We start from the raw sequence: 57671 nt of genomic DNA on the forward strand, positions 1-57671 counted from the left end.
GCCACTATCCTTGATAATAGAGGATAGGAATACCCTTTCTCAAAGCAATATCACCCCTCAAAACTGATTCTAAGCGCAAAAAAGCCATGTTTCATCTCTAAAACATGACTTTTTCGACAACCTCAAGGTTCTTGAAGGTTTTCAAGAACCTTTTTCTTGACAAAAGACCACTGGGAAAGAAGAAGCGGCATCGTTTACGAAAGAGGGCGTGAGTACCTGTTAATCAAACTATAAGAAGGCGGTCGGTTTCTAAAAAAAGAAGTAAAAGCCAGCCGTCGTGTTAAGCGGCACATAAGATAGCAAGGCTTTCGGCTCAGATGAGACCGAAAGCCCGATGGCAACTGCGAAAAAAGTATTGAAATATTATTCGGGCTTCTCAGAGGATTCCTCCGTGTTGGACTCCAGTAATTCCATGAGATTAACATTCTCGCCCGTATCACATTCACCATGAAGCGTCAGACGGTCTTCTTTCTTCAGGTAGGTGCCCACAGCGGGTATGTTGGCCCGGTAATAATCGGGGTTGGCGAAGGTGACTTCTTCAGGAGCCAACACAGCCACCAGCTCGCTGCCTTTCTTGGACTTGATTACCTGAATCCCCATGGCGCTGCGGGTGGTCTTGAGATTGATCTGAGCGGTATCAAAAATCAGCACTTTGTTAATATTACTCACCGCCACCAGCCGGCAGTCTTCCTGGAAAAACCGGATGTCCCGCAGGGCCGGGTCGCCGTAGGCATTAGCCAGTACTTTCCGGTTAGTCTTGGTTTCGTAGGCGGAAAGAGGAATTTTGGCGGCTTTTCCGCTGCTGAAGGCGAAGAACATCATACCGCTGTAATCAGTGGTGGCGACCATATAGAGGATTTTTTCCTCTGGTTCCATGGGCACCAGATTGGGCAGGTAGTTCCCCAAATCACTGGCCTTGGAATCCTCCAGCTCATAAAGCTTCAGCTTGTATGCTTTTTGACGGTTGGAGAAAAGGATCAGGTCTCCCCGGTTTTCTCCGTCCATTTCCTGAATTAGGCAGTCTTTGGGTTTCAGCTTCTGCTCAAAATTGCCACGCAGGGAGGTGAGGGGGATTTTTTTCAGGTAACCGTCCCGGGTGAGGAACACCTTCAGGTTGTAATCACTGATCATCAGCACAGGAGATGGCTCGGGCAGCTTGTCCTGGGAGACAATGGCGGTTTTTCGCGGCTGGCCGTAGGTATCGGCAATGCGCTTCAGCTCTTGGGCGATGCGTTTTTTCTGCTTGGCCGGGCTGTCGATGAGGGCGGTGAGTTCTTTGATGGCTTTTTCCAGATCCTGGATATTCTTAGTCTGCTTCAGCAGGTATTCCCGGTTCAGATGGCGCAGTTTGATTTCGGCCACGTATTCAGACTGTATTTCATCAATGCCAAAGGCATCCATCAGATTGGGAACCACCTGTTTTTCTTTATCGGTGTTTCGAATGATGGCAATGGCCTTGTCGATGTCCAACAGAATCACTTCAAGCCCCTTCAGTACATGGAGCTGTTTTTCCTTTTCGCTACGTTCAAAGATCAGCTGCCGTTGCAGGGTGTCCATTCTGAACTTCAGCCATTCTGTCAGAATACCCTTCACTCCCAGCACCTGAGGACGGCCATCGATGATCAGGTTGAAGTTGCAGCTGAAAGAGTCTTGTAGAGGGGTCTGGCGGAAAAGCCGTACCATCACCCGTTCCGGGTCAACACCCTTTTTCAGATCCAGGGTGAGTTTGAGACCTTTCAGGTCGGTTTCATCCCGCAGGTCGTTGATTTCTTTCAGGCTACCGGATTTGATGAGGGCAGTGATTTTTTCCATGATGGCTTCAATGGTGGTGGTATAGGGAATTTCAGTGATTTCGATGACATTATCTTTTGCATCGTAGTGATAGACAGAGCGGAGGGTGAAGCTGCCCAGGCCCGTCTCGTAAATGCGCCGCAGCTCGGCTTTGTTTCGCACAATTTCGCCGCCGGAGGGAAAATCCGGGGCCTGGAGGGCTTCATACATGCCTTCCACATCATCGTCAATGAGTTTGTTGGTGGCTTCGCACAGTTCCACCAGGTTAAAGGGACAAATATTGCTGGCCATGCCCACGGCGATTCCCTGGTTGGGGTTCGCCAGAATGCTGGGGAAGGTGACGGGGAGCAGGGTGGGTTCTTTGGTGGTGTTGTCGTAGTTGGGCACAAAGGGTACCGTGTCTTTGTTGATGGCGGCAAAAAACTCGGTCATCACCGGCATCAGCTTGGCTTCGGTGTAACGGGGAGCGGCGAAGGCCATGTCCCGGGAGTAGGCCCGGCCAAAGTTTCCCTTGCTTTCCACCAGAGGCATCAGCAGGCTCTGGTTTCCTTTGGTCATGCGCACCATGGTTTCATAAATGGCCATGTCGCCATGAGGGTGAATCTTCATGGTCTGGCCCACAATGTTGGCCGATTTGGTGAGGTTTCCCTTTAAAAGGCCCATGCCGTACATGGTGTAGAGGATTTTTCGGTGGGAAGGCTTCAGCCCGTCAATTTCCGGGAGGGCCCGGGAGATGATGACACTCATGGCATAGGGCATGTAATTGGTTTCCAGAGTGTCCACCACATTGAGTTGTTGTACTTTCGGGTTTTTCAAGGGACATCTTCCTTTATCTCAAAGTAATCCAGCTATCTAAAGCATTTCAGCTGTTTAGGCGGAATCCGGCATCACCAGCGTCACCAGCATCGTAAGCGCTGCAACATGGGGTGCTGCCGGCGGGACACCTGATGAAATTAGTCAATATCCACCTGGGCCAGGTAGTCAGGCCCTTTTTCTGTAATGAAAAGCTTGCGGCCCGGCAGGTTGTTCCCCAGCAGCACATCAAACATTTCCTTGGTGGCGGCAGCCTCAGAGGGGGTGACCTGAATGAGTCGGCGGGTTTCAGGATTCATGGTGGTTTCCCACATCATCTGGGGTTCGTTTTCGCCCAGTCCTTTGGAACGCTGCAGGCGGAAGTTGCCCTTGATCTTTTTCAGAATCTGTTCCTTTTCCCGTTCGTTGTAGGCGAAATGGGTTTCGCTCTTTTTCAGATCGGTGATTTCAAAAAGGGGAGATTCAGCAATGTACACATAGCCTTCTTCAATGAGCTGGGGAGTGAGCACATACAGCATGGTGAGAATCAGGGTGCGAATCTGAAAACCGTCCACGTCGGCATCGGTGCACAGAATGATCTTATTCCACCGCAGCTTGGTGATATCAAAGGTGGCCAGGTCAGAATGGCGGGATTTGATTTCAACGCCACAGCCGATGACTTTCAATAAATCAATGATGATATCGTTGGCGAAGATCTGCTGATAGCTGGCCTTCAGGCAGTTGAGAATTTTACCGCGTACGGGGATGATGGCCTGAAAATCGGCATCCCGGCCCATTTTGGTGGAGCCAAGGGCCGAATCGCCTTCCACGATGAACAGCTCCCGCTTATCGGGGTCTTTGCTGCGGCAGTCCACAAACTTTTTCACCCGGTTTCCCAGGTCCATTTTGCCGTTTAGCTTCTTTTTGATGTTCAGCCGTGTCTGTTCCGCGGTTTCCCGGCTTCGCTTATTGGTGAGCACCTGCTGCAGAATCTTCTCCCGGTCCTGTTTGTTCTCAATGAAGTAGATTTCCAGCTTTTCCTTGAGGAGGGCCGTCATGGCCTGCTGGATAAACAGGTTGCTGATGGATTTCTTGGTCTGGTTGGCATAGCTGGTCACCGTGGAGAAGGAATTGGAGAGGAGGAGCAGGCTGTCTTCGATATCGGTGAAAAGAATTTTTTTCTCGTTCTTACGGTAGAGATTCTCATCCTTTAAGAACTGATCAATGACCGCCACGAAGGCATTTTTCACCGCCCGGTCGGGGGCACCGCCATGTTCAAGAAAGCTGGAGTTGTGGTAGTACTCAATGAGGGGCTGCTGATTGTTAAAGCAGAAGGCGATTTCCATTTTCACCTTGTACTCCGGTTTGTCTTCACGGTCACGGCCGGTGGCGGTACGGGTGAGATGGCGTACTTCGGTGAGTTCCTGCTCTTTGCTGATCTCCCGGATATAATCCAGAATACCGTTGGGATAACAGAAGGTCACGGTTTCATCCGTCAGATGGTCGTGAAAGAGAAAGGTGATGCCGGCATTTACCACCGCCTGGCGCTTCAGGGTTTCCAGAAACCATTCCCGGGGAATGGCAATTTCGGTGAACACATCAAGATCCGGCAGCCAGTGGATCCGGGTGCCGGTTTCGATGGAGGAGCCGGTGAGTTTCTCGCTTTTCAGACCTTCTGGGTTAAGGCCCTTCTCAAAGTGGAGGGTATACCGGTGGCCGTCCCGCACCACCTCTACATCCATGAAAGTCGATGCAAACTGGGTGGCACAGGCACCCAGGCCATTGAGGCCCAGGCTGTATTCGTAGGTGAGGCCAGTCATGTTCTGGTATTTGCCGCCGGCATAGAGTTCGCAGAAAACCAGTTCCCAGTTGTAGCGTTCCTCCCGGGGGTTGTATTCCAGGGGAATGCCCCGGCCATGGTCGGTGACCTGAATGGAGTGGTCGGCAAACCGCTCCACTTCAATGGTGTTGCCGAAACCTTCCCGGGCTTCATCAATGCTGTTGGCCAGAATTTCAAAAACGGCATGCTGGCAGCCGCTGATATCGTCGGAACCAAAAATGACACCGGGGCGCAACCGCACCTTGTCGGGTCCTTTCAGGGAAGAAATGCTGTCGTTGTTATAGGCTTGCTGGGTTTTTACCATAGGTTCGTTCCTTTCCTGTGAAAATCAAAGTCCATGTATGATCATATCACAAGTGGCTGCGATATTTCAAAAGACGGTTTCTTTTCCGATGCCATTATAATACATCAGACCAAAAGATGATAGTTGTTTCATAGAAAGAAAAACCGCCTCAGTGAATGGGGCGGTGAGGATGAAGACGAATGCGAAGACGAAGGCGCGAAAGGGGGAAAGTTACTCGGTGGCGGCAGGGGATTCACAAAAGTATCGCATGCTGGTTTTTTTCAGTTCCCGGAGGCTGGTAAGCAGCTGGTAGTGCTGAATGCCGGTTTCAGCCGCCAGCTCCTGAACGAAATCAAGGCAGGCAGCTTCGCTGGTGCCGTGAATCATGGTAAACAGGTTGAAGGGCCAGTTGGGCCGGGTGGGGCGCTGGTAACAATGGGAAATCTCAGGGCGGGCAGCCATGTGATGACCTGTGGCGGTGGTCAGGTGCTCCGGCACCTGCCACACCACCATCACATTATGGGTGTAGCCCACCTGATGGTGCCGAACCACGGCTCCCAGGCGTCTGAGAAGGCCTTTTTCCTGAAAGAGGCGTACCTTTTCCAGCAGGGCTTCTTCAGAGAGATGCAGCTGTTGTGCAAGGGTTTCGTAGGGGTTAAGGGTTTGGGGCAAATCCTGCTGCAGGGCTTTGATGATTTCTTTATCCAGTGACGTCAGGGTCATGAAGGGTCTCCTTTCGGAAGTTGAGTGATTCTGAGGATGCTGGTGGAAAGGGGTGTCCTGGTTCATCCATTAATAGGGTGCCGGCTGATTATATTCCATCTCAATGACTTCAAAGCGAAACCAGTTGAAGTCTCCTTCAGGTAGTTTCCAGGTGACTTCTCCCTTAGTCGGAACCATCATGCCATCAAAGGAGCGATAATCACTGACGGGAACCGCCCATGTGTGCAGACGAAAGGCACCGTTAAATTCTCCATAACGTTCAGCCTCGAACTTCACGGCAGCGCCATCACTGTTGAAAGTGAAGATGCCAGAGGCCTGTACATCTTCGTAAGTCATGGTCGCTTTCGCATGAGTGTCATCAATTGTTTCCCAGACGATGTAATCTTCCAGGGCGGCTGACGGAAACCACATGGTCTCAGCTAGATATCGCAGCATTGTTCCCTGATCAATTTCCGCTCCTTTGGCATCGGAGAGGGTGATCAAAGAAAGGGGTTTAATCAGCATGTTTCCATGACCGTGATCATATTTGTCTCTTGCGGCAATATGGATGAACGGAGCAGCCTGAACACGTGCTCTCCAAATGAATCCAGGTGTTTCGGAGGTGAAGTATTGCTCGGCTTCCACAGGCATCCATGACTGATCTTTTCCCAATCTCATGGAGGCTGTCTGCTTCAGTCGAACAGTGGCAATTTTCTCTCTGCCTATGATCCCACTGTATTCCAGCCATGCCTGCACATTCTTCGGCAGGCCTTCAAGGTCTTCCTGGGTCACAAGCTCACCCTGATGCTGCACTTGATGAAAGAGCATCTCCACTTCCTGCTTCACATGCTGCTTAAAGAAAAGATGGGCGATGCTTGAAGCAGCTATCAAGGTTAACAGGAGCACCACAAGGACGATGCCAGCTTTGAGAACTATTCTTTTTATCATGGGATCCTCCAGTAAAGAAAAAAGATGAAAGTGCTTTTGTAAAGAAGTTTATTTCAGGGATGAGGTTGGCGGCGGCGCAAAACCAGTGATTCGCATTTCGGCAAGCGTCAGCGACTCAAAGCTGAAACTGCACTTTGATTTTAAAGGTCTGACAGGCAGGCAGGTTCAGGAGCGGTCCCCCGTCAGCCTGGGTCTGCAAGTTCTTTTCCAGTTGGCCAAGGGTCTCTGACAATTTCTCATCGGAGGGGGCAATCAGGGTAAACCACAGGTTGTAGGTGTGGTCCCGCTGGTAATGATGGGTAACCCCGGGAAGGGGGTTGATCAGGGCGGCTGCCTGGGGAACGAGATGATCAGGAACAGAGACGGCACACAGGGTGCTCACATATCCCAGTTTGCGGGAATCAAAAACCCCGCCCAGTCGCCGGATGATCCCCGCTTCTCGGAGCAGGTTCACCCGTTGGAGAGCATCAGACTCAGAAATGCCCAGGGTGTCGCCCAGGATTTTGTAGGGCCGGGGATCAACGGGGAAATCCTGCTGTATCAGGTTCAGCAGCTGCTGGTCAATGGGATCTTGAATGGCTGTCATCAAGCATCCACCGCCTCTCCGCCCCGGTAAAGACACCAGGGCTCCTCTGCCATGTAATCGCCTTCGTGATACACTGCCGCCCGGGCCCGGCAGCCACCACAGGCCACCTTGTAACGGCAGTGGCCGCAGTAGCCGGCGTAATCCATGGAGCGCAGCTGTTGAAACACAGGGCTGTTGGCCCAGATGTCACTGAAAGGGGTTTGGCGCACATCACCCACCACCATGTCCATATAGGCGCAGGGCTGTACCAGTCCCCGTGGGCTGATGATGCAGTAGCTGGTGCCGGCCAGACAGCCCCGGCCATAGCGCATTTTCAGGCCCATTTCACTGGCAATGCGCATGAACTGGGGGGCACAGGTGGGCTTCAGCTCAATGGCGACACTTTTTTGTTTTTCCATGATTCTGGTGATGACAGACTCATACTCTGCCGCCTGAAGGGAGGTTTCTTCAATATGGGCACCTCTGCCCGTGGGCACCAGAAAGAAAAGGTGGTGGGCCACTGCTCCCTGAACCACGGCAAAGTCGGTGATGGCTTCCAGCTCATGCTGATTCCAGTCCATCACGGTGGTGTGTACCTGAAAGGCCAGGCCCGCCTCTTTGCAAAGGTTCATGCCCCGCACCGCTTCCTGCCAGGCACCGTCATACTGGCGCAGCTGGTCGTGGTGCGCCACATCCATGCTGTCCAGGCTGATGCCGATACCCATGACGCCGGAAGCTTTCAGATCCCGAGCCAGAGAAGGGGTGAGCAACGTGCCGTTGCTGCCCATCACCGGCCGCAGGCCTATCTGGGAAGCGTAGGTGGTGAGTTCCACAATATCCGGGCGCATGAGGGGTTCGCCGCCGCTGAAAATCATAATTTTAAAGCCGGCTTTGGCAATTTCGTCCAGCAGGTCTTTGGCTTCGGCAGTGGTCAATTCATCCGAAGCCTGGGCACCGGCATCCCGGTAGCAGTGGTCACAGTACATGTTACACTGATTGGTGGAATTCCAGGAAATAATCATCGGGAAACACCTCCGATTTCTGCATCTGTCAGATAACAGGCCGGGTCAGCTTCCCAGAAGTCGCCGGTGACGGCCTCTGCTCTGGCCCTGAAGTTGCCGTTGCAGCAGTCCTGCCACTGACACTGGGCACAGCGGCCCTTCAGCAGGGTTTTCCGGTCTTTCAGACCGGCCTGCAGGGGGTGGTCGGTGCTCTGCCAGATACTGCCAAAGGGTTTCTCCCGCACATTGCCAAAGGTGACATGCTGGGTGAACTGGTCAGGGTGCACATTTCCCAGGTGGTCCACATTGGCAAAGGCCATGCCAGACCGGTTGCCCCCATTTTGGCGCAGCAGGGCCAGCAGGCTTTCCGCTGCTGCCGGGTCTTTTTCCCGGAGCTTCAGATAGAGATAGACTCCGTCTGCGTGATTGTCAACCGTCAAGAGCTCTTTCTCCAGGCCACGGGCCTGAAAGTCAAGGGTGCGGTCAATGAGCAGGTCCATCAGTTGCCGGGTTTCATCGTGGGTCACATCTTCTTTCACCATTTCACTTCCCCGGCCGGAATAAACCAGGTGATAAAAGCAGATGCGGTCGATGCTGGCTTCCTCCATCAGGTCCAGAATACGGGGGATATCTGCGTAATTGTGGCGGTTAATGGTGAAACGGAGGCCCACCCGCTGGCCCACGGCCACACAGTGTTCGATGCCTTCCATGGCGCGGCGGAAGGCCCCCTGCTGACAGCGAAAAGCATCGTGAACCGGCTCCAGGCCGTCCAGGCTGATGCCCACATAGCCAACGCCCATGTCTTTCAGGCGATGAGCCGTGGCCCGGTCGATGAGGGTGCCGTTGGTGGAGAGGGTGGGGCGAATCTCCAGCCGGGCGGCTTCTTCAGCCAGGGTGAAAAAATCCGGGCGAATCAGGGGCTCGCCGCCGGAAAAAAGCAGCACCGGCACCTGAAAGTCAGCCAGGGATCGGATAAAAGCCAGGGCTTCCCCGGTGTTCAGTTCGCCTTCGTAGGTTTTTGGATCAGAGTTCATGTAGCAGTGCCGGCAGGTGAGGTTGCAGGTGCGGGTCATGTTCCAGGCCACCACAGGCCCCAACCCTTCCCGCACACCATGGGGAGACCGGGCGGCACCGGCGGTGTAACGCAGCCGGTCGCCGTAGTGGCAGGAACCGGTGAGAAGCTTGCTGAGACTGATCAAAAAATGACCACCTTTCTGATTTGTGGGATGTCGTTTCAGGCTTTGGTTCACTTGTTTTGCAGCATGGCTGATGCCCAATGGCATCTGAATAAGGGTATACGGTTAGATGAACATTGTTGAAAGCCGCATTGCTGTCAAGAGATGGAATTTAAATTTTCATGTGGTTATGTTATCATAAGACAGACACGATTCTCCGGGTGTATTGTTTCACCCACTATTCATTATAAAGTAGTTATGGTTTTTCGTCCAGAGAAGGAAAAGCCAGATGTCACAATACACGGCCACCACCAAACCAAGTGGGCGGGCATGACTTTGAAAGGATTGTTCCCATGAAAACAACCCCTCAGCGTGATTACTTTCCTATATTGCTCCAACTCACCGGGCACCCCTGCCTGGTGATCGGCGGTGGCCGGGTGGCCTATCGTAAAATCGAGTCACTGCTGCAGGCAGGGGCCCGGGTGACGGTGATCAGCCCCCAGATGGTGCCGGAACTGGAAGCGTTGGCAGCGGCACACGCTGCTGAAGCGCAACCTGAAGGCAAGGCTTCTCTCCGACTGATTCGCCAACCCTATGCCCTGGGAGACTTGAAAGGCTATCGCCTGGCCTTTGCCGCCACCGGCAACCGGGAAGTGAATGAAGCCTGCCGTCAGGAAGCGGAGCACTGCGGCGTACTGCTGAATGTGGTGGATGTCCCTGATTTATGTGATTTCATCATGCCGGCGGTTCATCAACAGGGGGATCTCCTGTTTATGGTGTGCAGTCAGGGGAAAAGCCCCATGCTTACCAAGCGGCTTCGCAAAGAGCTGCAGCAGCGGTACGGCCCAGCCTACGGGCGGGTGGCTGAGGTAATGGGAGAATTGCGGCAGCAGGCTTTTCAGGATCTGCCGGATATCCACCACCGCCGGGAAGTCTTTCGACACCTGATTGAAGACGGGCCGCTGGACGAAGCCCTCACCCTGCCGCCAGAGGAAGCCCGGCAGCACCTGTGGGCAGCCTACGGGCAGATGATAGAGCAACTGTGAAGAACAAATCAATCCATCAACCATAGACAGGATGTGACGTGATGAAACCCATCATCATCGGCTCCCGGGGGAGCCGGCTGGCTCTGATTCAGGCAGAATCAGTGAAAACAGCACTGGAAGACGCCCATGCGGGGCTGCAGGTGACCATCAAAGTCATCAAAACAAAAGGCGACTTGATTCTGGACCGAACCCTGGACAAAATCGGAGGAAAGGGTCTTTTTGTGAAGGAAATTCAGCAGGCCCTCCTGGAAAAATCCATCGACCTGGCAGTTCACAGCATGAAAGATGTTCCCGGAGTGGCACCGGAAGGGCTGGTCATGGCTGCCGTTACCCGGCGGGAAGACCCCCGGGACGTGCTGGTGACAGCCGAAGGCTTCACACCGGAAACCCTGCCTGAAGGCGCGGTGATTGGCACCAGCAGCCTGCGGCGTCAGGCCCAGATAAGGTCATTACGGCCCGACTGCCAGGTGGTTCCCCTGCGGGGCAATGTACAGACCCGGCTTCAAAAAATGAAGGATCAGCAACTGACAGGAATTCTGCTGGCAGCTGCCGGACTGAAACGGTTACAATTGCTGGGAGAACTGCCCCATAGCTTCATGGACCCCCAGGTTTTTGTCCCCGCCGTGGGTCAGGGAGCCCTGGGATGTGAAATCAGAGAAGCGGATACCGTCATGAAAGCCCTGTTGCAACCCCTGGAAGACACTGATACCCGGGTGGCAGTTCAGGGAGAACGGGCTTTTCTCAACCGGCTGGAAGGCGACTGTCACGTACCCGTGGGAGCCTTTGGCCGCCTGGAGCAGAACCAGCTCATCCTCACCGGACTGGTGGCCGCCGCCGATGGCAGCCGACGTTTACAGGAGACAGTGACGGGAGACAAAGACCAGGCAGAAGTCTTGGGGCGTTTACTGGCAGAAAAGCTCATCGCCCAGGGGGCCTGGGAACTGATGAAAGCGGGTGGCAGTGATGACAGATAACACGCGGATGATTCCCATCGCCGGGCCCATGGTATTCCTGGTGGGGGCAGGTCCTGGCGCAGAAGACCTGATCACCGTGAAAGGATTACGCTGTTTGCAGCAGGCCCAGGTGGTGCTGTATGACCGCCTCTCTGGGGAAAGCCTGCTGAAAGAAGCTCCGCCGGAAGCGGAGCTCATTGATGTGGGCAAACAGCCCGATCATCACCCCGTTCCCCAGGAAACCATCAACCAGCTGCTGGTGGAGAAGGCCGGGGAAGGGAAGCTGGTGGTTCGCTTAAAGGGCGGTGATCCTTTTGTGTTTGGAAGGGGTGGCGAAGAAGCCCTGGCCCTGGAAGCAGCGGGCATTCCCTTTGAAGTTGTTCCCGGCATTTCTTCCGCTATTGCAGTACCCTCCTACGGGGGAATTCCGGTGACTCATCGCCATATGAGCACATCTTTTCACGTGATTACTGGTCACGAAGACCCGGAAAAGCCAGAGGAAGCAGTGAACTATCAGCTGTTGGCACAGCTTTCCGGCACATTGGTGTTTCTCATGGGTGTGGGCAGGCTGCCCCAGATCACCCGGCAGCTCATGACTCATGGCAAAGATCCCCGCACCCCCGTGGCTCTGATTCATCGGGGGACCACCCCCAGTCAGAAGACGGTCTGTGGTAATCTGGTAAACATTGTGGAACGGGTTGAAATTGCCAGGCTGAAACCGCCCTGTGTCATTGTGGTGGGAGAAGTGGTCTCCCTGCAACCCGCCCTTTCCTGGGTGGAGCGAAAGCCGCTTTTCGGACGCCGGGTGCTGGTAACCCGCTCTCGGCAGCAGGCCAGCGGCCTGGCAGCCAAACTCAGGTGGCTGGGAGCTCAGGTGGAAGAACTGCCCACCATCGCCATCCGTCCGCCGAAAGACCCGGTAAAACTGTCGAACGCCCTGGAAGACCTGACAGTCTATGACCATCTGATCTTCACCAGTGTCAACGGGGTGGAAGCCTTTTTCCAGCTGTTGCTGGAAACCGGGCGGGATGTACGGAGCCTGTCGCCAGAGACAGAAATCACCGCCATCGGCCAGGCCACAGCAGCAGCCATTGAATCCCGGGGGCTGCGAGTGACACGAATGCCGGAAGTCTTCACAGGAGAAGGGGTGTTGGAAGCGTTGACACCCATTATCCGGAAGGGACAGCGGGTGCTCCTTCCACGGGCGGAAATCGGCCGTCCACAGCTGGTGAAAGGGCTGGAAGCCCTGGAGGCCATTATGACCGATTTGCCCGTCTATGAGACGGTGATTCCTGAAGCTGATCCGGCAAAACTGCAACAGCTGGTGAAGCACCCGCCTCACTGGATCACCTTCACCAGTGCCTCCACCATCAACCACTTCATGGCCATGCTGAATCAGGCGGGGCTTCCTTTTCCCAGAGAAACCCATATTGCTGCCATCGGACCGGTGACGGCAGATGCTGTTCGACACCATGGCCTGGAAGTGACAGCGGAGGCAGAGCCCCATACCATTGATGCCTTGGTGGCCGCCATTCAGGCTGCTGATGGTTCTTTTAGTGAACGACGAAAGGAGTCTTTCCAGTGAATCTGACAAAACGTCCCCGCCGACTGCGGGATCATGAGGCCCTTCGGGCCATGGTGCAGGAAACCCGTGTGGATGCCGCCGATTTGATCCAACCCCTTTTCGCAGTGCACGGCACCAATATTAAAAGAGAAATCCCCAAACTCCCCGGCCAATATCATTTTTCTGTGGATCGACTGGCTGAAGAAGTGAAAGAACTGCAGTCCCTGGGCATTCGGGCTGTTCTGATTTTTGGTTTGCCAGAGATCAAAGACGCTGCCGCTTCCCAGGCTTTTTCCGATGAAGGCATTGTGCAGCAGGCGGTACGGGCCATTCGAAGCCAGGTGCCGGACATGCTGGTGATGACCGATGTCTGTTTGTGCCAGTACACCGACCACGGCCACTGCGGCATGGTGGTGGGAGATCAGATTCTCAACGACGAGAGCCTGTCGGTGCTGGCAAAAACAGCCTTGTCCCATGCCAAAGCCGGAGCCCACGTGGTGGCCCCCTCCGACATGATGGACGGCCGGGTGGCCGCCATTCGGGAAACCCTGGATGCCCATGGGTTTCACCAGGTGAGTATTATGAGCTACAGCGTGAAATACGCTTCTGCCTTCTACGGTCCCTTCCGCCAGGCGGTGGCCTCAGCCCCCCAGTTTGGAGACCGGAAAACCTACCAGATGGACCCGGCCAACCGGCTGGAAGCCCTGCGGGAGTCAGCTCTTGACATTGAAGAAGGCGCAGATATGCTGATGGTGAAGCCGGCCCTGGCCTATCTGGATATCATTCGGGAAGTGAAAAACAAGTTCTCCCTGCCCCTGGGAGCTTACCATGTGAGTGGTGAGTACGCCATGGTGAAAGCTGCCGTCGCAGCAGACCTGCTGGATCACGACAAAATCATGGTGGAGATTCTCACCAGTATCAAACGGGCTGGAGCCGATGTGATTCTCACTTATTTTGCTAAAGACATGGCCCGGCTGCTTCAACTGAAAGGCCAGTGATCTCTATGAACCCTGAGAAACAAAGCACTTATAAGATAGAATCGCCTGAGGGAGAGTCATCTGGGGGTACTGAACCCGCTTCGGAGAGTACTCTAAAGGCGAAAGACGGCCTGGCGGCCGGCGTTCCCATTATCATGGGTTATGTACCCGTTGCCATTGCTTTTGGCGTGTTGTCCCGGAACGTAGGGATTTCCCTGCTCCACACCCAGCTGTTTTCCCTTGTGGTGTTTGCCGGGGCCAGTCAGTTTATGGCCATCAACCTCATTGCCCTGGGAACAGGGATGGGCCAGATTATCCTTACCACGCTGCTGATGAACTTTCGGCATTTTCTCATGAGCGCCTCTTTGTCCCAACGGCTGGGGCCCCAGCCCAAAACCCGGATTCCGCTGCTGGCCTTTGGTGTTACCGACGAGGTTTTTTCCGTGGCCATGACCCGGCGGGAATCCCTCAGCCCTTCGTTTGTGCTGGTACTGGAGGCCATGGCCTACCTTTCATGGAACGGCGGCACCTTTCTGGGCTACTGGCTGGGTGACATTCTGCCCGCCATGGTACAGGCCAGCCTGGGCATCGCCCTCTATGCGCTGTTCGTCGCCATTCTCCTGCCGGAAATGCGCCGTTCCCGTCAGGTGCTGGTATTGGCCCTGGGTGCCGGGTTGCTGCATACCCTGCTGGAAAAAGCAGATCTGCTGCCGGGAGGCTGGAATCTGGTGGCGGTGATTGTGCTGGTTTCCTGGCTGGGCACTTATTGGCCTGAGAATCGGGCAAAAACAAATTCTCAGGAAAAGGCAGGTGAATCCCATGTGGCTGAATGAACCGAACCGGTTGTTGCTTTTACTGGCAGGCATGTTGCTGGCCACCTACCTGCCCCGGCTGGCCCCCTTCTTCATGATGCAGGATCTCCGGCTGGCTCCCCGTCTGAAACGATTTTTGGAGCTGATTCCCTTCACAGCGCTGGGAGCGCTTATTCTGCCTGGCGTACTCGCTTCGGTACCCGGCCACCCCCTGGCCATGGCCGCCGGCATCGGTGTTGCTGCGGTATGGGCCTGGTACAAGGGTGGTATTGTGGTACCGGTGGTGGGAGCCATCGCCGTCACCTATGGGGTGCTGCTCATCGCCGGGTAATGCGGCCAATCACAGCATGTCACCTTGCCGCATATCACCACATGAGTATCAATCACATGCACATTAACCACTTCAATATCAACAAAAGGAATGGTGATGCCTGTGTGACAGGCATCGCCATTCCTTCGTACTGCTTAGATTCCTGCGTAAGACAATGGTATCTTCACATCACATGCGCGGCAGCATATAACTTCTGAGGGTTTTCCGGAAGTCAGATCAGTTCTTAAAGCAGCTAAAAAAGGGCCTTTTTCATAGCCGGCTGTGACGATGCAATCAGCTTTCCCTTTGTGAAATTGTACAGTACTTCCTTTTTCTCGTTCAGCACATGGTAAAAATTGGCATCATTCATCATAATAAAGCTTGCCGGATTTCCCTCTTTGATCTGATACGCTTCCCCAAGATGTAAGGTTCTGGCGGCATTATGGGTCACAAGCATATAAGAGTTGAGGATTTCTTCATAACCCATCATCTGACAGACGTGAAGCCCCATATGAATCACATCCAACATATTTCCGTCCCCCAGAGGATACCAGGGATCAAAAATATCATCATGACCGAAAGAGACGTTGATTTTTGCTTCTAATAATTCTTTGACCCTTGTGACACCTCTTCTTTTGGGATAAGTATCAAAACGTCCCTGCAAGTGGGTGTTAACAAGGGGATTGGCAACAAAGTTTATTTCACTCATTCGAAGAATTCTGAATAGCTTTGAGGTGTAGGCATTGTTAAAGGAATGCATGGAGGTGGTATGACTGGCGGTCACTCTTTCCTTAAGACCGGATTCATACGCTCTGGTTGCAAGGGTTTCAATGAAGCGTGACTGTTCGTCATCAATCTCATCACAATGAACATCCACCAGTTTATCGTATTTTTCCGCAAGCGCCATGAGAAAATTGACACTTTCCACCCCGTACTCTCTTGTAAATTCGAAGTGGGGGATGCCGCCCACAACGTCAGCCCCCATTTTAAGGGCATCTTCCATCAGTTCTTTGCCGTTTGGAAAGCTTAAAATCCCTTCTTGGGGAAAAGCCACAACCTGTACGTTCACTTTGTCCTTCAGTTCTTCTTTTAGTTCCAGCAATCCTTCCAATGCCACTAAAGATGGATCTGTCACATCAACATGAGTTCGAACATGACCAATTCCATTTTTTGCCTGTTTACGAATGGCATTTCTTGCCCGGTCCATCACATCTTTCTTAGAAAGCTTCTCTTTTCTTTCTGACCAGCAAGCAATCCCTTCAAAGAGGGTGCCTGACAAATTCCATCGGGGATCTCCTGCAGTCAAGGCGGAATCAAGATGAACGTGGGATTCAATAAACTGTGGAAGCATTAACTTTCCTTCTCCATCAATGATTTCCACGTTGTTATCGGCTTCAATATGATCTGCAATTTGATAGAACTGACCATCTCTTATGAGGACATCTTTTTTCTCGGATGCGTTTTCGATGCTAATGTTTTTAATCAACATAATCTCCAGCCCCTTTACCTTTACTTTCCATGATTTTTTTTGACAATCAGTTCATAGGCGATATAGACCACTGCAGAAACCATTAATGCATTCAGCGGGGAAATACCCCAGTTTAAGAAGACGCCCACCAGGGAACCGAGAACAACTGCCATGATGGCACCGAAGTTCACATCTGTGCAGGTTGGTTCTTCTTTTCCATAGTTCTTCTTGTTCATGAAGTAATGAAGGATGATCACCACACCGACGGGTGGAATCATTCCGCCCAGAGTACTTAGATAAACTATGAAATTATTGTAGAGCCACACTGCTGACAGTGTCCCGATAGCTCCGCCAATCAATACCATCGGTTTGCTTCGAATCTTTGTGATATTGGCCAGCCCCAAACCTGCAGTATAGAGGGCGTTGTTGTTGGTTGTCCAAATATTGAGCCCCAATACTAAAATGGCAGGGATCATCAAACCTTGCGCTATCAGAATATCGAAAATATCTGCGTTCCCTGTTACAGCGCCACCAACAGCACCAAACACAAACATGATGCTGTTACCAATAAAGAAAGCAATGACCGTTGCCCAAACAGCGATATGCGGCGTCTTGGAAAATCGCGTAAAGTTTGGAGTTGCAGTTCCGCCACTAATAAAGCTTCCGATGACGATGGATAATGCGGCGGTTAAGGTTAATGGATTTCCAGGGTTTTCTGCAAATACATTTCCAAAGCCAGACACTTCTGCAATGCCTACATTCATTGAATAAATACCCAGTACAGCAATCAAGGGCACCGCAATGGAACCCAATACTGCCAGTGCCTTAATGCCATAATAGGCAGTTGCAGTCATTAACACTCCGGTAATTAGAATTAAAACCGTCATGTTGATGTTCAATAAAACAGAAACAGGAAATGCGAACATGGCAACACCTACACCAAACCAACCGATTTGTGTGAAACTAATGAGAATCGAGGGCAAATACGATCCTTTTGTTCCGAAGGAGTGTCTTGCCAAAAGGTCCAGCGTCAGCCCTGTGGATTGACCCACATGGGCCAAAACCCCGGTATAAAGCCCCAAGAATGCATTGCCAAGTAACATGGCAAGGAAAAAATCACGCATGTTCAACCCGATGCCAAGATTCCCCCCTGCCGTCATGGAGGGTGAAAAGAAAGTGAATCCCAACATAATGACAATAACTGCCCAGAATCCCTGTTTGCTTTCTTGTTTCACTGCAGATAAAGAATGTTCTGTGTCGCCTGTTCTGTTTTTAGCTGTGGCTTTCATGTTCATCCTCCGTATGCGGTAAGTCTTTTTGTCTTCACATTTAACCCAACCCAAGAGGCTTTGTTCATAGAATACGTTGAACTACCACTTCGGTTGGCTGCGCTGGTACTGAAGGGGCCACTCCAGTTCTTCGCGAAGCTCCCGGGCAGCCTGCAGGGGCCAGTAAGGGTTGCGCAGCAACTCCCGGCCTAAAAAGATCAAATCAGCCCGTTCATTTTGGAGAACTTCCTCTGCCATCAAGGGGCTGGTGATGAGCCCGCCGGCCATCACCGGTAATCCGGTGAGTTGCCGGATGGTTTCGGCAAAGCGTACCTGATAGCCGGGGTAGGTGTTGATATGGGCATTCACCACCGCGCCGGAGCTGACATTCACCAGATCGATGCCAGTGTCTTTGGCCAGATTCAGCAGGGCTGCCAGATCTTCAGGGCGATTGCCCTCCGGTACATAGTCTTCAGCAGATACTCTCACGATCAACGGCAGTTCTTCGGGAATGACTTCCTTCACAGCCGCCAGCACCTCTCTTAAAAATCGCACCCGGTTCTCAGGGGAGCCCCCGTAGTCATCGGTGCGGTGGTTGGCGAGGGGAGAGAGAAACTGATTGATGAGATAGCCGTGAGCGGCGTGAATCTCCAGCACCTGAAAGCCGGCTGTCACTGCGCGGCGGGCGGCCTGCTGAAAAGATGCCGTTACCTGGGCGATGTCCGGCACACTCATGGCTTTTGGAACCTGAAACCGTGGGTCAGCAGCATCGAAAGAAAGGGCGCTGGGAGCAATCACTGCCTCTCCGGCGGCCTCGCATTTTCGCCCGGCGTGGCCCAGTTGGATGCCCATCACCGCGCCATGGCGGCGTCCGGCATTCACAATGCGCCGCAACGCATCCGCCTGGCTGTCTTCCCAGATACCCAGATCCTGAGAAGAAATGCGGCCCCGGGGCTCCACTGCCGTGGCTTCCAGTAAAATCAAGCCGGCACCCCCCACGGCCCGGGTGGTGTAATGAACCAAATGCCAGTCGTTGGCATAGCCGTCATCGCCGGCAGAATACTGGCACATGGGGGCCATGACAATCCGGTTTTTAAGGGTGGTTTTTTTCAGTTTGAAAGGACTGAAGAGTTTTGTTTTCATGGGTGATCGCCTCCTGAGTTCCTTTTTACCCGTTGGCTGATGAAAAAATCATTCTGTGAGAGTGGGTTCGCAGTTCATCCAGCTGAATGGAGAAGAGGGTACGTGAAATAACGATGCCAGAAGGGATGGCTGTTTAAAAAGCAACGAATGTGGTATCCTTAGCTTAAGCAGAAGAATGGCTGTTCATGCGGCGTTTTGAATCTTTCATGATCATGCATTGCCTGCTGTCGCAGAAATCGTTGTACTGCATGTTGAGGAACCCTGCTGTACCGTAGCAGCGATTTTTTCTTTTCAGACAGGAGGAGACACGATGCCAATCCAGCCCATTCATTGCACATATCGTCGTCAACATGTGATGATGATCCTGCTGGCGCTGTTAATACTTTCTGTATCCACCTGTTCCGGGGTGAGTGCTCTGGAGCAGCCAAAGTCAGTGCTTTTTATCAGTGCCTATACCGAAAGCTTTGTCATTGTGCCAGAGCAGATAGAAGGAATACAGGCAGCCTTTGAACCCTATCCCATTCAAATTGAAATCGAATACATGGACACCCGCCGCATTGAAACAGAAGAAAATATTGAAATATTTCGCCAAATGCTCACCTACAAACTGAATCAGCTGCCCCCTTACGATGCGGTACTGGTGGGAGATGATAACGCGCTGCAGTTCGCTCTGGATCATCAGGAGGAACTGTTTTCCGGCATCCCCATTGTTTTTTTGGGCATTAACGACTTGCAGCGGGCAGCCCAGGCGGCAAACAATCCTATGATCACCGGTGTGGTGGAGGTTTTTTCACTGGTGGAAACCATTGAAATGGCCCATCAGTTTCACCCTGAGGCCACCCGGGTGGTGGCCATAGTCGACAATACCCTGACGGGGCAGGGGGACAGAGATCAGTTTTACCAGGCGGCATCAGCACTGCCGATACTGATCTTCGAAGACCTGAATGCTTCGGAATATACCTATGAAGCATTGGGAGAAATGCTGGAAACCATGGGTGAAGATACCATTCTCCTTTACATGAGCATGTTCCAGGACAGTTCTGGTGCCACCATGACCATCGATGAGGCTGTGGCTTTTTTAAAGGCTCATACCCAGATACCCACTTACCGGGCTTCGGTGGGGGGCGTGGGTGAGGGGCTCATGGGAGGGAAAATGGTCTCTTATTTCGAACAGGGACGGGTGGCTGCCGATATGGTGGTGCAAATCCTTCAGGGAACACCAATTTCCGCCATTCCCATGGTGTCGGAAAGCCCCAACCAGTACTTTTTGGACGATGAGCTCCTTCGGGAACATGGCATTGACAGAAGCCTGATTCCCAAAGGTTCCATATTGTTGAACCAACCCACTTCTTTTTACACCGAAAATCGCGGGCTGGTGAACAATGCACTGGCAGTGCTGGCATTTCTGATAATCCTTCTGATGGTGACTGTCTTTGACAATGTGAGACGCCGCCGCATTGAGCGGGAGCTTCATGAAAAAAATGAAGAACTGGCAGCCTACAATGAAGAAATGCTGGCAACAGAAGAAGAACTCACAGCCCAATACCAGACGATTCAGGAACATATGGAAGAGCTGGCGGTGCTGAATCAAAAGTATGAAATTGCCATCAGCGGTACCAATAGCTGCGTGTGGGAGATCGACCTGGAAACCGATCGGATGTTTCTGTCAGATGACCTGAAGCATATTCTCTCCGTCGAAATCAATCCATCGGGAAATGTGGAAAGTATTTTGAACCAACTCTTTCCCCGCCGGGAGATCAATCGGATTCGCCACGCCTTCACCCGCTACCAGAGCGGAACAGCAGATGAAATTTCCCTGCAGATTTCCCTGAAAGAAACAGGAAAATCAACGCGCTGGGTGCTCTTTCAGGGCCGCGGCGTCTACCTTCAAAATGGCGAGCTGGTGAAACTGGCAGGTATATTGCTGGATATCACCCACATAAAGGAGCAGGAAGCACACATTGATTTTTTAGCCCACCATGATCCCCTCACCCGGCTGCCCAACCGCATCAGTTTCATGAATCGAATACAGGAAGAAATTGCGGCAGGACACTCCGGAACTGTTATGCTCCTTGATCTGGATAATTTCAAAGCCATCAACGATACCCTGGGACACGCTGTGGGGGATGATGTGCTCAGAGAAATTGCCTTGAGGCTTCAACGGCTGACCGATGACAATTTTTTTGTCTCCAGATTTGGAGGCGATGAGTTCTTGATTCTCTTAAGCAGGGAAGCTGATCCGAAAGTCATTGAAACGCGTGTGCGCCAAATTTTAGACGTTTTCGAGTCTCCCTTCCAGGTGTTTAACAGCCGGCGGCAGATCCATTTCAGCATGGGTATCACCCGGTTTCCTGATGACAGCAGTGACATGGAACAGTTGATCATGAACGCCGACACCGCCATGTTCCAGGTGAAACATTCCGGCAAGAATCATTATATGTACTTTCAGCAGGAGATGATTGAAGTACTGAAGGAAAAAGTAGAAACTGAACGACGCTTGACGGAAGCTCTCGCAGAAGACGGTTTCAGATTGGTGTATCAGCCACAGGTAGAACCGATTACTGGCAGTATTGTGGGATTTGAGGCGTTGCTGCGGTTAAAGGGTATTGCCATTCTGCCAGACCGATTCATTCCCGTGGCAGAAGAAACGGGTCAAATTATTCCCATTGGCCGATGGGTGGTGGGGGAAGCGATTCGTCAGATGGCATCCTGGCGTGATCAGGGACTGCCTCTTAAACCAGTAGCCATTAATCTATCCAGCAAACAGCTCAGCGACGAAGGCCTTCATGGATATCTTCAACAAAAGCTCTTGGAGAAGAACATCCCTGCCGAATATCTGGAAGTTGAGATCACCGAAAGCGTGCTTCTGGAAGAAAGCACGGATACGACGACATTTTTGAACCGGCTCCGGGAAATTGGGATTCGCATTGCCCTCGATGATTTTGGAACCGGCTATTCTTCACTGATTTACCTGACTTACCTGCCCATACAAAAAATCAAACTGGATAAAACTCTCAGCGATCGTTTCCTAAAAGATGAATCGGTGGAAGTTATGAACAGTATCATTACCTTGGGACATAGCCTTAATATGGAGATCACCGCTGAAGGGGTGGAAGAACCGGAACAGTACCGAAAGCTGAAAAAAAGCGGCTGCGACTTTATGCAGGGCTACCTGTTCAGCCGTCCGCTTCCAGCGGAAGAGGTGACACCAATTTATAACAGCCAGTTGATTTCAGATAATGCGTCACCAGCAGGTGCATCGCAGTAAGTGTTCAGGGCAGCGGTCTAGTGGCAAAAACCCTTAGAAGGCACCTCGCAGCATCTATTGCGCATGTATTGAATAACTATTGAGCAACTATTGAATATCTACTGAGTGGTTAACTGAGCGGGTGTTTGAAGTTATTTGATGAGAAATCTTTTTTGTTTTCTAATGCAATTTTAATCTTATCTGAATGGGGTTTTCATGTTGAAGCGTTACAATGACCATAATCAAATGAACGGGAGGGAATATTATGGTCACACTGGAACAGGTTGAGAAACTCAGGGAACGAACGGGTGTCAGCTACGAGGAAGCTAAAAAGGTACTGGAGGAAGCCAATGGGGATTTGCTGGAAGCGGTGATACTGCTGGAAAAAAGACAGCAAATTGGCACCCCTGACGGAGGTGGATATTATCATACCGGTCAGGCAGGCAACCATCACCAACAGCATCAACAGCATCAACAACATCAACAACGTCAACAGACGGGAGAGCATGGCAAAAATGCATCATTCAGGCAGGATGAAGCAAAAAATGGCGGCACCACCTTTGGGGAAGCCATTGGGAATTTCTTCCGCTGGTGCGGAAAAGTGATTCATAAAGGAAACAGCAATGGTTTCAGAGTCTTAAAAGATAATGAAAAAATCATGGTAATCCCCCTGACAGCTATGGTGCTGTTGCTGGTCTTTGCATTCTGGATCATTATACCACTGCTGATCATCGGACTCTTTTTCGGTTACAGCTACCGGTTTGAAGGCCCTGACCTTGGGAAACCTTCCGTGAACAAAGCCATGGATTCGGTGGCCAGTGCTGCCGAAAATTTCAAAAAAGATGTTACCGGCAGCAAGCAGCAATCAAACCAAACAGATTCACATCAAACAGATAAAGGTGAGAATCAACATGAAACAACTGGAGAAACCGACAGAAATTCTCATTATTGAAGATGAGGAGAAAATAGCCCGCTTCGTCCAGCTGGAGCTGGAATATGAAGGCTATCGGGTGGAGAAGGCGTTTAATGGAAGGGACGGGCTGGAGTTGATCAAAGCCCGCCCCTTCGATCTCGTGTTGCTGGATGTCATGCTGCCTGGTCTTAATGGTATCGAGGTGTTGCGGCGCATTCGCCAGTTTTCCCAACTGCCGGTAATTCTACTCACCGCCCGGGATGGCGTGGTGGATAAAGTCACAGGCCTGGATGGTGGTGCCGATGATTACATTACCAAGCCCTTTGCCATTGAAGAACTCTTGGCTCGCATACGTGCGGCCCTGCGAAAGAAAGCCCCACCCATCGTCGAAACCAATGCCCCCCTGCAGGCAGGCGCCCTGACACTGGACCCGGAACGTCGGGAAGCTTGGATGGCGACAACCCCCCTGGACTTGACTAAACGAGAGTTTGATCTGCTGCAGTGCCTGCTGGAAAACAAAAACATTGTGATGAAGCGGGAAGTATTGCTGGATAAAATATGGGGATATGATTTTTCAGGCGGCACCAATGCCGTTGACGTGTACGTGCGGTACCTGCGGGCAAAAATAGAAGAGCCCTATCATCAGAAAATCATTCTGACGGTGCGGGGAGTGGGATACGTGATTCGTGATGAGTAAACAGAAAGGCCCCCAAAAGGGTGGAAGAGGAGCCTCCCTGACCGACAAAATAAAATCCTCACTGGCATTGAAGCTGAATGTTCATCTGGCGGTCATGCTGTTTTCTGCTTTTTTCACCGTGAACCTGGTGCTGGTCATCGGGGTCACCGGCACCACTCTCTTTCGCATCGAAAGAGAAACACAGCTGGTCATCGACAGCCTGGAAAATGCCACCTACATGATTTACCAGCCCCTCTTCGAAGAAAAGGGGTTTCAGGTGCGTTCAGAAACGGTGAAAAATGGTGTGGTGGAGCCATCCGGACGTCTTCTTCCGCGGGCTTTGCAAGAAATGCTCCCGGTGGAATCACTGGAAGCCCGACGTGATTTGAAACTGCCACCCCGCCAGCACGATATTTCCCTGGCCCAGCGAATTGACAGGACCACTTACCACCTGAACCTGACAATCCAACACCAACCCCATGAAATCATCTATCAGATCGGGCCTGATCTGAACCGCCTGTTGCTGGCAGGGATCCTGCTTCTGGCGCTGGAGATGTTTGTTTTCCTGGGCAGTCTGGTGGAAGGGGTCGGGGCCATTCGCAAGACACTGAAGCCCATTGCAGACATGGCGGCCACCACCAAAAGCCTTAATGAACAGGTGGCGGCACTGGGGCCTGACGGAACCGGCCTGAAAGACTTAACCGGAGAGATCAGCAGCATTGATGCCAGCCAACTGGACCGTCGCCTGGCGGTGGATGAATCCCAGAAAGAATTGAAAGAGCTGGCCCAGGCCATCAACCAGATGTTGAACCGCATCAATGCGGCCTATCAGTCCCAGGTCAGATTTGTTTCAGACGCTTCCCACGAACTGCGCACCCCCATATCGGTGATTCAGGGTTACGTGAACCTGCTGGACCGGTGGGGCAAGAAGGATGAAAAAACCCTTCAGGAATCCATTGATGCCATTAAGGGAGAAACTGAAAGTATGAAAGCCCTGGTGGAGCAGCTGCTTTTCCTCGCCCGGGGAGACACTGAATCCATGCAGCTGCATCTGGAACCGGTGGAAGCGGTTGAATTGGTGGAAGAAATCGTCAGAGAAGCCCAGCTCATCGACTCTCATCACACCTTTGAAACCCGGCTTCAGACATCGGTATTGCTGACGGCAGACCGGCAGCTGATGAAGCAGGCCATCCGCATTTTACTGGAAAACAGCATGAAATACACCCCCGCCGGTGAAGTGATTTCACTGCGGGTGAATCAGATGGACAGCCAGGTGCACATCACCGTACAGGATAACGGCATTGGCATTGAACCGGAAGACCTGCCCCATATTTTTGACAGGTTTTACCGGTCTGATGAATCCCGGGCGCGAAAAACCGGCGGCTCAGGGTTGGGGCTGGCCATTGCCAAATGGATTATCCAGCGTCATCACGGTCATGTGGAAGTGATCAGCCGGGTGGATATCGGTACCCGCACCACCATTATGCTGCCGGAAACAACTGAAACGGCAGTTTCGCCGGAACCAACGACAGAAGCCATGAAGGAACGTGCCTGATATGCCGGGAGAGAAGTGCGCCAGTGACAAAGCAGGCGAAACATGAGACAATATGACGAGAACCTTGAAATCAGAAAGGAAGACAACCAATGGTCAACTATGAAGAACGATATCAACAACAGGAGAATCAGGAAAACCAACACCATCAGCATCCACAGCAAAACCAGCCCGTTTATCGGCAGGATTATCAGCATCATCAAGAATACAGGGGTGAGCAGCCGGGAAGAGGCCTGGCCATGATCGTCCATTTACTGGGACTGGTCACCGGATTTTTGGTACCGCTGATCATTTACTTACTGGTGGATCAAAGCAAGCCTTTTGCCAAGCGCCATGCCGCCGAAGCCCTTAACTTTCAGATCACCCTCATGATTGCCTTTTTTGTTTCCGGTATTTTATCCCTCATCCTTATTGGCATATTAGGATTCATTATTTTTGGGCTGCTGGACCTCATTTGTTCCATTATTGCCACCATGAAAGCCTCCAACAATGAAGACTACCGCTATCCCCTGACCATTCGGTTTATCAGAGAGTAATGCATCACTGAACAATGCATCAGGTAATGGCATAGCCGCCAGAAGTACCGTCATCCGCAAACCATCACAAACCATCATCTGTTGGCCAAACTGGCGTATCGTACCTGCCACACATCCCACACGGAGCATACAGCGCATACAGAACATACAGAACATACAGCACATGCAGAACTTGCAGAACACACAAGACAGGAGCAGCATAAACCAATGAGCAAACCTTCTTTCTACACCCACCTCACCAGCGACGAACAGTATATTCTTAAGTGCTGTTTTTTTGTTTTTGCCGTCAACGGCATCTATGCAGTGATGCTGGGGTCACTGCTGCCCCTTATCAGCAGTGAATACGGTCTGAGCAATACCATCAGCGGCAGTCTGCTGTCGGCTCACCAGGTGGGCAATCTGGCTGCCGGGTTCATTGCAGGCATTCTGCCGGTATATCTGGGCCGGAAAAAAGCCATTCTCTTTTTATGCAGTTTTGTGGCAGTGGGCTTCATCATCATGATGACAACAGGCAACCCGGTATGGCTGTTGCTGGGGTTCCTATTTATTGGAATCAGCCGGGGAAGCATTGCCAATTTCAATAACACAGTGGTGAATGAAGTATCAGACAGCAATCCGGCAGCACTCAGCCTGCTTCACAGCATTTTTGCCATCGGCGCCCTGACAGCACCCTTCATCGTCATTCTTTCCATGCATCTTGGCGGCGCCGGCGGCTGGCGTATCGCCACAGGCTTTGTGGTCTTTCTTGTGATCCTGGCCATGGGGCTCTTCTCCCGAATGAATCTGGATGATACCGCCAGAAAGAAGAGAAAAGTCACTTCATATGAGTTTATGAAAAACAGGAATTTTCAGGTGGGAGTGGGCATTCTTTTTTTCTACCTCTGTGCCGAGGCGGCCATCACCGGCTGGCTGGTGAAATATTTCATTGATGCGGGAATCATGACAACCGCTTATGCCCAGGTGCTCAATGCACTTTTGTGGACAGTGATTCTGGCGGGCAGACTTACCTGCACCTATATCGGATCACGCATCCCCAAGGAGAAGTTGCTCACTGCCATGGGCATGGGTTTTGCCCTTTTCTACCTGCTCCTGTTGTCAACCCGGCAAGTGACGGTGATTACCATCGCCATCATGGGCCTGGGTTTCTCCATGGCAGGCATTTATCCCACCACGGTGGCCAGTGTGGGAGGCACTTTAAAGGAGTACCCCATGGCCATGGGGATTTTACTCATCATCAGCGGCATCGGTTCAGTGATGATGCCCATTATCACAGGAGCGTTGTCAGACCAGTTTGGCATTTTTATCGGCATGGCAGCGGTTGTCATGGCCATTGCGCTGATGATGGTCAGCGTGGCGGTCAACAACCATTTGCGGGTGAAGGAGAGGAAAGGAGTTATCAGATGAAGGTGATTACCCCGTGAAATATACCATTGGTGAATTTGCCGCTCTTTTGGGAGTCACGGTGGACATCCTGCGGCTTTACGAAAAGCACGGCATCATCAGCCCCATGAAAAATGACCTGAACCAATATCGCTACTTCGATGACCTGGATGCCCGCAATCTGCTAAGCAGCCGATGGCTCCGCAGTCTGTCCCTTTCATTGCCTGAAGCTGCCCGCCTCACAGGAGATGTGCCCTTGCAGCAGATTACCGGCAGCCTGCAGCAGGCTGCACAAACACTGGAAACAGAAATTCGGGAAAAAGAAAGGCAGTTACAGCGGCTTAAAGAAATAAACGAAGAAATCGACGCTCTAAACATGCGCCTGAACCAATGCTCTTTTCGTCAGATGCCAGGTTTTTACAGACTGCGGCAAACAGATATGAACACTCTTTTGAAGAACGAAGCCCTGTTGCAACGGGTCAGTGAATGGATGAACAGCCTGCCCTTTGCCTTTTTTTCCTTTCGCATTGAACAAGAGGCCGTGGCATCAGAGGCAGCCACATTTCCCTACAGCTGGGGACTGGCCATGGAAGCGGATGAGGCGGCGCGACGGCAGATCACCATTGATGAGCACATCGAGTTCATTCCACCGGCCACCTGCCTGACGGCAGTGATTCGAGGAACAGGCGATGAAGATATCACCCGCAAATCCATTGCCTTCATGCTGGAAAACATCAGCGGGCAAGGCCTGCATCCTGTTGGAGATATCTTTGGGAAAATTGTACTGACACACCGGCACCAGGGCAAACGATGGGCCTACTTGGAGGTCAATATTCCAGTCTCTTAAACCAGGTAACTTCGATTATTTTTTAACAAAATCATTGACTCCGGTGCTGCACCAGGGTTTACAGTGGGGGTAGAGTAACGAGGGGTAAAGTGTCTTGTTGCTTCCATCCAACTCACTGGAAAACCTTGGAGAACAGGAGGAAATGAAATGAAACCGTTAATCAACGCTGAGAAGTCATCAAAGCTGAAAAGAACATGGCTGCTGGCACTGTGTCTGATGCTGGTGGTATCACTGGTGGCGGGCTGTGCCCAGCCAGCACCCACACCCCCTTCAGAAGAAGCACCAGCCCCAAGTGATGCACCGGCATCACAGGGCTACACTCCGGGAACCTATACCTCTGAAGCCGATGGTCACAGCGGCCCGGTGGTGGTGGAAGTCACCTTTAGTGAAACCGCCATTACCGAAATTGCCATCGTCAGCCAGGCAGAAACCGCCGGCTTGGGCGATGCCGCCCTTGAGCGGGTGAAAGACCAGATTTTAGAAGGCCAGACCCTGGCCGCTGACGTGGTGAGCGGTGCCACCATCTCCAGTCAGGCCATGCTGGCAGCAGTTGAAGCAGCGGTTTTACAGGCTGATGGCGATGTGTCAGCCCTGAAAGCTGCCGCAGTGGTGAGGCCCGGTGACGGTGTGGTGGAAAACCTGACAGCTGACGTGGTGGTGGTCGGCGGTGGTGCCTCTGGCGTATCGGCAGCAATTGCAGCCGCTGAAGAAGGCGCATCGGTGATTCTTGTGGAGAAAACCGGGGTCATCGGAGGGGCCAGCAACCTCTCCTGGGCCGGCAAACTCTTCAACTCCACCATTGCTCTGGAAAATGAGCTGGAGGTTGATCTGGAAGCTGCCATCACACACTGGATCGAAGACAGCCACTGGCGAGTGGACGCAGCGGTGATCCGCCGGTACGTCACCCAGTCAGGAGAAACCTATGAATGGTTGAAGGAGCGGGGCTATGAAACCATGTTCCTGAACTTCTTCAATGAACAGATGCACATGCTGCCGCCTTATGACAGCCGTGAGGAAACACTGCGCAGTATGCTGGCAGCTTCGGTGGAGCAGCAGGGCGGGCAGGTGATCACAGAAACCACCGCCAAATCCCTTATCACCAACAGTGAGGGTGATATCATCGGCGTGGTGGCCGAACAGGCAGACGGAACAACCCTTGAGATCGCTGCAAAAAGCGTGGTGCTGGCCACCGGCGGCTATGCAGCCAACCGGGAAATGGTGAAAGAACACTTCGGTTTCGAAGGTGTCAACGGCGGGTTGGGGCAGAACGTGGGAGAAGGCCTGCAAATGGCCTGGGAAGCGGGCGCGCGGGTGCCTGATAACTTCGGTGGACAGATGCTCCACCAGACTCTTGCCCGAGGAACGGCAGACCTGAAAACAGTGTATGAGCCCTTTGAAGCCAGCTATCCCCTGATGCTCTCCTACCTGCCCACACTGATGAATGTGGGAACCTCTGGTGCCCGTTTCCGAGATGAAGCCGCCACTCTGAAAGCCGTGGCAGCTGCCAACACCAGTGCCTTCCACGGCCCCTTCCACTATGTGATTGTGTCGGCGGCTCAGCTTGATGCCCTGGAAAGTACGGGGATGAACGGGATTCAGGCCCCCCGGCTACCGGGAATGCCGCCGGAATTCTATGCTTCCTTTGCAGACCAGTTCACGCTGGAGAATCCCTGGGAAAATGTCTTTGAGGTCTTTGACACCATGGTGGAACAGGGCAATGGCTTCAAGGGTGAAACCATTGAAGCACTGGCAGAAAACGCCGGGATGGATGTGGCCGTCTTCACCGAAACCTTCCGTCACTATGAAGAAGCTGCAGAATCAGGAACTGACAGCGCCTTTGGTAAAGCAGCCGAATACTTGCTGCCCATGGGCAGTGAAGGCCCTTACTACGCCATCATTGCCGAAATCAACAACCTGGGATCCATTGGCGGGCTCACCATTAATCGCAACTTCCAGGTGCTGAATGAAGCCCGGGTACCCATTGGCGGTCTTTATGCCGTGGGGATGGAAGCGGCTGGTGTGCTTTACAATGACACCTATGTGGGCAACGGTGTTGGCATCGGCTATGCCTTCACCTCCGGGAGACTGGGAGGCGAAGAGGCCGGCAAGTGGGCGATGGAACAGTAAAACAATCACGAAACAGATGCGCTGAACAGTGAATGCTTCTACCGGCAACGCTCTCATCTATCTATCTAGGAATTAATCAACCAAATCAACAAAAATTCACCTGTAGGCTAAGGCAGTTAATGAACCATACTCATCAGGCGGCCTGAGAGTGTCTGAACCGGGAGAGAAGTAAGCTCCCGGTTTTTTTGAATAAGAAACAGTGATTTGCAGGGACATCATTTATCAAGCGATGGTTGATCAACCCACTGATTTGAAAAGAAGGCAGTGCCATGCATCAACACCTTGTTGAAGACAGTCAGGAAGACGGGCACCATCAACGAAATTGAAGAGTGTATAGGACTCGCGTTATAAACAAAGAAATGATCCTTGAGACCTAAATAGCGTTCGTTTTGTGAAATAAATAGCGTCTCGATAACAATGGTATAGCATAATGATTAACAGTGGTGTATAATTAGAATGATGCATTTTGCTGACGAAACATGACAAAAAACAAAAAAATGTCAACAAGAGATAATTGACAGCTGAGGCAGCGGCAAAATGCACGTGTCAACACACTTCATGGTTAGGAGGCATAAAATGAAAAGACAGCTTGGCAGCAACATGGGAAAAAGACAGGTGGCATTGATATTGGCAATCATCATGCTTCTGTCACTGACAGTTCCTGCAGCAGCGGCGACGGGAGAGGCGATGAAACCCCAGGGGACAGTTGCTTTCATCATTGACCAGCAAGGGTACGCCATCGATGGTCAATGGCAGCCGGCAGATGTGGCGCCTTATATTCAGGATGGCCGCACCATGGTACCGGTACGCTATGTGGCAGCAGCTCTTGGAGCGCATGTTTCATGGAATGAAGCTTCACAGCAGGTAACGGTGAATCATGGCGATGATACCATTGTCATGACCATCGGCAGTCATCAACTGATGAAAAACGGCCAACAGGCCATGGTGATGGACGCTGTTCCGGTGATTGTTCCGCCAGGCCGCACCATGATTCCGGTTTCGAGGGTGGCAGAAGTGTTGGGCGTGCCCTTTTCATGGGATGAAGCCAGTCGCACAGCCTATTTTATGCCTCACACCCAAAAGGACGATACAACTGCCCGGGTTTTTGATCAGCCAGGTGTCTTTGGACCTGAAGAAGGAACAGAAACCCTTCAAGGGAATGTGCTCATCACGGCTGATGGTGTTACCCTTCAAAACTATGTGATCACAGGGGACCTTACCATTGATGAAGGCGTGGGAGAAGGAGATGTCTCCCTGGAAAACGTGGAGATTCAGGGTGATGTCCATGTTTACGGCGGCGGCGAGAACTCCATTCTCTTTAACAACGTCGACGTGGCAGGGGCACTGGTAGTGAACAAGGTGAACGGTGCCATTCGCATTCTTGCCACCGGCAACACCAACATTGCGGTGACGGTGTTGGAAAGTGGTGCCATACTGGTGGAACGGGCTCTCACTGGCGGTGGTTTTGAAACTGTTGAGATAGCAGCAGATATTGCTGCCGGTCAAGCCATTGTTATTGAAGGCAATGTAAGCCGGTTAAACAATCAGGCAGCCAATCTTGACTTGACCATCAATGGAACAGTGGGGGCACTGGCCTCCACAGGAGATCTGACCATCAAGGGCAAGGTGACGGTGACAAGAACCGTCACTTCAGGGGGGAATCAGTTTGACCTGAAAACGCCAGATGCAGCTCCCCGACAGTCAACGACCCGTGACAATACTGGTTCCAGAGATTCCTCAGGTGATTCCTCCGGTGGTTCCTCAGGAGGCTCCACTACAGTGGCGGTGAACAGTGTTGCCATTCCCCAGGGGAATATCTCCTTGATCATGGGAGCATCACAAAGCTTGACAGCCGAAGTGCTCCCAAGTAATGCCACTAACAAGCAGGTCACATGGACTTCCAGCAGTCCTGCAGTGGCCACCATTAATGCCAGCGGACAGGTAACCGGGGTGTCACCCGGCACGGCCACCATCACTGTTAGAACTGTCAGTGGTGGGAAAACTGCCAGTATAGTGGTAACAGTTACGGCAAAACCAGCCATCTCCCTGAACTTCAGCAGTTTTGGCAATGCGAATAAAGGGGATGCTTTTGAGAGTGAATCCAATGCTGCGGCAATTTGGAGCAACAGAGACGCCTATCAGCTAAAGAACATCAGTCTGGATGTGCAGCCCAATGCCACCGTTACCACTTTTGTATATGATCAGGGTGCAAAAGCCTCTGGTCAGCCTTTCCCGGTGGTAGTGAGTGTACAGGCAGGAGGACAAGCCTTACAGCCCACCAGCGAAACTTCTAAAAGTACCAATGGACAAGCCTTTCCCTTTGGCAGTCTGTTAAAGGGCAGCCAAGTATCAGAGAGTTTTCTCGTATACCTGGATATGAACCGTGCTGAACACAACCTGGAGGTGACAGACCCACGCTATACCACTGCCAGCACCACCATTCAGTGGGTGCCAGCAGGCGGGCAGGTGGTGGAAAGTGTTGAAGCCATCACTGGCCAGCTGACAGTGGGCGAAACCCTGACAGCGGGCAGTGTGAAGTCCAATGGAAACACCGTCACCAATGGTTTTGATTACCAGTGGTACCGGGCGTCCACCGTTACAGGCAACTATCAGGCGATATCAGGTGCCACCACCAGCCAGTACACACTGGTCGAGGCAGATGCAGGTAAATTCTTTAAAGTCAGGGCCACTGGTGATGGGACACAGCTGTACGGTGCCGCTGCCACTGCCGCCTACGGGCCTGTAGCGTCTATGGTGGATACCGAAGCGGTGTTTACCGCCATTGAAGCTGCCTATCTGGGAAGCAATGCCAGCACCTATGTGACCCAGTCACTGAATCTGATGACAACACTGCCCGCCTTCAGCGGAGTGACCATCAGCTGGCAGTCCAGTGATCCAGGTGTGGTGAATCCCCAAACCGGCGGCATCACCAGACACTCTCAGGATGACAAACCCGTCACTCTTACCGCCACTGTCAATGGAGCCCTGTCGCGGGAATGGCATGTAGTGGTGCTTTCCCAGGGAATGGAAAATGTGGGACAAACAGGCAGCGACAACCGCTTTGCGCCAGGGTACCCCAGGGCGTTCATCAGTAACGGGACGATTCATGTGGAGGCAAAAACCACCACGCCTGTTAAAGCCTATATGCTGGTGAATGTCATCAATGGCCACATACCTTCCTCTGTGGAAGGTGTACTGGGGGGCTATGGCGGTGCAGCCGGTGCCCAGATACATGTGAACAGCTGGCCCTATGCTGAGTTGGAGGCCAATCAACTGCTTTCCTTTGACACGGGAGTGAGCATCACCCGTACCCGTCGTGAAGCAAGGGTGGAGTTTGTGCTCACCAATATGGACAACAGCAACCGTGGCGGGTTGGTAACCATTCTTTTTGATCAGCAGACCATGGAAGCCATCGATCAACAAGGTCCAGAGTTGATGGGTATTAAACGGAATGAGGCAGGTTCAAAACTGCACCTTTACTTTAATGAAGATATTACCACGAATGGGTTGAGTACTGCACACTTTAACCTTTCATCAGGCACTGTAACAGGGATTGACGGTTTTACCAATTATGGCGATCAGCATCATGTGGGTTCGGTAGTGGTGCTGTCTGTTAGCAGTTTGGGATCCAATGCCACCCTTTCCTATACGGGAAGCGCCATCAAAGACACATCATTGAATCAAAACCCTGCATTGACCTTCTCCAATCAGCCCATTACATCTGCCGCTACCACCATTCAAGATGTGATTGTTGGCAATGATGGTAAAAGTGTCATGGTAAAAATGGAAGGCGGCATGAGCTTTAATTATTCAGATCCAGTAGCATGGTTAACAAAAAATGACTTTACGTTCGAGACCACTCAAGGAGACAAAAAGCCTGCGACCATGAGCTACTCTTATAATGAGGACTGGATTGATTACAGGCTGACATTTGCAGAACCTGTGGCAGTAGATTCCAGCTCTCGCATGAGGGTTGAGATGAACAAACCTGGACTCCGTGACTATGCATATGATGGATATGGAGCAGCTTTAGTGAACGATGTTACTCAGAATTTAAGGTCTTTATCTACAAGCCCCACTTCGGTCGAGTACACGAACAGTAATAAGGTAATCAAGATCAACTTTGATTCAGCTATGCAAATAGACAGAGCCACTTTTGCCGATAACTTCACGCTGAAGATTGGTGGAGACGAGTATCGATTACGGGGTCAACTGGTGAATACAAATAGTTCAAACAGAAGCATCGTTCAAATCAATCTGACAAGAGATGCCAATGATGGATACGGTGCAAAACTGGCAACATTGTTGGACGCAACACCAGGAAACGTTCAAATCAAGTATGACACCATTCATGGTGATGGACGCAATCAAATGCGTGATCTGGGTGGTGCCCTGATCCCCAGTTTCAGTTATCAAAGCGTGACTTTTCTTCCCTAAGTATTTGGTAACAATTAGCAACACATATAACTCACCAAACCCCCTGCCAGTCTCTTGGCAGGGGGTTTGACGTTTGCAAAAGAAGGAAAGGGAAGAAAATCCGAAAGAGAACACTGATGCAAGCACTCCCAATAGGGGGGTCTGAAAAAAAGAGAGTCGATAAAAGAAAGTCAAACCGTTATAACAGGTGGCGAAAAAAGTGCTACAATGAAAAGAAGAGCCTTGGCACAACAGCCAAGAATTATAAATCAGCATTCGAAAGCAGGCTGACAGGCACTGGGCAACAAAAAGGGAGGCGTTGCACTTGAAGGCACATCAACTGTTGATCCAGCACGGCGATCATCCGGCAGCCATGACCCGGCGGCTGCTGGAACGGTCTGGTGTTCGTAATGAAATCCGACCGGGCATGAAGGTGGGGCTAAAGCCTAACCTGGTGATGGCTAAGCCCGCCTCAGAGGGTGCTACGACCCATGTGTCCATCGTCAGGGCCCTGGTGGAAACGCTCCAAACCTGGGGGGTGACAGACATCACTATCATGGAAAGCGCCTGGGTGGGCGACAGTACCCGAAAAGCCTTCAAGGTCTGCGGCTACGAAGCCCTGGCCAAGGAAACCGGGGTGAAACTGCTGGACCTGAAAACCGCCCCCACGGTCACCCTGCAGGCAGGCTCCCTGGAGCTGGAGGTGTGCAGGGCACCGCTGGAAGTGGACTACCTCATCAATTTGCCGGTGATGAAGGGCCATTGCCAGACCCGAATGACCTGCGCCCTGAAGAATATGAAGGGCTGCATTCCTGACTCGGAAAAAAGCCGGTACCATACCATTGGCCTTCACGAACCCATTGCAGCAGTCAATACGTTGCTGAAACAAAACCTGATTCTGGTGGACGCCCTTAACGGCGACCTCACCTATGAAGGCGGCGGCTCCCCCGTCCCACTGAACCGGTTAATACTGGCAAAAGACCCGGTGTTGGTGGATGCCTGGGTTGCCCGGTTTATGGGCTATCAGCTGGAAGAAATTGAACATCTGGCCCTGGCTGCCGCCAAGGGCGTTGGTTCGGCGGATCTGACCCAGGCAGAAATTCTTCAGGAAGGAAAAGCCACCGGCAAAATTGACCGGAAGGCTATTCGGGGCGATGCTGCCGCATTCAAACGCTACATTGATGAAAGGGCTGCCTGTTCAGCCTGCTACGCCACTTTGATTCACGCCCTTCGGCAGCTGGAACATCAGGGAAAGCTGATACAGCTGAAAGAAACCCTGGCAGTGGGTCAGGACTTTCAGGGCGTTCTGGGGCCAGGGCTGGGCATCGGCACCTGTGCTGCCGGACTGGAACGGCATGTGGACGGCTGTCCCCCGGAACCGGAGGCAATCGTGGCCTTCCTGGAAGCCTATTTGCAGGATCTTGACTGATCATCAGCAAGTGAACGAACCTTGAGATGCAACTGAAAATGAACATCTATTCAGGTTAAATCTCATTGAGAGCAGCTGGCAAAAGGCTGTATGAATGTTTTCTCTGAATGATGTGGAGAGACGAACTGTGGGGAAGGGAGAGACGATGATGCTGGAAGTGACACAAGAACTGAAAAAAGCATATCCGGGAGGATCTATTGGCATATTGGCCCTGTCGGGGATGAAGAGCCGGGAGGTTTCCACCCGGCTGGAACAGGAGAAGAAAGCCGTGGAAGAAACGCTGCGGTCCCGGTTTCATCATCACGATCGGTCATCTTTAAAATCCATGGAACCCATCGGTAGCTACAGTGAATACTATCAGTCTTTCCGAAAAACCTATCATGTGCTGTTACAGCTGGAATCCATTGTCTTCAAGGGCAAATCCATTCCAACAGTATCTCCGGCAGTGGAAATCATGTTCATGGCAGAATTGAAAAATCAAATGCTCACGGCCGGACATGATTTGGATGAAGTAGAGGGGACGCTGAAGGCGGAGGTTGCTCAACCTGGGCGTACCTATGAGTCAATGAGCGGAAAAACAATTGAAACGGCAGCAGGGGATATGATGATCACTGATGAGAGGGGCATTCTATCCAGCATCATTTATGGCCCTGATCAGCGCACCCGTATCACACCTGAAACAGAGCGGGTGGTATATACCGTTTACGCCCCGCCGGGAATTTCGAAGGCGTTGGTGGAAGAACATCTTAAAGATCTGGAACAGTATGCAGCACTGGCTTGTTCCGATGTCAGGGTGATATCAGAAGTGGTGCATGAGCTGTAGAAACAACGAAATATGCCAGTAATGTAGGGGATAAAATGAGCAACGATTTTACTGGATACCTGACCCTGAAAAATTAATCATCAACACTTAATCCAACACAGGAGGCATGTACATGAAGTTCATTCACACATCCGACTGGCATTTGGGCAAAGTTCTTCAAGGCCAGCCCCTGCTGGAAGATCAGCAGCACATGCTCCACCAGCTGGTGGCAGCCGTTGAATCTGAAAAGCCAGCAGCCGTCATCATCGCCGGTGATCTTTACGACCGCTCCATCCCCCCGGCAGAAGCGGTGAAACTGCTGGACGACACCCTCCACCAGCTGGTGGTCACCCTGAAAACCCCCGTGCTGGCAGTGGCGGGAAACCACGACAGCCCCAGCCGCCTGCGTTTCGGTAACCGGTTGATGAAGGCCGCCGGATACCACATCGCCGGAGAATTGACAGATGCCTTTCAACCCGTCACTTTCACCGATGCCCACGGCCCCGTGGATTTTTTCCTTCTCCCCTATGCTGATCTGGGCACCATCCGTCAGCACTATCCAGAGACAGAAATCACCGGCTATGGGGATGCCTACCGACTGCTGCTGGAAGACATTGAGACACACCGCAACCCGAATGCCCGTTGCGTGCTGGTGACCCACGCCTTTGTCACCCCTGGCGGTGAACCGGAAGCCAACACCAGCGACGCTGAAAAACAGCTTTCTGTGGGCGGCGTTGAATTTGTGCCTGCAGAACTTTTTCAATCCTTCCATTACACTGCCTTGGGCCACCTGCACCAGGGCCGGCAGGTCATGGAAAAGCAGATCCGCTATGCCGGCTCCCCCCTGAAATATTCCATTCGGGAGGCTCATCACGCCAAGGCTTTTGATGTGGTGGAACTGGACGAAAAGGGTGAAGTCACAGTGACTCCCTGGCTGGTGAAAGCCCGTCGTGATGTGCGCACCGTCACCGGACGGCTGCAAGAGGTGGAAAACCACCCCCCGTGTCAGGATTACGTGTGGGTCGGCCTCACTGATGAACACCCGGCACCCGAGGCCATGGAACGGATCCGCTCCGTTTATCCCAATGCGCTGGGCCTTCGCTGGGAAGCCCTCCACCGGAAGCTGGACATAGAAGCAGCTCCCCATACCCTGGAGCGCCACCGGCCGGCGGAAATCGTGGAAAGCTTTTTCGAAACCTTCACCGGCCAGGCCTTGTCAACGGATGACAGGAAGCTGGTGACGGACCTGCTGGAAGAAGCCATGCAGGAAGAACAGGGGGGAGAGGCATGAAACTGTTAAGGCTCACCATGACAGCCTTTGGCCCCTACCGGTCACAGGAAGTCATTGACTTTGAAAAACTGAATACCGCCCGCCTTTTTGTCATTTCCGGGAATACGGGAGCCGGCAAGACAGCCATTTTCGACGCTATCTGCTTTGCCCTCTACGGGCAGGCCAGCGGTACCAGCCGAAAAGATTCCCAGGGACTGCGCTGTCTGCTGGCCGACCCCGCCACCCACACCGAAGTGAACCTCACCTTTGCCATGGGCCAACACCGGTACCGGGCCCAGCGGCGCATGGGGCTGGTGAAACCGGGCAACAAAACCGCCACAGGGGAAGAACACCTGCTGGAACGGTGGGTGGCTGAATCTGACACAACTCCTGGCAGCGATGCAGGTCGCTGGGAACTGATGCTGGAGCGGAACCGGGTACGGGAAATGAACGACACCATTCAACAGCTCCTGGGCCTTGACCAGCGGCAGTTCACCCAGATTGTCATGCTGCCCCAGGGAGAATTCGAAAAACTGCTGTTGTCAGACTCCACAGAAAAAGGCGTGATTCTCCGGCAGATCTTTGACACCGGTCTTTATGAACGTTTCACCAAAAAACTGGAACACCAGGCCCGGGAAGCCTCCCGGCAGTACGAGAAGCAGGCGGAAAAGCTGAAGCTGCTGGAAGAACAGGCCCGGGGCCTGTTTCAACGCAAAGAGGAGGCCGCAGCGGGTCTCCATGAAACCCTTCACCCACCTGGTGATGAACCGGATCAGGCTTCGGCAGCACCTTTGGAGAAGACCGCAGGTGGGCTGGCAGCGGTCTTCTCCCAGGAACAGTGGAATACCCGTCAGGTGATGGTGGCGCTGGATAAAGAGCTGGAACAGCTGCAACAGGCAGTGAGCCAGGGCAAAGAGGATCTGAAGGTGCTGGCAAAGGCATCGCAACAAGCCGCTGAAAACCTGCTGAAAGCCCAAAGCATCAACCAGCAGCTGGAGGTCCTGGCAGCTCGGGAACACCGGTTCCAGGAGTTGGAAAAACAGGGGGAGGCCAGGCAAAAGCAGGAAGAATCCCTGGATCAGGCCCGGAAAGCCCAGCGCATTGAAGGCGAATACCGGTTGCTGGAGGAACGTGGAAAAGAAACAACCGTAAAGGAACAGCTGCTGAAAGAAGCCGAAGCACAGCTGAAACTGGCGGATCAAGAGAAGAATGCCACCAGTAAGGTATATCAGGAAGAAAAAGGCAAGGAACCCCTGCGGCTCAGCCTGACAGAGAAAGTCACCGTGCTTCGGGGGCATCTCCCCGCGGTGAAAACCCTGGCAGAAGAAGCTGACAGGGCTCAAAAGCTCGCCCTTCAAAATAAACAGGAAAAAGAGGCGCTGGAAACGCTGACAGTTCGAATAAAAAACGGAAAAAAGCTGCGGCAACAGCAAAAGCAGGAACAGGAAACCCTGGAAGCCGCCCTGGAGGGCAGTGAAACACTGCCTGAGGAGCAGGCCCGGTTAACAGAGCTGAAAAACCAGCTGAACAGCGGGGTGGAACTGACAGAGCTTCTGAAAGAGCAGACGGCAGATGCCCACACAGCCCAAAAAAAATGGGAAGCCGGCAAAAGCGACTTTGAAACCCTGGAACAACAGTGGGTGGAGGGCCAGGCCCTTCAACTGGCCGCCCATTTGAAATCCGGAGAACCCTGCCCTGTGTGCGGCAGCCAACACCACCCCCAACCGGCGACGGCCGCCACGCCGCCGGTCTCCCGGGAAGCTCTCCAAAAGGCCGGGAAACAGGCGGAAGTCGCCTTTGGAGCCTACCAACAGGCAGTCGCAAGGGTCAAGGCGACCAAAGAGCAGCTGGAGAAGGTGGAACAATGGCTGACGAAAAATGAAATTCCCCGGGAGCATCTGACAGTTTCCCTTGAAAAGGCGGCCCAACAGTTGACAACCGTCACCCGCAGCTTGAAGGCTGTCAAAGAAAAAAGAGATGCACTAACAAAGCTGAAACAACAAGAGAAGAAGAGTGAGCAACTGCTGGGAGAACTGGAACAGGAGCATGAGGGCAAGGCAGAGATGCTCCAAAAATTGAAGGGACAGCTGGATATGCTTCAGGGAAGCCTGGAAGCCCGTCAAAAACAGATTCCCCAAGAGCTGCAACAAATCACCGCCCTGGAAACAGCCATCAGAGAAGCTGAAAAAAATCAACAAGAAGCCCAGCAGGCCTGGGAAAAAGTGGAAAAGGCCATGACTCGCAGCCGGGACGCCTTCGCCCGGGCAGAAACCAAAACTCAAAATGCCCGGGAAAATCTTAAAACTGCCCAGGAACAGGTGAAGAATCAGCAGCAGGTATGGCTTCAGGCGCTGCAGCAGGAAGGCTTTGCCCATGAAATTGCCTTTACCCAGGCGCAGATGAGCCGGGAAGCCATGACAGCTGGTGAGGCAGAGCTGAAAGCCTACCGGGAAGAAAAAAACCTGCTCATCCAGCAGCTCCTGGAGCAGCGGGAGGCGCTGAAAGATGAGAAAAAAGCAGATATCATGGCACTGAAAGACGCTGCCGACACCCTGGCGAATAACCTGGAAACCCGGCGGCAGCAAGAAGCCAACCGGGAAGAACAGCTTCGCCAGGGCCGAGCCTGCCGCCTTCAAATGGAAAAGGAGGGAATGCTGCTGGAAACCCTGGAAGCCCTCCGTAACCGTCTCACCACCCTTCACCGCATCGCCAACGGCAGCGACAACCAGGAGCGCATCAGCCTGGAAACCTATGTGCAGCAAACCTATTTCCGCCAGATTCTCCAGGCCGCCAACCGGCGGCTGCGACTCCTTACCGACGGCCGCATTGAACTGGTACACCGGGAAGAACGGGAAAAACACGGGAAGCGCAGCGGCCTGGGCATCGAAGTTTTCGACATGCACAGCGGCAGCACCCGCAGTGTCCACACCCTGTCAGGAGGTGAGAAATTCAACGCTTCCCTCTGCCTGGCCCTGGGACTTTACGACATCATCCAGCAGGAGAGCGGCGGCACCCTCATGGAAACCATGTTCATCGACGAAGGCTTCGGTTCCCTGGATACCCACGAATCCCTTCCCCGGGCAGTGGACCTGCTCATGGAAATCCAGCAGGCCGGCAGGGTCATCGGCATCATCTCCCATGTGGAAGAGCTGAAAGAACGGTTGCCGGCTGTGCTGTCGGTTCAGAAGCAGTCCGATGGCAGCAGCCGCACCAGTATTCAGGTGAAGGGATAAAGCATCGGGCAAGAGCATTATTAAAAAGCAAAATAAGCACACAGCAAGGGATGAAAAGTACTGCAGCCCCCTGAATAATATGATAATATTATTCAGGGGGCTTGTTTTTAAGAAGCATTACCAAAGTGTAAAATGAAAACGCGCCAAAGTGTTTAGCTATGGTCATGTGAAGATCAATGCTAAACAATAGTATGGAAGCCTGACCAATGATTACCAATGATCAGGGCACAGTCAGTGTTATTCTGATGCAGTACTGATATGCGTGAGGAGGAAAGCAGATGAAAAAGCTGGGAGAAGTGGCAATCATTTACCGGGGGCGTCTGATTCGAAAGGAAGAACTGAGTCCCGAGGGAAACATTGCAGTGCTGAGTGTGGCCCATGTGACTCCTGGGTGGGTTCGGCTTCCCGGGGAGGGTGACCAGGACCGCATTCCGGAAAATGATGAAGATATGACCAGATATCAGGTACTGCCGGGAGATGTGGTAATCACCAGTCGGGGCACCCAGCTGCGGGCCGGGGTTTATCGTGAAATGTCGGGGCATGAAAACGCCACCAGGAAAAACGGCCCTGCTCAACACCAGAAACAACCGTCGGCGGTGATTCTTTCTGCCAACCTGACAGGGCTGCGGTTTCAGGATGAGGTATTTGCAGAATATGCGAATATTTTTTTTAACAGCCCCCAGGGAGTGCACCAGTTGACCACACTTTCTGAAGGTACATCAGGGATCAACCTGGGGAAAAAACAATTGGAAAGCCTGCTGATTCCCTGGCATTCCAGAGAAATAATGGCAGCCATGGCGGCAAGATACCAAAACGCCCTTCAGGCCCGTGAAGCAGCTATCATCCAGGCGGCCAGGGATTGGAAAGTTGCCTGTGATGAAGTGAATGCTTTATTTGATGAAACCCAGGAGAAAGCCTTCGGGGATGTGACCGAAGAAGCCACCCGGCTGCTGAATGTGTGGCAACGCGTTCAGACAATTGTCCCCACGAAAAAGATGGCTCCAAAGCCAAAGGTCTCAAAAAAAGCGAAAGATCGGCTGCTCATTGAACTGGACTAAGCTGAACTAAACTGGGAATAGATTCGAACCAGACTGAGCTGAGACTGATTTTTTATTTAAAAATATCCAGTTAACAAATAAAGCAATCAATGAACCCTGAAATGAACCCTGAAAAAAATGAATGACAGGTAAAATTGAAACTGCCCCATGGAGCACATGAAAAATCGCCAATTCAATGGGCAACGGGACCAAAAACCGGAAATCAACATCACTGTCAAAATACTGGTGGGAAGGGCTGGTTATTTCCGACAGGAGGCGGTATAATAAAACAGAAAGTGAAATTTCGGAATAGTCTCACAAATGAGAATGCTGCGCATGTCTATCTGGAAATAATCAACAAACCGTGTAACAGTTCTTTCAGAAGACGCCGGCAGAAGACACCGGCCCATGCGCATCCAGAGAGAACCGAAAGGAGGGTGCCACTCCCAGGCAGAACCGTCACACCGTCCACCCATGAAATGTTTTGAAAAGGAGGCTGCTATCTATGCAGTTACGTCAACATCGCCTGTTCATCATTCTCCTGGTGGTGGTTATGTGTCTTATGACCACCTCGCCGGCACTGGCCTACCGCCAGATGGAGATCCACCTGCCCCTGAACGAAGCAGAAGCCATGGTGAATGGCACTCCGGTGTCTCTTGAGGTCCCGGCACAAATTGTGAATGGGCGCACCCTGGTACCTCTATCGTTCCTGACAGATCAGATGAAGGTACCTGCCCAATGGGATGCTGCCAACCGTCAGATCATCATTGGAGACGATGGCGCCATTATACTGACCATTGATGCTGCAACGGCAGAAGTGCATGGGGAAACAGTGGCGCTGGATACCCCTGCTGTGATCATGGCAGGCCGCACCTTGGTGCCTCTCAGCTTCATTACCCGTGTCCTGGGAGCTGAAGCTGTCTGGGATGCCGACACCAAAAGTGTTCATGTAACGGCTGTGCCCCAAATGGCATTGGCGGAAGAACTCTACACCCAGCCGGTGGCAGGGGAAGCAGAAGTGCTGGCAGCCCTTGATCCTCATTATGGCTGGGATTTTGCCCTGGCACTGGGAGAAATCGGCAGCTATGCCAATGACTGGGGTTTCCGCATGGGAGCCACCGATGCCGGGCGTGAAGCCTCCATGCTGGTGCATGACGCCTTCCAGGAAATGGGCGTGGAAGCAGCTCTTTACCCCTTTGAAATGTATGGCTGGAATCCACTGGATGCTGGCATGAGCATTCTGGAAATGCCTGAGCTGGAAATTCCTGTGGTGCCCGCGCCTGGCCCCGCCGGTACAGATGCAGCAGGTATCACGGCCGAACTGGTCTACGTGGGGAATGCCACCCGTGAAGACCTGGAAGGCATTGATCTCACCGGCAAAATCGCTCTGGTAGCCTGGAATGAAGACTATGTTTCATGGATCGCCCAGGTGGGGCACCAGGTACGCCGCCAGGGAGCCATTGGGGCACTCTACTTCTGCGAAGAAGGCTACGGCCAGGAGGAATCCGGCGAAGCCTTCTACGTGGCTGACTGGAGTGGCGCCGATATCGACATACCCGTCTGGAACACGCCCAAAAAATACGGCGAAATGCTGGCAGAAATGCTGACGGACGAAACCCTTACTGTCAATCTGTTCTCATTGGTGGAAATTGATGAAAATGCCACCGGCTATAACGTGGTGGGCATGATCCCGGGAACCGTGTACCCCGATGAATTTGTCATCATCAACGGACATACCGACGCTTATTTCCAGGGCTTTATGGATGACTCCCTGCCCATAGGCCTGATGATGAGCATCGCCAAGGCAATGGTGGATACCGGTTACGAGCCCCACCGCACCCTGGTTTTTGTGGCCCATGAAGCAGAAGAATTCGGTGTCATGGATACCGTCTACGACTGGCTCATCGGTTCCTGGGCGCTGCTGGGAGAAAAGAAGGGTGAATGGGCCGGCAACACCGTGGCCACCATCACTCTGGAGCTTCTGGGCTATGAGGGCACGCTCCAGTTGCCCATGCGTTCCTCCGACACCTTGTATTTCCATCTGATGAATATGACACAGGGGCTTGATACCGCCGGCTTTGAAGAGTCAGGAGTTGAAATACGCAACACGGTGGGTACCTGGTCCGATGAATGGTCCTACTCTTACCATGGCATCCCCACCATGCGGACCCACACCGATTACAACATCACCTACAATTTCTACCATTCCCAGCTGGATCAGGCCGACCGGGTGAACTTTGACAAATACACCGCCAACCTGCGCGCCTTCGCTACCCTGATGATGCGTTACGACCAGACGCCGGTGATGCCTTATGATCTGGCCCGTACTCCCCAGCAGTATCTGGAGAACCTGAATCAGGAAGCTCTTAATGCCCAGGGACTGGGAACAGAACTGGCTGAAGCGGCTGCTGCTTATCAGGAGCAGGCCAACGATCTGCTGGATATGACCCTGGCCCTTACTGCAGATCTCATGGAAGCAGAAGAACTGCCGGAAGCAGCGGCAGCAGCCCTGCCCGCCCTGAACCAGGCGTTGCGCAATGCTGCCCGACACGTGATTACCGAGTCTCAGTACCTGTCCCAGGAAAGCCTGGCTTACCGGGTACACTTCTACCAGAATCTCCCGGGCACCTTCCAGCAAGCCATTGATTATCTGGAAGAAGGGGACGGCGCGTCAGTGCTGGAAGAACTCAGCTTCCCCGGCAAGTACTACGCCGAGTTCTATGACTACGAAACCTGGTACAATTCTTACCGGGCTGCCATCGATTCAGAAACCCTGGGTAACGACCTGTTCTGGTCCGAAGGACGCCTGCTGAAATTCTACAACCACTTCCGCACCCTGGAAAGCATCCGGGAAAAAACCGCCGCAGGCGACACGGATTTCACAGCTGAAATCGCCGCCTTCGAAGGGTTTAAAGCAGACGCAGAAGCCCGGCTGGCACAAGCTTATCGGGATGATCTGGCCATGTGGCGGCAAGCCAGCAGTATGCTGCCTGCAGCGCAGATGGAAGCGCTGATGAACCTGCTTCAATAAACATCGCAAGCACCGCAAGTACCGAAAGTATCGCATTTTTTTCAATCATCGCGATCGCATTCAGGAAACGATAAACAGAACAAAACACATCAAGGTGTCAATTAACGTTCTGTTATCATGCAATATCAAAAATATTTACAGAGAAATGGTTGACAAAAAAACGCTGCCGCTGTATTATGATGAAAATCCACCTGACACATCATCACACTAAAGTGATTGTGCCAGGAAAGTGATTTCACCAAAGTGCAGCAAGGCAGTCGATGAGAGAGAACAGTAAACAGGTCAAGGTTTCAGAGAGCCGGCGGTAGGTGCGAGCCGGTACCCCATACTGTTGAATCCGCTCTGGAGATGAGGGGTATCACAACCCTTCCGGTGGAAGACCGTTATCATTCAGCAATGAGGCCTGGCAGGTGAATGAACCCCATTCCCCCGGGCAAAACAAGGTGGCACCGTGGAAGATACAAGCTTCCGCCCTTGGCAGAGATCTGCCGGGCGGAGGCTTTCGTTTTTTTTGAAGACGCATACCGGCAGCAACCGGCAGCACCCTTTCGGAACAGGCCTTCAATGGCCACCGAAACAGGCACAATCATCATCGTGCCGTCACTCGTCGATTCAGTTAGACGGCAGCTACGGTTAATGAACCGCTGCCGGGTCTTCAGAAAAAGGAGGAGAAAATGATGAAAATCATTGTGGCAGAAAAAATTTCGGATAAAGGCATGGAAGTGCTGCAGGCATCGGGCGCGCAGGTGGATCTAAAGCTAAAAATACCCCGGGAAGAACTGCTGGAAATCATTCCCGCCTATGATGCCATCGTGGTGCGCAGCGCCACAAAAATTGACGAAGAATTTTTCGCCCATGCCACCAGTGTGAAAGTGGTGGGCCGGGCCGGCAATGGGGTGGATAACATTGACATGACCGCCGCCACAAAACACGGCGTCATCGTAGTGAACACCCCTGATGCCAACAGCGTGTCTGCCGCAGAGCACACCATAGGGCTGATGCTGGCTTCCAGCCGAAAAAGCCCCCAGGCCAACATGGCCATGAAGAACCGAATCTGGGACCGTTCTCCCTTCACCGGCACCGAGCTTTACCGAAAAACCGTGGGCATCGTGGGGCTGGGCCGCATTGGCGCCCTTGTCGCCACGCGCCTTCAGGCCTTCGACATGAAAGTGATTGCCTACGATCCCTACATTGCCGACAGCCGTTTTGAAAAATTTGGCGTGGAGAAAAAAGAAACGTTGGCAGAGTTGATGCAGGAAGCCGACTTCCTCACCGTTCACACGCCCAAAACCAAAGAAACCCTGGGAATGATCGGCAAAGAGCAGTTTGCCCTGGCGAAAAAAGGCCTGCACATTGTCAACTGCGCCCGGGGAGGTATTGTCGATGAAGAAGCCCTTGCCTGGGCGGCGGCTGAAGGCATCGTTACAGCAGGCGGTATCGACGTGCTGAAGGATGAACCCGCCACCACCTCACCCTTATTCGATTTGGAGCACATCATTCTCACTCCTCACATTGGTGCTGATACCGTGGAAGCTCAGGATAACGTGGGTGTCAGCATTGCCCACGAAGTACTCAGCGCCCTGCGGGGTGAAGTGGTGCCCAACGCTGTGAACATGCCCACCCTGCAGCGCCAGGAGCTGGAGCAGGTAAAGCAGAGCCTGAAACTGGGTGAAATCATGGGCAAGTGTTACTACCAGCTGAACAAAGAGCCGGTGGAACAGCTTGAAATCATCTACAGCGGTGAAACCGCCAAAATGGAAACGGAAATGATCACCCTGGCAGTCTTGAAAGGCCTCATGGAGCCGGTGATTCAGGAAAAAGTAAATTACGTAAACGCAGGTCTGCTGGCGAAAAACCGGGGCATCGAAGTAGTGGAAAGTAAAATTGCCGACAACGAACACTACCTGAACTTCATTCAGCTGAAGGTCCACTCGAAAGAAAAAACCTTCACCATCGGCGGCACCGTTTTCGGCAAAAATGAACTGCGCATAGCAGAGATCAACGGGTTTGTCTTTGATGTGATTCCTACCGATTACATGCTCATTGCTGAAAACATCGACCAGCCGGGAATGATCGGCAAAATCGGCACCATGCTGGGGCAGAACAATATCAACATCGCCACCATGCAGGTGAGCCGCAATGTTCAGGGTGAAAAAGCCATGATGTTCATGGCCATCGACTCTGAACCAACAGAGGAAGATCTGGCCAAGATCACCACGGTGGACGGCATTCTGAAGGTGCAGTTCCTGCAAATGGGTTAGGCATAGGTGGAAAGGAGCAGACCAATGACAGAACCAATGACACAACCATTTAGAATAGCCGTCATCGGCGGCGATGGCGTAGGCCCTGAAGTGGTGGCTGAAGGCATTAAGGTCATGAAAAAAATACAGGCACTGGACAACACCGTGGCCTTTACCTTCGAAGCATTCCCTTGGGGCTGCGAGTACTACTTGCGGGAAGGCCGCATGATGCCTGAAGACGGACTGGAGCAGTTGAAAGCCTTTGAGGCCATCTTCCTGGGAGCCGTGGGTTACCCGGGTGTTCCAGATCATATCTCCCTGTGGGACCTGCTGTTAAAGATTCGAAAAGGCTTTGACCAATACGTCAACCTGCGGCCGGTGAAGCTGTTAAAGGGCGCTCCCTGCCCTCTAAAGGGTGTGGAGCGGGAAGCCGTGAACATGACGGTGATTCGGGAAAACTCTGAAGGCGAATATGCTGGTGCCGGCGACTGGTTATTCAAGGGGCAGCAGGAGGAAGTGGTGCTGCAAACCGGCGTCTTTTCCCGGAAGGGAACGGAGCGGATCATCCGTCACGCCTTCGAAGTGGCCCGAAAAGAAGGACGAAGCCTGACCAGTATCAGTAAAGCCAATGCCCTGAACTATTCCATGGTGTTCTGGGACCAGGTATTTCAGGAAGTGGCCCGGGAGTATCCCGAGGTGGCCACACATTCCTACCTGGTGGACGCTGCCGCCATGTTCATGGTGCGTGATCCGGGACGCTTTGAAGTGGTGGTCACCTCCAACCTCTTCGGTGATATCCTCACCGACCTGGGGGCCGCCATCGCCGGCGGTATGGGCCTGGCCGCAGGTGCCAATCTGAATCCGGAGAGAAAGTACCCCTCCATGTTCGAGCCCATCCACGGGTCAGCTCCCGACATCGCCGGGCAGCAGAAATCCAACCCCCTGGCGGCTATCTGGTCTGCCAGCCAGATGATGGACTTCTTTGGAAGAGAAGATTGGGGAGCCGCCATTCTCGAAGCCATGGAAGCGGTACTTCAGGAAGGACAGTCCCTCTCCCCTGACCTGGGTGGCACCGCCACCACCAGTGACGTGGGAGACGCGGTGATTGCCAAACTGGAAGGGATGGCTCCCTGAAGAGCTGATGCAGTCTGAGGAGCCTTATTCAAGGGCTGTTTAGTTGAAGACAAAGGGCTTTGGCCCGGCCAGATGATTCCAATCTTGTGTGTTTTTAGTCGCAAGTCTCGAAAACAGCGCCTGAACTCGCTGCGCTCAAACAACAGGCGCTGGCGGTTTTCTCATCTTTTCGAAAAAACACTGACAAGATTTCCAAGGCTGTCTTTTACCAAATCCCTTGTCTTCATCTTGTTTTGTCTACAGTCTGAGCAGCCTTGATTCAAAGGCTGTTTTTTCTGTTTTTGGAAAAAATGCAACCCTTCTGGCAATACGGCGTCTATAGAAGCATCAAAGGAAATCATCGCCGGTGGAAATGAAGTATCACAGGCCACCGGAAAAACTGCTGAAATAGACCAGGAAATTAAAGAGGACAAAGAGAACCATAAAAAACGGGGAAAATGATTCGGATCGTTCTCAAGAGGAAAAAATGGAGAAGAGCAACAAAAGAAGAAGAGGAGGGTGACGCATGAAACATTTACGCACACACATGGGATTGGCACTGGCACTGGTGCTTTTACTGCTGGTACCCCTGAACATGAGCCGGGCCATGGAAAACCAACAAGGCAACCCCGACACCCCGAACAATCCGGGCAATACATCCACCGGGGACGAAGAAACCCCCGGCATTGAAACCCTGGGAGATTTTGCCACACTGAAATCACTTTTGGATGAGTTTAACAAATCCATGCAGGTCTATGGACAGCGGGAAATGATGGTCAACATGGAAGAATCAATGGATACAGGAGCGGCACCTGCCGAAGCGCCGGCAGCCTCTCAGGATGCTTCCCGCAGCGGTGGCACAGCCGATTTTTCCACCACCAATATTCAGGTGGCTGGGGTGGATGAAGGAGACCTGGTGAAAACCGACGGTGAGTACCTGTACCGCATCAACCAGGATCACATCGCCATTCTTCGGGTTGATCCCGACCGCCCCATGGAAACAGCAGGCCGAATCCTGCTGGATGAATACTTTCAGCCCCAGGAACTGTATCTGGACAACAACAAGCTGGTGGTCATCGGCAGCAGCTGGGTGATTCGTCCCCAGAATCCTGTTCTCTATGATTCTGTGACTCCCCAGGAATCCGGCAGTAGTAGCAGTCCAAGCCGAACCAGCGTTGAAGTGGACACAGCGCCCGCAGAAGAGTTGCTGCCAGACACCGGACGTTCCATGATCTATCCGCCAGACTGGTGGATGCCCCAAACTACCACCCTGAAGGTGTACGATGTAAGTCAACCCGCCAAAGCTTCCCTGCTGCGGGAAATCGTGGTGGAAGGAAGTCTCCTTTCTTCCCGAAAAGTGGACGAAGCCCTGTACCTGGTAACCAACCGGCATTTTGATTATTACTGGATCATGCAGGAACGGCCCGGACAGGCAGAAGATTTGCTGAAACCGGTGTACCGGGACAGTGCCTTGGAAAAAGGTGCCCTGCAGACTGTCAGCTTTGATGAAATCGGTTACTTCCCCGGAGCCGTAGAACCCAACTACATCACCCTGATGGGACTCTCTTTGGACCGCCTCACCGAACCGGCAGAAGTGGAAGTCTTCCTGGGCCGGGGCCAAAATATCTACGCCTCCCGGGAAAACCTCTATGTGGCCATGGAAAAATGGGAAGCACCGGCGGAAAACATCTGGCCTATGCCCCGGTTGGGCTGGGAAGACAACACCCGTACTGATGTGTACCGTTTTGCCCTGAACCAGGGGCGCATTTCCCACGCGGCCACGGGGCATGTGCCCGGCCGCATTCTCAATCAGTTCTCCATGGATGAACACCAGGGCCACTTCCGCATTGCCACCACCACCGGCAACACCTGGCGCACCGACGAAGGCACCTCCAAAAACCACCTGTATGTGCTGGACCTCAACCTGAATCGAAAAGGGGCCATTGAAGACATTGCCCCCACTGAGCGCATCTATTCAGTCCGGTTCATGGGAGAACGGGCCTACATGGTCACCTTCCGGGAGATAGACCCCTTCTATGTCATTGATCTGAAAGACCCGGCAAAACCGGAAATACTGGGATATTTAAAAATTCCCGGCTACAGTGACTACCTGCATCCCTACGATGCCAACCATATCATTGGCTTCGGCAAAGAAGTCTATGATGTGAAAGGCAATGCCATTCCCGGCGGTTTCAAGATGGCCGTCTTCGATGTGAGTGACGTCACCCGCCCTGTGGAAAAATTCAAGCTGGAAATCGGCGACACTGGTTCCGATTCCCCCCTGCTTTACGATCATAAGGCCCTGCTTTTTTCCAAAGAGCGTAACCTCATTGCCTTTCCCATAACCGTGATGGAGAAGCCTGCTGGGACTGACCCAAACAACCCTTGGCAGTGGGGGCAGTTCACCTTCCAGGGAGCCCACGTGTACGGCCTTGATCTTAACAAGGGCTTTACCCTGAAAGCCGCCATCACCCATCTGAGCCGGGAAGATTACCAAAAAGCCGGCCAGTTCTGGTATGATGGTGAGAAGAATGTGGACCGCATCCTTTACGTGGGCGACACCCTGCTCACCACCTCCAATCACCAGGTGCAGCGCCACCGCCAGAGCGATTTCAGTCTGGTGGATCAGGTGATGATGCAGACTCAATAAACAGCGAAGACAAGAACCCGCCGGCTTGTTGCCGGCGGGTTCTTGTCTTCTTAAAGGATGATGGTGTCAATACGCCACATGACCAGTTTCCACTTAAGTGTCAACCTCAGCAGAAATAGTGACTTCACGACGATCTGGGTTCCAGTCCACCTCAAACCCAAGAGCTTCACTGATGAACCGCACAGGGACCACTGTGCGTCCGTTGACAATCTCCGGTGTCACAGTGGGGTTTCGGTCAATGGGAACAGATGCGCCGTTGATGGTGGCCGTGGATTGCCCAATGATCATTTCAATCATCACTGCATCTTCACCAGCACCTCGCTGATAAGTGACAGTACGGGATGCTGGAATCCACCCGATTTCGGCCCCCAGTTCCTCGCCGATAAACCGGAAGGGCACCAAGGTGCGTCCATCTTTGATGAAGGGAGCCGCATCCAACCCTTTAACCTGACTGCCGGAACGGGCGGTGGTGCCGTCAATGGTGAGCACTAACTCATATCGCTCAGTTGCAACTGGCGGAACTTCATCTGCCTCTTCGTCTTCAATCACCGGATCAATGGTGTCGGGGATTGTATCGCCATCATCATCCACATCACGATAATCTCCCATCACCATGAAAACATCACTTGTGTCGGTGTCAGCATCTGGATTCACCATTACTCTTTCGAAGTTGGCGCCCCAGCACCAGAGGCTGCCGTTGTCATCTGCCTGGGCTCTGCCGCTGCCAATGTCGGTGCTCCAGCAGTAAACATCACTCCAGTATAAGCTGGAGTGTTGCAGCACATCCACAAAAATCCAGGCTAAAATCATATCTGCCGGCTGGCCGTTGGTTTTTTGCTGTTCATAGGTTGTTTTGATCTTGTCAAAGCTGAGAGAGCCGCCATCATCACCAAGGACAGCCACACCCCCTCGCTTGTTGGAGCGGGAACTGTTATAATCCTGGGCTTTCATCACGATATCCTCTCTAAAATCGTCATCCATTTCCCGAAGCGAGGCATTGAGAAAGAAAACTGCGGCTTCGTCCAGCATCTGTTGGGGGTGATCCGCATCCCCGTCCAGAATGGCCAGCGTGCGCTGCAGATTGGAAACAAAGTTTGCCGAAACAATGACACCATGGCCAGTGCCTTCGCCATGACCGTCGTCAGCGGCACCGGGATTGGGGTTGAATGGCCCGGTGGTACCTTCGCGGATACGCCGCAGCAACTCTTCCAAAGAGGGATCCAGACCGCTCAGGTAAGCTTCCATCTGACGCTGGTCAGCGGGAATTCGCTGCTGGGCCAGATATTCCAGAAGCACACGGTTAATGTTTTCGGGAGCCCCCTGATCAAAATAGAAGTTCAGGCCCAGGTTGTGGTGAAGGCCCACACTTTCAGCGGCCTCTTCATCTGGGGCCCAGCCGCCCCCGGAAATTCCCTGGTCAAGGCCTTCCTTCAGAGAACCGACAATGCCGCCCACAATGGCGCCAGCTCCGGTTTCTGTTTGAATAAACCCTTCCAACGCTCCCACAGCATCCGCTACAACAATATCTTTAAAACGGTTCCACCAGGGCGGCTTTGCCGAAGCCTCCAAAGGTATGGCCATGGTCAGCAAAACAACCAGTGACAGGGTGAGTGCCAATACTCTTTTTCTCATATTCATTCTCCTTTCTATGGTTAGCAGCTTGATGGGTGATTAAATGCAAAAATGCCGGTGGATTAGGTCGGCACTGAATAAGTTAGTGAATTATATGAAAATAATAATTATTATCACATTACCCGGTGGCGAAGAAGTTAAACATATTCTAAATAAATGTCATCAAACTGCAAAGAAATCACCCTGGTTTTACCATGAGACTTTTACCATCAGAACTCACCGATGCGGCTTCCGCTCCATCTGCTTTCTATGGTATAATGGCGTCATTGGTTCTGGAATGGCAGGCATCCTGCGTTCATGGTCAGGTATTAAGATTCAGCAGAAAATGCGGAGGGGATCAAATGAAAGTTACATACAGAGACATCTCGTTGAAAGAAGTAGCCATCATCAAGGAAGTGTGGGAAAAAAACCGACTGTTTCACGAAGCAACCTCCCAGTTTTTTGGGCATTTGTATCATAGCCTCATTTTTGAAGAACGGATGGCTCCCTTCGAGGCTTTTGGTGAAGATCAGATGAAAATCACCATTGCAGAAGCTGTAGGCGAAGAAGAAAGCCAACAACAGGTGATTGGCTACTGCTTGTCCACCATCGACGGCCATGAAGGTCAGATGCAAACCCTCCATGTGCTGGAAGAATTTAGAGGTAAAGAAATTGGAAAAGAATTGATGCAGCGTCATTTGGAATGGCTGAAAGATCATAAATGTGAAGCAGTCAGCCTGGTGGTATCTCAGGAAAACGAAAAAGCGATCCGGTTTTATGAAAACCATGGCTTTCAAAAAAACACCATCGAGATGCGGTTAATCCAATCATGATGACATGATCAAAGGGAAGGCGATGAGCCTTCCCTTTTATTTCACCAATATGTTCAGACTCTTGGAGTCTTCCAGCACTTCAATGCCATAAGGCACATTACTGGGCAGCATCATCAGCTCGCCCTTGCTGACAACCTGTTCATCAGACTGGTGGAAGCGAATCTTCAGCCTGCCTTCATAGACATAAATCAGGCTGTCTTCTTCCTGATATTCTTTGCTGATACTTTCACCCTTTGCGTAAGAGAAAAAACGAACATCTGTGGTTTCAGTGGCACAAATGGCCTTGCTGGCAATGGTGTGGGCGCTGTTTTCAACCATTTTACCGATGGAAATGGCGACCAGAGGGTCAATGTTCTTCATCACCTTCATGGTTACTTCTCCTTCCTGACCACCATCAACAGCATTTTCATATCTTCTTTTGCAGTGACCTGATGAGAAATCCCGGCAGGCATAAGCACCAGCTGCCCCTTCACGGCTTCCTGGGTTTCTTCGCCAATGGTAACACGGGCCACGCCTTCATGAATATAAAGAAGGGCATCGCCGTTGGCTGTATGGGGGCCAACGCCCTCCCCTGTACCGAAAGCCAGCAGGGTAATGCCCACTCCTTTTTCCTGAGCCAGCGTCTTGCTTTCAATTTGGCCGGGCTTGCAGCTGACCATTTCATCAAAGTTAATGGCTTTCGCTTTTTCAATGTTTTTGATTAAATCCATGTTCATCCTCCATTCATATGATCGATCGTTGATGGCTTATCTACTGCAAATTTATCATGAGCTCTCACAGATGACTGTGATTTAAATCACACCATCAAGTAAAAGATATCGAATCAGCCGATGGAGGGATTATCGGAAGATTCACTGCAGAAAAATGATGGGTTGGCGGCTTTGAATCAGCGGATATTCTGTGTAAAAAAGAAGGATAAAAACATTAAAAAGTGTTTAGCCAAATGATGCTGGGGTATATTGAAAGCAAAGGCAAACTATTCGAAAGAATAGGACGCAAAGTTACGACCTAAACAACAATGAAAATTGTTGCAAGGTGGCCGGACTACCTAAAAACCTTTCGGTGTAATAGCAAACTATTCGAAAGAATGGGACGCAAAACTAAAGGGTCTAAGGACAGTCATTTTCAAGAAAAAGCAGTAATGCTCATCCTGAAAAAAACTGTTTATGACAGCCAGCAACCGAGAAGGGTTTTTTGTTTGTTAATATGAAGAGGTAAACAATACTTAACAAGGCCCTGCTTTCAGTAGTGTATATGAAAGCGGGGCCTTCTTGTGTGGAAAGGCAGTTTGCTGAAATCAATCACTGCGGCTCTCCACTGCGGAAGTACTCATTTTAGGCAGAAACGCTGTTAAAAAAAGTGGCAGTGACTGGGAAGTTTCTTCAACGATGTCATAACTGCCATTATACGCACACCAGTCATAAATCATTCCCCGGGAAAATCGAAGGAGATGGCGGGTGATTTGAGTTGCTGTCAAAGAGTCTGACAAGACCCCCGTCTGCTGGGCATCTTCAATCATTTGGGTCAAAATTAAAGGGAACTTACGGGTGGTGGAAATAAAAAAAGCACGGCCTGCCTGCAGCTGGCTGCGATAAAACTGCTGCATGGTTTCAACACCCATGTCTTCTGCATACTTGACCTGATACTTGATGGCTTCAATAATCTTATCCAGAGGAGGCAGCGATTCCAACTGCGCGCTTGCATGAGCTTCAAAGTGTTCATCATATCGGCGGTAAGACTCCACGATGATGTCTTCCTTGCCGGCAAAATGATGGTAAAAAGCGCCGGTGGAAACGCCAACGGTTTGGCAGAGATCCTGAATACTCACGTGATCATATCCCTGTTCAGCAATCAGGTCCAGGGCCGTGTTTAAAAGGGCTTCTTTGGTTTGCATGGCTTGTTGCTTTCGCTGAGTCATTTTCTTTTTGTTCACGATACAGCTCCTTGTCCTGAATGAACCATTCTTAAGTTGAGGATGTGCAAATCCATATTCATTATACACCATTTAATCACGGCAAGTGAAGTCTTAACAATGAGGAATCGTCTGGTACATATCGGTTGGTACGTCTGACAGAGCATATTCATTTCTGAATGGTTCATGGTGAATAACAGGCGTGGATAAAAATGAATTTGACAAAAATAAGACAATGATCTATGATTAACATATTCAGTTCGCCGAACTGATTATGCAAAATCACAAAGGAGGATTTCAATGAAACGAAAACTGATGATGGGATTGTTGATAGTCTGTTTGATGGCAGGGCTTCTGGGTTGCAGCAGTGAGAATGCTGGTTCGGCTGAGCCGGAAACCTATGTGGGCACCGCCAAAGGCTACGGTGGCGATGTGACAGTCACAGTAACCATGGAAGAAAACGTTATCAAAGAAGTGACGGCCGAAGGGCCTGATGAAACTGAGGGAATTGGCACAAAGGCCCTTGAAGAACTGCCGGCAGCAATTGTCGCTGCCAATTCAACTGAAGTTGACGTGATCGCTGGTGCCACAGTTACCAGTAACGCCATTTTGACAGCAGTGAGAAATGCACTGAGCGAAGGTGATGGAACCGAATCAGCAGGTATGACCTTCACACCGGGTACCTATGCCGGGGAGGCTTATGGGTACATGTCCACCATTGTGCTGGATGTCACCGTATCAGAAGATGCCATCACTGGTATCGAGGTGGTGGAAAGCGGCGACTCTCCCATTCTTTTCGACGCCGCCCGGGATGGCATGATCAGTGAAATACTCACCTATCAGACGCTGGCAGTGGACGTGGTGTCAGGTGCCACCTCCAGTTCCCACGGGATTCTGAATGCTACAAAAGACGCCTTGCTGAAAGCAGGTGCCTCAGAAGAAATGGTTAACCGGCAGGCTGAAAGATCGGACTTCACCCCTGAATCCATTGAAAATACAGCCGATGTCATTGTTGTTGGCGGCGGCGGTGCAGGCCTGGTAGCAGCAGCCACGGCGGCTGAAGCAGGTGCCACGGTGATCGTGGTGGAGAAAGCCCCTTACCTGGGTGGCAACCTGGTGGTCTTCGGCGGCATTTACAACACCCCAGACCCGTCGAAGCAGTCGTTGGTGGAAATGAGCGAGGCTGTGAAGGCAATGGTGGAGAAAGCCATCACAGTTGCACCGGCCAACGAGGCTCATGCAGCTGCCATCGCGGCTGTGAAAGCGGATTACGACAAATGGAAGGCCGAAGGAGCCACCGGACTTTTCGACAGCGCTTCCTGGTTTGCTCTCCAAACATGGAACGCTGGCGACCAGGTTGCCAGTAAAGAACTGGTGGATGTGATGTGCGACAATGCCTATGAAGGCTTTGAGTGGCTGGAAGCCATCGGAGTGGAATTCACCGATGGCATCACCCAGGGAGCCGGTTCTCTTTACCAGCGAACCCATGGCGCCGTGAAGCCCAATGGTTCCGGATTCATTGATGCCTATGTGGAAACCTTGAACCAGTATTCAGACCAGGTGGAAATCCTCATGGAAACCGCAGCAGACTCTCTGATCATGGACGGCAGCAAAGTGGTGGGTATCACCGCCACCGATGTGAAGGGAAATACCTACACCCTCAACGCCAACAAAGGCGTGGTGCTGGCCACCGGTGGATTTGCCGGCAATGTGGCCCTGCGTCAGGAATACGCGGAAGGCGGCACCTGGAAAGACTTGGGTGAGAACGTACTCACCACCAACCTGAAAGCAGTTTCAGGAGATGGCATTCTCATGGCAAGAGATATCGGAGTGAACCTGGTGGATATGGAGCACATCCAACTGCTGCATTTGGGAAATCCCTTCTCAGGAGCCACCACCGGTGTTATTCCTTACAAAGGTCGAAACGCTGACGAAGTGATTTTTGTCAATGCGGAAGGAAACCGGTTTGTGGCAGAAGATGCCCGACGTGATGTGATCTGCAATGCCATTCTGGAGCAGCCAGGCGGTTTTTACTGGATGATTCACGATTCCAAGAACATTGACCCCAACAGTGACCTGGTGGCCAACTACCTGAAAGGCGGCTATTTCCATAAAGCCGATACCCTGGAAGAACTGGCAGAGATCATTGAAGTGCCGGCAGAAACCCTGGTGGCCTCA

40 protein-coding genes, 2 riboswitches and 1 other annotated feature (1 of these 43 running past the window's edge) are annotated in these 57671 nt (G+C 52.1%); of the genes, 26 read left to right on the forward strand and 14 right to left on the reverse strand.

Annotation, left to right across the window (positions count from 1 at the left end; translation table 11 throughout):
* Positions 1–363: 363 nt before the first annotated feature.
* The 7 genes from AAIG11_RS12555 to nirJ1 form a co-directional block, all read right to left on the reverse strand.
* Positions 364–2607: a DNA gyrase subunit A gene (locus AAIG11_RS12555; RefSeq protein WP_425499424.1), complete on the reverse strand. Its 2244-nt coding sequence runs from the start codon at positions 2605–2607 to the stop codon at positions 364–366.
* A 137-nt stretch (positions 2608–2744) separates the two neighbouring features.
* Positions 2745–4727 carry a DNA gyrase/topoisomerase IV subunit B gene (locus AAIG11_RS12560; RefSeq protein ID WP_283409035.1) on the reverse strand — a complete coding sequence of 661 codons (1983 nt, stop codon included), beginning with the start codon at positions 4725–4727 and terminating at the stop codon, positions 2745–2747.
* Between the two features lie 210 nt (positions 4728–4937).
* On the reverse strand, positions 4938–5429 hold the full coding sequence (gene ahbB, locus AAIG11_RS12565; RefSeq protein ID WP_343186589.1) for a siroheme decarboxylase subunit beta: 492 nt from the start codon (positions 5427–5429) through the stop codon (positions 4938–4940).
* A 69-nt stretch (positions 5430–5498) separates the two neighbouring features.
* On the reverse strand, positions 5499–6356 hold the full coding sequence (locus AAIG11_RS12570) for a DUF6544 family protein (RefSeq protein ID WP_343186590.1): 858 nt from the start codon (positions 6354–6356) through the stop codon (positions 5499–5501).
* A gap of 115 nt (positions 6357–6471) precedes the next feature.
* Positions 6472–6942: a siroheme decarboxylase subunit alpha gene (ahbA, locus tag AAIG11_RS12575; protein ID WP_343186591.1), complete on the reverse strand. Its 471-nt coding sequence runs from the start codon at positions 6940–6942 to the stop codon at positions 6472–6474.
* Positions 6942–7943, reverse strand: a complete 1002-nt coding sequence (gene nirJ2 / locus AAIG11_RS12580; RefSeq protein WP_343186592.1) for a putative heme d1 biosynthesis radical SAM protein NirJ2 — start codon at positions 7941–7943, stop codon at positions 6942–6944. Before nirJ2 ends, ahbA begins: the two co-directional genes overlap by 1 nt.
* Positions 7940–9121: a putative heme d1 biosynthesis radical SAM protein NirJ1 gene (gene nirJ1 / locus AAIG11_RS12585; protein ID WP_343186593.1), complete on the reverse strand. Its 1182-nt coding sequence runs from the start codon at positions 9119–9121 to the stop codon at positions 7940–7942. The genes nirJ2 and nirJ1 overlap by 4 nt, the downstream gene beginning before the upstream one ends.
* Before the next feature lie 329 nt (positions 9122–9450).
* Here nirJ1 and AAIG11_RS12590 point away from each other — a divergent pair, with 329 nt between their 5' ends.
* Genes AAIG11_RS12590 through AAIG11_RS12615 form a run of 6 tightly spaced genes read left to right on the forward strand, consistent with a single transcriptional unit; the run spans position 9451 to position 14780 of the window.
* The gene (locus AAIG11_RS12590; RefSeq protein ID WP_343186594.1) at positions 9451–10143 is read left to right on the forward strand and encodes a precorrin-2 dehydrogenase/sirohydrochlorin ferrochelatase family protein; all 693 of its coding nucleotides are present in this window, start codon (positions 9451–9453) and stop codon (positions 10141–10143) included.
* A 41-nt stretch (positions 10144–10184) separates the two neighbouring features.
* Positions 10185–11117, forward strand: coding sequence for a hydroxymethylbilane synthase (gene hemC, locus AAIG11_RS12595; protein WP_343186595.1), 933 nt, complete (start codon positions 10185–10187; stop codon positions 11115–11117).
* Positions 11107–12681: a uroporphyrinogen-III C-methyltransferase gene (cobA, locus tag AAIG11_RS12600; protein ID WP_343186596.1), complete on the forward strand. Its 1575-nt coding sequence runs from the start codon at positions 11107–11109 to the stop codon at positions 12679–12681. The genes hemC and cobA overlap by 11 nt, the downstream gene beginning before the upstream one ends.
* 2 nt (positions 12682–12683) lie before the next feature.
* Positions 12684–13658: a porphobilinogen synthase gene (gene hemB / locus AAIG11_RS12605; RefSeq protein ID WP_343186659.1), complete on the forward strand. Its 975-nt coding sequence runs from the start codon at positions 12684–12686 to the stop codon at positions 13656–13658.
* 5 nt (positions 13659–13663) lie between these two features.
* Complete coding sequence (locus AAIG11_RS12610; RefSeq protein ID WP_343186597.1) at positions 13664–14470, forward strand: AzlC family ABC transporter permease; 807 nt, start codon at positions 13664–13666, stop codon at positions 14468–14470.
* A complete protein-coding gene (locus AAIG11_RS12615; RefSeq protein ID WP_343186598.1) occupies positions 14457–14780 on the forward strand; it encodes an AzlD domain-containing protein in 324 nt (107 codons plus the stop codon). Before AAIG11_RS12610 ends, AAIG11_RS12615 begins: the two co-directional genes overlap by 14 nt.
* 232 nt (positions 14781–15012) lie before the next feature.
* Here AAIG11_RS12615 and codA read toward each other — a convergent pair whose 3' ends face one another.
* The 3 genes from codA to namA form a co-directional block, all read right to left on the reverse strand.
* A complete protein-coding gene (gene codA, locus AAIG11_RS12620; RefSeq protein ID WP_343186599.1) occupies positions 15013–16248 on the reverse strand; it encodes a cytosine deaminase in 1236 nt (411 codons plus the stop codon).
* Between the two features lie 20 nt (positions 16249–16268).
* Positions 16269–17516: a cytosine permease gene (gene codB, locus AAIG11_RS12625; protein WP_343186600.1), complete on the reverse strand. Its 1248-nt coding sequence runs from the start codon at positions 17514–17516 to the stop codon at positions 16269–16271.
* Between the two features lie 81 nt (positions 17517–17597).
* Complete coding sequence (gene namA, locus AAIG11_RS12630; protein WP_343186601.1) at positions 17598–18638, reverse strand: NADPH dehydrogenase NamA; 1041 nt, start codon at positions 18636–18638, stop codon at positions 17598–17600.
* Between the two features lie 310 nt (positions 18639–18948).
* Between namA and AAIG11_RS12635 the strand changes: the two genes are divergently transcribed.
* The 18 genes from AAIG11_RS12635 to AAIG11_RS12720 all read left to right on the forward strand — a co-directional run bounded on the left by AAIG11_RS12635 (position 18949) and on the right by AAIG11_RS12720 (position 51137).
* Positions 18949–21906: an ABC transporter substrate binding protein gene (locus AAIG11_RS12635; RefSeq protein ID WP_343186602.1), complete on the forward strand. Its 2958-nt coding sequence runs from the start codon at positions 18949–18951 to the stop codon at positions 21904–21906.
* Positions 21907–22150: 244 nt separating this feature from the next.
* Positions 22151–22837, forward strand: a complete 687-nt coding sequence (locus AAIG11_RS12640; RefSeq protein ID WP_343186603.1) for a DUF4342 domain-containing protein — start codon at positions 22151–22153, stop codon at positions 22835–22837.
* A complete protein-coding gene (locus AAIG11_RS12645; RefSeq protein WP_343186604.1) occupies positions 22797–23495 on the forward strand; it encodes a response regulator transcription factor in 699 nt (232 codons plus the stop codon). Before AAIG11_RS12640 ends, AAIG11_RS12645 begins: the two co-directional genes overlap by 41 nt.
* The gene (locus AAIG11_RS12650) at positions 23488–25029 is read left to right on the forward strand and encodes a sensor histidine kinase (protein ID WP_343186605.1); all 1542 of its coding nucleotides are present in this window, start codon (positions 23488–23490) and stop codon (positions 25027–25029) included. The genes AAIG11_RS12645 and AAIG11_RS12650 overlap by 8 nt, the downstream gene beginning before the upstream one ends.
* 89 nt (positions 25030–25118) lie before the next feature.
* Positions 25119–25562, forward strand: a complete 444-nt coding sequence (locus AAIG11_RS12655; RefSeq protein WP_343186606.1) for a DUF4870 domain-containing protein — start codon at positions 25119–25121, stop codon at positions 25560–25562.
* A 207-nt stretch (positions 25563–25769) separates the two neighbouring features.
* Complete coding sequence (locus tag AAIG11_RS12660; protein WP_343186607.1) at positions 25770–26966, forward strand: MFS transporter; 1197 nt, start codon at positions 25770–25772, stop codon at positions 26964–26966.
* 13 nt (positions 26967–26979) lie between these two features.
* Positions 26980–27789 carry a MerR family transcriptional regulator gene (locus AAIG11_RS12665; protein WP_343186608.1) on the forward strand — a complete coding sequence of 270 codons (810 nt, stop codon included), beginning with the start codon at positions 26980–26982 and terminating at the stop codon, positions 27787–27789.
* A 147-nt stretch (positions 27790–27936) separates the two neighbouring features.
* A complete protein-coding gene (locus tag AAIG11_RS12670; protein ID WP_343186609.1) occupies positions 27937–29916 on the forward strand; it encodes an FAD-dependent oxidoreductase in 1980 nt (659 codons plus the stop codon).
* Positions 29917–30492: 576 nt separating this feature from the next.
* Positions 30493–34353, forward strand: a complete 3861-nt coding sequence (locus AAIG11_RS12675) for a stalk domain-containing protein (protein WP_343186610.1) — start codon at positions 30493–30495, stop codon at positions 34351–34353.
* A gap of 304 nt (positions 34354–34657) precedes the next feature.
* Positions 34658–35761 (forward strand): DUF362 domain-containing protein, encoded by a 1104-nt coding sequence (locus tag AAIG11_RS12680; protein WP_343186611.1) that lies wholly within the window; start codon positions 34658–34660, stop codon positions 35759–35761.
* Between the two features lie 94 nt (positions 35762–35855).
* Positions 35856–36584 (forward strand): phenylalanine--tRNA ligase beta subunit-related protein, encoded by a 729-nt coding sequence (locus AAIG11_RS12685; RefSeq protein WP_343186612.1) that lies wholly within the window; start codon positions 35856–35858, stop codon positions 36582–36584.
* A 112-nt stretch (positions 36585–36696) separates the two neighbouring features.
* The gene (locus AAIG11_RS12690; RefSeq protein WP_343186613.1) at positions 36697–37854 is read left to right on the forward strand and encodes an exonuclease SbcCD subunit D; all 1158 of its coding nucleotides are present in this window, start codon (positions 36697–36699) and stop codon (positions 37852–37854) included.
* Positions 37851–41066, forward strand: coding sequence for an AAA family ATPase (locus AAIG11_RS12695; protein WP_343186614.1), 3216 nt, complete (start codon positions 37851–37853; stop codon positions 41064–41066). Before AAIG11_RS12690 ends, AAIG11_RS12695 begins: the two co-directional genes overlap by 4 nt.
* Before the next feature lie 278 nt (positions 41067–41344).
* Positions 41345–42124: a restriction endonuclease subunit S domain-containing protein gene (locus AAIG11_RS12700; protein ID WP_343186615.1), complete on the forward strand. Its 780-nt coding sequence runs from the start codon at positions 41345–41347 to the stop codon at positions 42122–42124.
* 484 nt (positions 42125–42608) lie between these two features.
* On the forward strand, positions 42609–45134 hold the full coding sequence (locus AAIG11_RS12705) for a stalk domain-containing protein (RefSeq protein WP_343186616.1): 2526 nt from the start codon (positions 42609–42611) through the stop codon (positions 45132–45134).
* A 251-nt stretch (positions 45135–45385) separates the two neighbouring features.
* Positions 45386–45613: a binding site (T-box leader), on the forward strand.
* A gap of 198 nt (positions 45614–45811) precedes the next feature.
* Entirely contained in the window at positions 45812–47395 is a 1584-nt protein-coding gene (gene serA / locus AAIG11_RS12710) for a phosphoglycerate dehydrogenase (RefSeq protein WP_343186617.1), read from the forward strand.
* A 24-nt stretch (positions 47396–47419) separates the two neighbouring features.
* Complete coding sequence (locus tag AAIG11_RS12715; RefSeq protein WP_343186618.1) at positions 47420–48508, forward strand: tartrate dehydrogenase; 1089 nt, start codon at positions 47420–47422, stop codon at positions 48506–48508.
* 505 nt (positions 48509–49013) lie between these two features.
* The gene (locus tag AAIG11_RS12720) at positions 49014–51137 is read left to right on the forward strand and encodes a beta-propeller domain-containing protein (protein ID WP_343186619.1); all 2124 of its coding nucleotides are present in this window, start codon (positions 49014–49016) and stop codon (positions 51135–51137) included.
* Between the two features lie 93 nt (positions 51138–51230).
* Here AAIG11_RS12720 and AAIG11_RS12725 read toward each other — a convergent pair whose 3' ends face one another.
* Positions 51231–52769 carry a copper amine oxidase N-terminal domain-containing protein gene (locus AAIG11_RS12725; protein ID WP_343186620.1) on the reverse strand — a complete coding sequence of 513 codons (1539 nt, stop codon included), beginning with the start codon at positions 52767–52769 and terminating at the stop codon, positions 51231–51233.
* A gap of 341 nt (positions 52770–53110) precedes the next feature.
* On the opposite strand from AAIG11_RS12725, the gene AAIG11_RS12730 reads away from it, so the two are divergent.
* A complete protein-coding gene (locus AAIG11_RS12730) occupies positions 53111–53581 on the forward strand; it encodes a GNAT family N-acetyltransferase (RefSeq protein ID WP_343186621.1) in 471 nt (156 codons plus the stop codon).
* A 36-nt stretch (positions 53582–53617) separates the two neighbouring features.
* On the opposite strand, the gene AAIG11_RS12735 is transcribed toward AAIG11_RS12730, so the two are convergent.
* From AAIG11_RS12735 to AAIG11_RS12745, 3 genes are all read right to left on the reverse strand, one after another.
* Positions 53618–53950, reverse strand: coding sequence for a cupin domain-containing protein (locus tag AAIG11_RS12735; protein WP_343186622.1), 333 nt, complete (start codon positions 53948–53950; stop codon positions 53618–53620).
* Positions 53951–53952: 2 nt separating this feature from the next.
* Positions 53953–54291 (reverse strand): cupin domain-containing protein, encoded by a 339-nt coding sequence (locus AAIG11_RS12740; RefSeq protein WP_343186623.1) that lies wholly within the window; start codon positions 54289–54291, stop codon positions 53953–53955.
* Positions 54292–54541: 250 nt separating this feature from the next.
* A riboswitch (cyclic di-GMP riboswitch) is annotated at positions 54542–54633 on the forward strand.
* A 7-nt stretch (positions 54634–54640) separates the two neighbouring features.
* Positions 54641–54766, forward strand: a riboswitch (cyclic di-GMP riboswitch).
* A 112-nt stretch (positions 54767–54878) separates the two neighbouring features.
* Complete coding sequence (locus tag AAIG11_RS12745) at positions 54879–55514, reverse strand: TetR/AcrR family transcriptional regulator (protein WP_343186624.1); 636 nt, start codon at positions 55512–55514, stop codon at positions 54879–54881.
* Positions 55515–55793: 279 nt separating this feature from the next.
* On the opposite strand from AAIG11_RS12745, the gene AAIG11_RS12750 reads away from it, so the two are divergent.
* On the forward strand, positions 55794–57671 hold the 5' portion of the coding sequence (locus AAIG11_RS12750) for an FAD-dependent oxidoreductase (protein WP_343186625.1). 309 nt of this gene lie beyond the right edge of the window; the window shows 1878 of its 2187 coding nt (coding positions 1–1878); the start codon lies at positions 55794–55796; its stop codon lies beyond the right edge, outside the window.

The organism is Anoxynatronum sibiricum, from assembly GCF_039414295.1.
GTDB classification, from domain to species: domain Bacteria; phylum Bacillota; class Clostridia; order Peptostreptococcales; family Tindalliaceae; genus Anoxynatronum; species Anoxynatronum sibiricum.

Coding starts and splice junctions, on each gene's coding strand:
- AAIG11_RS12560 (WP_283409035.1), bottom strand. CDS start 4,727: ATGGTAAAAACCCAGCAAGCCTATAACAACGACAGCATTTCTTCCCTG.
- ahbB (WP_343186589.1), bottom strand. CDS start 5,429: ATGACCCTGACGTCACTGGATAAAGAAATCATCAAAGCCCTGCAGCAG.
- AAIG11_RS12570 (WP_343186590.1), bottom strand. CDS start 6,356: ATGATAAAAAGAATAGTTCTCAAAGCTGGCATCGTCCTTGTGGTGCTC.
- ahbA (WP_343186591.1), bottom strand. CDS start 6,942: ATGACAGCCATTCAAGATCCCATTGACCAGCAGCTGCTGAACCTGATA.
- nirJ2 (WP_343186592.1), bottom strand. CDS start 7,943: ATGATTATTTCCTGGAATTCCACCAATCAGTGTAACATGTACTGTGAC.
- AAIG11_RS12590 (WP_343186594.1), top strand. CDS start 9,451: ATGAAAACAACCCCTCAGCGTGATTACTTTCCTATATTGCTCCAACTC.
- hemC (WP_343186595.1), top strand. CDS start 10,185: ATGAAACCCATCATCATCGGCTCCCGGGGGAGCCGGCTGGCTCTGATT.
- cobA (WP_343186596.1), top strand. CDS start 11,107: ATGACAGATAACACGCGGATGATTCCCATCGCCGGGCCCATGGTATTC.
- AAIG11_RS12610 (WP_343186597.1), top strand. CDS start 13,664: ATGAACCCTGAGAAACAAAGCACTTATAAGATAGAATCGCCTGAGGGA.
- AAIG11_RS12615 (WP_343186598.1), top strand. CDS start 14,457: ATGTGGCTGAATGAACCGAACCGGTTGTTGCTTTTACTGGCAGGCATG.
- codA (WP_343186599.1), bottom strand. CDS start 16,248: ATGTTGATTAAAAACATTAGCATCGAAAACGCATCCGAGAAAAAAGAT.
- codB (WP_343186600.1), bottom strand. CDS start 17,516: ATGAAAGCCACAGCTAAAAACAGAACAGGCGACACAGAACATTCTTTA.
- namA (WP_343186601.1), bottom strand. CDS start 18,638: ATGAAAACAAAACTCTTCAGTCCTTTCAAACTGAAAAAAACCACCCTT.
- AAIG11_RS12635 (WP_343186602.1), top strand. CDS start 18,949: ATGCCAATCCAGCCCATTCATTGCACATATCGTCGTCAACATGTGATG.
- AAIG11_RS12640 (WP_343186603.1), top strand. CDS start 22,151: ATGGTCACACTGGAACAGGTTGAGAAACTCAGGGAACGAACGGGTGTC.
- AAIG11_RS12645 (WP_343186604.1), top strand. CDS start 22,797: ATGAAACAACTGGAGAAACCGACAGAAATTCTCATTATTGAAGATGAG.
- AAIG11_RS12650 (WP_343186605.1), top strand. CDS start 23,488: ATGAGTAAACAGAAAGGCCCCCAAAAGGGTGGAAGAGGAGCCTCCCTG.
- AAIG11_RS12655 (WP_343186606.1), top strand. CDS start 25,119: ATGGTCAACTATGAAGAACGATATCAACAACAGGAGAATCAGGAAAAC.
- AAIG11_RS12660 (WP_343186607.1), top strand. CDS start 25,770: ATGAGCAAACCTTCTTTCTACACCCACCTCACCAGCGACGAACAGTAT.
- AAIG11_RS12670 (WP_343186609.1), top strand. CDS start 27,937: ATGAAACCGTTAATCAACGCTGAGAAGTCATCAAAGCTGAAAAGAACA.
- AAIG11_RS12675 (WP_343186610.1), top strand. CDS start 30,493: ATGAAAAGACAGCTTGGCAGCAACATGGGAAAAAGACAGGTGGCATTG.
- AAIG11_RS12685 (WP_343186612.1), top strand. CDS start 35,856: ATGTTTTCTCTGAATGATGTGGAGAGACGAACTGTGGGGAAGGGAGAG.
- AAIG11_RS12690 (WP_343186613.1), top strand. CDS start 36,697: ATGAAGTTCATTCACACATCCGACTGGCATTTGGGCAAAGTTCTTCAA.
- AAIG11_RS12695 (WP_343186614.1), top strand. CDS start 37,851: ATGAAACTGTTAAGGCTCACCATGACAGCCTTTGGCCCCTACCGGTCA.
- AAIG11_RS12700 (WP_343186615.1), top strand. CDS start 41,345: ATGAAAAAGCTGGGAGAAGTGGCAATCATTTACCGGGGGCGTCTGATT.
- AAIG11_RS12705 (WP_343186616.1), top strand. CDS start 42,609: ATGCAGTTACGTCAACATCGCCTGTTCATCATTCTCCTGGTGGTGGTT.
- serA (WP_343186617.1), top strand. CDS start 45,812: ATGAAAATCATTGTGGCAGAAAAAATTTCGGATAAAGGCATGGAAGTG.
- AAIG11_RS12715 (WP_343186618.1), top strand. CDS start 47,420: ATGACAGAACCAATGACACAACCATTTAGAATAGCCGTCATCGGCGGC.
- AAIG11_RS12720 (WP_343186619.1), top strand. CDS start 49,014: ATGAAACATTTACGCACACACATGGGATTGGCACTGGCACTGGTGCTT.
- AAIG11_RS12725 (WP_343186620.1), bottom strand. CDS start 52,769: ATGAGAAAAAGAGTATTGGCACTCACCCTGTCACTGGTTGTTTTGCTG.
- AAIG11_RS12730 (WP_343186621.1), top strand. CDS start 53,111: ATGAAAGTTACATACAGAGACATCTCGTTGAAAGAAGTAGCCATCATC.
- AAIG11_RS12735 (WP_343186622.1), bottom strand. CDS start 53,950: ATGAAGGTGATGAAGAACATTGACCCTCTGGTCGCCATTTCCATCGGT.
- AAIG11_RS12740 (WP_343186623.1), bottom strand. CDS start 54,291: ATGGATTTAATCAAAAACATTGAAAAAGCGAAAGCCATTAACTTTGAT.